Origin of the sequence: Rathayibacter sp. AY1D5, from assembly GCF_002932515.1 — a bacterium.
Lineage (GTDB): Bacteria > Actinomycetota > Actinomycetes > Actinomycetales > Microbacteriaceae > Rathayibacter.
Genome location: NZ_PSVU01000002.1, coordinates 12254 through 68463 on the forward strand (window position 1 = coordinate 12254; position 56210 = coordinate 68463).

The window sequence follows — 56210 nt, forward strand, 5'->3', positions numbered from 1 at the left end:
TGCGGGGCCGCTCCCTGCGCGGCCCCTCGCGGTCGGCTTCGCGAGGTGGTTGCGATGGCTGGAGCGGGGCGCGTTCGCCGCGGGTGAATCGCTTGGCACGCGATTCCCGCGACGGCGGTGTTCGTTGCGGGGCCGCTCCCTGCGCGGCCCCTCGCGGTCGGCTTCGCGAGGTGGTTGCGATGGCTGGAGCGGGGCGCGTTCGCCGCGGGTGAATCGCTTGGCACGCGGCGGTGCTTGTTGCGGGGCCGCTCCTTGCGCGGCCCCTCGCGGTCGGCTTCGCGAGGTCGTTGCGCGGGTGGAGCGGTTCGCGTTCGCCGCGGGTGAATCGGCTCGGCACGCGATTCCCGCCGTCGGCTCGCGGGTGGTCCCGAGCCTGCACCGATCCTGCGGTGGAGGGGTTCGAGGAGGTCGGTGGCTGCGCGGTGCGCGCGGCGGCGAACAGCGACCGGGGGCGCGGTCAGATCTTGCGGAGGAGGACCGAGGAGACCGTGTGGTCGGCCTGCTTGCGGAGGACCAGGCTCGCGCGGGAGCGGGTGGGGCGCACGTTCTGCAGCAGGTTCGGCTCGTTGATCGCGGCCCAGATGCTCCGCGCGCGCTCACGGGCCTCGTCCGGACTGAGCGCCGCGTAGCGGTGGAAGTAGGAGTTCGGATTCGCGAACGCGCCCTGCTGCAGGGTGAGGAAGCGCTCCTCGTACCAGCGCGCGATGTCGCTGGTCCGGGCGTCGACGTAGACGGTGAAGTCGAACAGGTCGCTCACCGCCAGGCCGTGACCGGGCACCGGCGGCTGCAGCACGTTCAGGCCCTCGACGATCAGCACGTCCGGCCGCCGCACGACGATCTCGGCGTCGGGGACGATGTCGTAGGACAGGTGCGAGTAGAACGGCGCGCGCACCTCCGCGGCCCCGCCCTTCACCTCCGAGACGAAGCGCAGCAGCGCCCGCCGGTCGTACGACTCGGGGAAGCCTTTGCGGCTCATCAGACCGCGGCGCTCCAGCTCGCGGTTGGGCAGCAGGAAGCCGTCGGTGGTCACCAGCTCGACGCGGGGCGTGTCCTCCCAGCGGGCGAGCAGCTCCCGCAGCAGGCGCGCGATCGTCGACTTGCCCACCGCGACCGACCCCGCGACGCCGATCACGAACGGAGTCGGCTGCGCGCGCTCCCCGAGGAACGTGCTCGTCGCGCGGTGCAGGTGCCGCGCGCCACCGGCGTACAGGCTCAGCAGGCGCGAGAGCGGCAGGTAGACCTCCGCGACCTCGGTGAGGCTCAGCCGGTCGCCCAGCCCCCGCAGCTGCACGACCTCGGTCTCCGACAGCGGCAGCTCCGTGGTGCGGGCGAGCTCGGCCCAGTCGGAGCGGACGATCTCGACGAAGGGGGAGGGGTGCGCGTCGCGCGCGGGATCGCGAGGAGACGACGGCATGGGGACCGATCCTAGCGTCCGCCCCGCCGGGTGCCCGACGCCGCGGGAGGCGCCTCCGCGCCGCTTAGAATCGAGCGCATGTGTGGAATCGTTGGATACGTCGGTGAGCGCGACAGCCTGGCCGTGCTGCTCGGGGGCCTGAAGCGTCTGGAGTACCGCGGCTACGACTCGGCCGGCGTGGCCGTGATCGACGCCGACGGGCAGCTCGACAGCCGCAAGCGCTCGGGCAAGCTCAGCGTCCTGGTCGACGACCTCGAGGCGCACCCGCTGGCCGAGGGCACCACGGGCATCGGCCACACCCGCTGGGCGACGCACGGCGGCCCGACCGACCGCAACGCCCACCCCCACCTCGCGGACGAGGGCAGGCTCGCCGTCATCCACAACGGCATCATCGAGAACTTCCAGCCGCTCAAGGAGCAGCTGCTCGCCGAGGGCGCCGTCTTCGAGAGCGAGACCGACACCGAGGTCGCCGCGCACCTGATCGCCCGCGAGTACCGCCGCACCGGCGACCTCGTGCTCGCCTTCCAGGCCGTCGTCGCGCACCTCGAGGGCGCGTTCACCCTGCTCGCCCTGCACCAGGACCAGCCCGGCGTGGTCGTCGGCGCGCGCCGCAACTCGCCGCTCGTGATCGGCCTGGGCGACGGGGAGAACTTCCTCGGCTCCGACGTCGCGGCGTTCGTCGAGTTCACCCGCCGCGCGGTCGCCATCGGCCAGGACCAGATCGTCACGATCACCCCGGAGCTCGTCACGGTGACCGACTTCTTCGGCAACCCCGTCGAGACCGAGCCGTTCGAGATCGCCTGGGACGCGTCGGCGTCCGAGAAGGGCGGCTGGTCGAGCTTCATGGCCAAGGAGATCACCGAGGGCCCCGAGGCCGTCGCCAACACGCTCCGCGGCCGCATCCACGAGGGCGCGATCACGCTGCCCGAGCTCGACGCGCTCGGTCCGGTGCTGACGGAGATCGACCGCATCACGATCATCGCCTGCGGCACGGCCGCCTACTCGGGCATGGTCGCCAAGTACGCGATCGAGAAATGGGCGCGCGTCCCCGTCGAGGTCGAGCTCAGCCACGAGTTCCGCTACCGCGACCCGGTGCTCACCCCGCGCACCCTCGTCGTCTCGATCAGCCAGTCCGGCGAGACGATGGACACGCTGATGGCGGTCAAGTACGCCCGCGAGCACGGCGCCAAGACGCTCTCGGTCTGCAACACCCAGGGCGCGACGATCCCGCGCGAGTCGGACGCCGTGCTCTACACGCACGCGGGACCGGAGGTGGCGGTCGCCTCGACCAAGGCCTTCGTCGCCCAGATCGCGGCGCTCTACCTCTTCGGGCTGCACCTGGCCGCGGTGCGCGGAGCCGCCTCCACCGAGCTCGTCGCCTCGCAGGCGGCCCAGCTCGCCGCGATCCCGGAGAAGCTCTCCCGCGTGCTCGACGCCTCCGACGACATCGCCCAGCTGGCCGGTTGGATGGCCGACACCCGCGCGGTGCTGTTCCTCGGCCGCCACGTCGGCTACCCGGTGGCGCTCGAGGGCGCGCTGAAGCTCAAGGAGCTCGCCTACATCCACGCCGAGGGCTTCGCGGCGGGCGAGCTCAAGCACGGCCCGATCGCGCTGATCGAGCCGGGCCAGGTCGTGTTCGTGATCGTGCCGAGCCCGAGCGAGTCGTACGAGCTGCAGCGCAAGGTGATCTCGAACATCCAGGAGATCAAGGCCCGCGGCGCCCGCGTCATCGCGATCGCGGAGCAGGGCGACACGGCCGCGATCCAGATCGCCGACGAGGTCGTTCCGATCCCGCTCGCCGACCCGCTGTTCGAGCCGCTGCTCGCCGTCACCCCGCTGCAGATGTTCGCGATGGAGCTCGCCGCCGCCAAGGGCCTCGACGTCGACCAGCCGCGCAACCTCGCCAAGTCGGTCACGGTCGAGTGATCGAGCCGTGATCGTGGGGATCGGGGTGGACGTCGTGGACCTCGCGCGCTTCGAGCGCTCGCTGACGCGCACGCCCCGGCTCCGCGACCGGCTGTTCGCCGAGAGCGAACGCTCGCTCCCCGTCGCCTCACTGGCGGGCCGCTTCGCCGCCAAGGAGGCGCTGATCAAGGCGCTCGGCGACTCCGTGGGCGCCGGGTGGCACGACATGGTCGTCGAGCGGGACGAGTACGGGAATCCGTCCTTCGCGCTGCACGGCCCGGCCCGGGCGGCCGCGGAGGCGCGGGGGATCACGCGCGTGCACCTCTCGATGACGCATGACGCGGGCGTGGCCTGCGCGTTCGTGGTGGCCGAGTCGTGAGCGTCCCTGCGTCGTACCGCGAGGCGGTGATCGACGTCGACGCGATGGCGGCGAACGCCGCGCGTCTACGCGAGCTCACCGGTGCCCGACGGCTGATGGCCGTCGTCAAGGCCAACGGGTACGGGCACGGCGCCCTGGCTGCGGCGCAGGCGGCGCTCGACGGCGGCGCGGACGCCCTCGGCACCGCGGAGCTGCGGGAGGCCGTGGCCCTGCGCGAGGCAGGCGTCGTCGCTCCGATCCTCTGCTGGCTGCACGACCCCGGCGAGGACTTCGACGCGGCGCTCGAGCACTCGATCGACGTCGCCGTCTCCTCCGTCGACCAGATCGACACGCTCGCGCAGTCGGCGGAGGACCGCGGTGTGCGCGCCGCCGTGCAGCTCAAGGTCGACACGGGCCTCAGCCGCAACGGCGCCGCGGAGGAGGAGTGGCCGCACCTGGCGGAGTCGCTCGCCCGTCACAGCGCTCGCGGCACCGTCCACCTCACCGGGCTCTTCTCGCACCTGTCCAACACCTCGCGCGAGGACGACCTCGCCCAACTCGCGCTCCTCCGCCGCGCCGAGGCCGTGCTGGCCGCGCACGGGGTGCAGGTGCCGGTCCTGCACCTCGCGGCGACGGCGGCGGCGCTGCGACTCCCGGAGACACGCCTCGACATGGTGCGCAGCGGCATCGCCCTCTACGGACTCTCGCCGTTCGAGGACGAGACCTCGCTCCAGCTCGGGCTCGTCCCGGCGATGACGCTCCAGGGCCGCGTCGCCGGCGTCCGCCGGGTGCCCCACGGGACCGGCGTGAGCTACGACTACACCTGGCGGGCCGAGGGCGGGACGACCCTCGCGCTCGTGCCGTTCGGCTACGCGGACGGCATCCCGCGGAGCGCCTCCGGCGTCGCGGAGGTCTCGATCGGCGGCCGCCGCCACCGGATCGCCGGGCGGGTCGCGATGGACCAGTTCGTCGTCGACGTGGGGGATGCGAGCGTCGCGACGGGCGACCCGGTGACGCTCTGGGGCGACCCGACGACCGGCGTCCCCTCGGTAGACGAGTGGGCGCGGTGGTGCGGCACCATCAACTACGAGCTGGTCACCCGGCTCGGGCCGCGGGTCCAGCGGCGGCTGCTGAGCGCGGCGGACGGCCGTGCCTGAGCGCTCCTGGTTCGCGGACCGCGTCGTCGAGGTCGCCGATCCGGAGGCCATGGCGGAGCTCGGCCGCGAGCTCGGCCGAGTGCTGCGCGCCGGCGACCTGCTGGTGCTGACCGGGCCGCTCGGCGCGGGCAAGACGACCTTCACGCGCGGGCTCGGCGAGGGCCTCGACGTGCGGGGTCCCGTGACGAGCCCCACCTTCGTGATCGCGCGGACGCACCCGCCGCTGCACGACGGGCCGCCGCTCGTGCACGTCGACGCCTATCGCGTGGGCTCGCCGGTCGAGCTCGACGACCTCGACCTCGATTCGGCGCGCTCGGTGGTCGTCGTGGAGTGGGGGGCCGGGATGCTGGACGGCGTCGCGGAGTCCTGGCTCGACGTGGTCATCGAGCGGCCGACCGCCGGCTCCGACGCCGAGGAGGGCGAGGAGCCGATCGAGCCGCGGACCGTCCGCTTCCGCGGCACCGGCTGGAGCTGAGCCCGCGGGTACCCTGGACGCGTGCTCCTCGCGATCGACACCTCCTCCGGAACCTCCGTCGCCGTCGTCGACTCCGCGGGCGCCGTGCGCTCGGAGCGCACCGAGACCGACACCATGCGCCACGCGGAGGTGGTCGGCCGGCTGATCCAGGAGGCGCTCGAGGCGGCCGACGTGGCTCCCGGGGGCATCGAGGCGGTCGCCGTGGGCATGGGCCCCGGCCCCTTCACCGGCCTCCGGGTCGGGATCGCCGCCGCCCGGGCCTTCGCGCTCGGCCGCGGCGTCCCCACCCTCCCCGTGGTCTCGCACGACGCGATCGCGCTCGCCGCGCTGAGGCACGGGCGCGCCGCGGGCTTCCTCGTCGTCACCGACGCCCGCCGCCGAGAGCTGTACTGGAGCGCCTACGACGGGCTCGACGATCAGGGGCTCCCCGTCCGCCTCGCCGGCCCGGGCCTGGACAAGCCGCCGGCCCTCCCGCATCCGGAGCTCCCGCGCCTGGAGGCCGAGTCTGTCTCCGCCGGCGAGCTCGGAGTCGTGGCCGCCCGCCTGCGCGCGGCCGGTCGGCCCGGTGCCGCGGACGAGCCCCTCTACCTCCGCTCGCCCGACGTCACGCTGTCCGCCGGCCCCAAGCGGGTGACCGCATGAGCGAGGCCGTGCTCCGCGACGCGCAGGCGGACGACCTCGACGCTGTCATGGCGATCGAGGAGTCCGAGTTCGCCGGCGACGCCTGGTCGCGCGGGATGATGGCGGAGGAGATCCGGAGCCGTCACACCCGGTACCTGGTCGCCGAGCAGGACGGCGAGGTGGTCGGCTACGCCGGGCTCCTCTGCCCCGTCGGCGCCCACGAGGGCGACGTGCAGACGATCGCGGTCGTCGCCCGGGTCCGCCGCACCGGCCTCGGCCGCCGCCTGCTGCGCACGCTCCTCGAGGCGGCCGGCGAACGCGGCGCCCGCGAGGTCTTCCTCGAGGTCCGCGCCGACAACCCCGCCGCGCAGACCCTCTACCGCTCGGAGGGCTTCGAGGAGATCGGCGTCCGCCCCGCCTACTACCAGCCCGACGGAGTGGACGCGATCGTGATGCGCCGGCCGCCGACCCCGACCCAGGAGACCCCGTGAGCACCGGACCCCTCGTCCTCGGCATCGAGACCAGCTGCGACGAGACGGGGATCGGCATCGTCCGCGGCACGACGCTGCTCTCGAACACCATCGCCTCCTCGATGGAGGAGCACGCCCGCTACGGCGGCGTCGTGCCCGAGGTGGCCGCCCGGGCGCACCTGGAGGCGCTCGAGCCCGCCCTGCACGCGGCGCTCTCCGAGGCCGGTGTCGCGCTCGGCGACCTGGACGCGATCGCGGTCACCAGCGGACCGGGGCTCTCGGGCGCCCTCATGGTCGGCGTCGGAGCGGCGAAGGCGCTCGCCGTCTCGCTCGGCCTGCCGCTCTACGCCGTGAACCACCTCGTCGGACACGTGGGAGCCGACGTCCTCCGGGCCGACGGCAGCGAGGGCAGCCCCGTCGAGGTGCCGACGATCGCGCTGCTGGTCTCGGGCGGGCACACCTCGCTCCTGCACGTGCGCGATCTGGTGTCGGACGTCGAGCTGCTCGGCGAGACCATCGACGATGCCGCCGGCGAGGCCTTCGACAAGGTGGCGCGAGTCCTGGGCCTGCCCTATCCGGGCGGACCGCAGATCGACCGGGTGGCGGCGGACGGGGACCCGAAGGCGATCCGCTTCCCCCGCGGGCTCAGCCTGCCGAAGGACCTCGAGCGCCACCGCTACGACTTCTCGTTCTCAGGGCTGAAGACCGCGGTCGCCCGCTGGGTCGAGAAGCGCCAGGACGCGGGGGAGGAGGTGCCCGTGGCCGACGTCGCGGCGAGCTTCCGCGAGGCGGTCGCCGACGTCCTGCTCACGAAGGCGCTCGCCGCCTGCCGCGACCGGGGCGTGCCGCGCCTCCTGCTCGGCGGCGGCGTGGTCGCCAACGCCCGGGTGCGCGCGCTGGCGGAGGAGCGGTGCGCGGCCGCGGGAGTGACCCTCCGGATCCCGGCGCTCTCGCTCTGCACCGACAACGGCGCGATGATCGCCGCACTGGCGGCGCAGCTGATCGAGGCGGGGCATCCGCCGTCGGGGCTCGGCTTCGGGGCCGACTCGACCCTCCCGGTCACCGAGATCCAGGTCCGCTGAGGCCTCTACCGGGCGGCGGCCGGGCCGCGCAAGCGCCGTCCAGCTTTTTGACAGGCGGATCGTGCCACTGCCACTCTTGGCCGCATCCGCTCGTTCCTGACCCTGGGGGATTCCATGACCACTCCGTACACGCCCGCGTCCGACCGCTACAACATCCTGGCGATCATCGGCTTCATCGCCTCGTTCTTCGTCTCCATCGTGGGCATCGTGCTGGGCTTCATCGCCCTGTCGCAGATCAAGCGCACGGGGGAGAAGGGCCGCGGCCTCGCCCTCGCCGCCGTCATCATCGGCTTCGTCGCGATCATCATCACCATCATCTCGTTCGTCGCGCTCTTCTCGATCGCGGCGACCATGCCCTCGACCGGGTACTGATCGACACGCCTCCGAGGCTCGGGGGCGCCCGCACCACCAGGAGGACACCGTGACCGACGACACCGCGCCCGGACCGCAGACCGGACCGGCGCCCGCGCCGTTCGCCCCTCCGCTCGGCGAGCCGTCGGCGGCCTACCCGCCGCCGACGGCCGCCGCCGATCCCTACCCCGGTCTCCCGCCCCGCCGCCCGCCGATGAATCCGCTCGCGGTCGCGGCTCTGGTGTGCGGACTGCTGGGGCTGGCGCCCGCCGCCATCGTCCTCGGCCACATCGGCTTCGCCCAGGCCCGACGCTCCGGACAGCGCGGCCGCGGTCTCGCGGTCGCCGGCTTCGTGCTGGGCTACCTCGCGATCGTCGTCGCGGTGATCGCCTACCTCGCCTGGACGGCCTTCGTCGGCGACCTGCGCGACGGCGGCTACCTGCCCGCGTGAGCGGACGGAACCCCTCCGCCGCCGCCCGGGTGCTGGCTAGACTCGCGCCATGAGCGACGACAGCACCCGTCCCGGCCCCGGCTCCGACGAGCAGCACGGCTCCGTCCCGGTCCCGCCGGCCCCGCCCGTCCCCCCGGCCCCGCCCGCTCCGCCCTCGGCCGCTTCGCAGCCGTCGGTGCCGCTCACCGACTCCGCACCGCCGGCCTACGGGTCGCCGCCGCCGCCGCCCGCGTACCCCTCGGCGCCCGCCTACTCCTCCGCGCCCGGCCACCCCGCCGCCTACGCGGCCGCTCCGGCGCCCGTCGTCCCCCGCACGCTGAGCCTCGTCGGGATGATCCTCGGCATCGTCGGCCTGGTCATCACGCTCTTCGCCGCCGGTTTCGGCTTCCTGCTGTCGGCTCCGGCCGTCGTGCTCGGCTTCCTCGGACGCCGGCGCGAGCCGGCCGCACGCGGATTCGCGCTGACCGCGATCATCACCGGGTTCGCCGGCATCGCCGTCTCGCTGATCTACCTGGCGGTCTTCCTCGTCTTCGTCGTGGTGGCCCTCGCCGCCGGCACCTCCGGCTACTGAGCCGGCGCGGGCCGCTCGACGCGCTCCGCGAGCAGCGCGCGGTGGCGCCCGGCGATCCGCGTCAGGATCAGCACCGCGCTGCCGGTGCCGGAGAGGCCCAGCCGCTTGCGGAAGCGGGCGGGGTCGACGTCCACCCCGCGCTTCTTGATCTCGAGCACGCCGATGCCGCGGGTGCGCAGCTCCTTCGCCAGCGTGCGCTCGTCCAGCGGCAGCTCGGCGAGGACCCGGAAGCTGCGGAGGAAGGGCGAGGCGGCCGCATCGTCGCCCGTCAGATAGGCGATGCCGGGCGAGAGCATCCGCGAGCCGCTGGAGCGCGCGAGCTCGCCCAGGAGGCGCGCGCGGATCGCGGAGCCGTCCGGCTCGTGCACGAACGCGCCGAGGGGGCCGACCTCCTCGTCCTCGCTGTCGCCCGCCGCGGTGAGCTCGGAGGAGCCGGTCGCGCCGAGCAGCAGAGCGGAGCGGCGCACGCCCGCGCGCGCCAGAGAACCGAACCAGAGCCCGGTCTCGACCAGCTCCCCGTCGACCGAGACCCACTGCGCCTCGGCGTCCCGCGGCAGGCGCTCGCGGTCGAAGCCGGGACCCACCTTCACGCCCACGGGACGATGCTCGGCCAGGCCGAACGCGAAGTCGAGCGAGGGGGAGTAGTCGTCCGGATCGTCGAGCCGGCGGGTCTCGCGGTGGCCCGCCGTGCGGCGTGCCGGGTCCAGGTAGACGGCGTCGAAGCCGTCGAGGTCGAAGGCCTCGGCCGTCGAGTGCACGGCGCTCGCCGCGGGGAACGGGGCGAGGTTGAAGCTGGCCAGGGTCGCGGTGACCTCGTCGGCCTCGACGGCGGTGACCGCCAGGTCGATCGCGGCCATCGCGAGGGCGTCGCCGCCGATCCCGCTGCCGAGGTCGGCGACGCGCGCCGCTCCCGCCGCGGCGAACCGGCCGGCGTGCAGGGCGGCGACGCGCAGCCGCGTCGCCTGCTCGAGTCCCGCGTCCGTGAAGAGCATCGAGCGGGCGAACTCGCCGAACTTCGCCTCCGCCTTCTGCCGGAGCCTCGCCTGGGTGAGCACCGCGGCGACGAGGACGGGGGAGTGGCCGGCGGCCCGGAGGCGTGCCACGGCCCGCACCAGGTCGTCGGACCGGTAGCCGTCGAGGGAGTCGAGGAGCCGGAGGCCCTCGGGGGAGAGGAGCTCGACCAGCTCGTCGCGTCGCATCCGGCCATGGTAGGCCACGGCCTCCCGGCGGGTCCGCCGCCCCGCTTGGCACTCTGATTGCACGAGTGCCAGCGGAGCCCCTACGATGGATCTAGCACTCTCGGAGCGTGTGTGCCAGAACCGCGTTCCGCCCACATCGTCGTCAAGAAAGAGGTCAACCGTGTCGGTGTCCATCAAGCCGCTCGAAGATCGCATCGTCATCAAGCAGGTCGAGGCGGAGCAGGTGACCGCTTCCGGTCTCGTCATCCCCGATACCGCCAAGGAGAAGCCGCAGGAGGGCGAGGTCGTCGCCGTCGGACCCGGTCGCATCGACGACAACGGCAACCGCGTGCCGCTCGACGTCGCCGTCGGCGACAAGGTGATCTACTCCAAGTACGGCGGAACCGAGGTCAAGTTCGGTGGCGAGGACCTGCTGGTCCTCTCCGCTCGCGACGTCCTCGCGGTCGTCGTCCGCTAGGCAGCATCCCTCGGAAGGGCCCGTCGACCTCGGTCGGCGGGCCCTTCCGTCGTTCCCGGTCCTCCTCGCGACCAGTGGCCTGATCCGCCCGCTGCGGGGCCGTCCTCCCACCCCGCGCCTGCGTAGCATCGGGGGAGTGACCAGCTCCCGCACCCCTGCCGAGGCCGTCTCGCCGTCCCCTTCGGACGTGCCCGTCGGCGAAGGAGTGGAGGCGCTCGGAGCGGCGGGACGCCCGGGCGGGATGTCCGGCACGGGGCTGCTGTTCGCGTTCTCGGCCTACCTGCTCTGGGGTGCGATGCCCCTCTACTTCATCGCGATGGCGCCGGCCTCGCCGTTCGAGATCGTCGCGTTCCGGGTGCTCTTCTCGCTCGTCTTCTGCGTGATCCTGCTCACGGTCCTCCGCGGCTGGCGCTCCTTCGGCGCGCTGCTGCGCCGCCCCCGCCTGCTCGGCGTGATGGCGATCGCGGGCGTGCTCATCTACGTCAACTGGCAGGTCTACGTGATCGCCACGACCACGGGCCACGTCATCGAGGCGGCCCTGGGCTACTTCATGAACCCGCTGGTCACGGTGCTGCTGGGCGTCCTGGTGCTGCGCGAGCGCCTCCGGCCCCTGCAGTGGGCCGCGATGGGCGTCAGCGCCGTCGCGGTTCTGGTCATCGCGGTGGGCTACGGATCCTTCCCGTGGATCTCGCTCGCCCTCGCCTTCTCGTTCGGCCTCTACGGCCTGGTGAAGAGCCGCGTCGGCGGCACGGTGGACGCGGTCGGCGGGCTGACGCTCGAGACGCTCTGGCTGACGCCGCTCGCCGTGGTGCAGCTGGCGGTCGTCGGCTCCACGGTGGGGCTGACCCTGACGACGGAGGGGACGGGGCACGCCCTCATCCTCGCCTCGGCCGGGATCGTCACGGCCGTCCCGCTGCTCCTGTTCGCGGGCGCCGCCCGGCGCCTCCCGCTGTCGATCGTCGGCTTCGTGCAGTACCTGACGCCGTTCCTGCAGTTCCTCGTCGGGGCCTTCGTCCTGCACGAGGAGATGCCGCTCGAGCGCTGGATCGGCTTCGCGCTGGTGTGGGCCGCCCTGGCGATCTTCTCAGGCGACCTCGTCGCCGCGGAGCGCAGACGGCGCCGATCCTCCGTCTGATCTGCGGAACGCGTCGTCCTGGCGCGGCGCGACAGCGGAATGGTAACGATCCGGTCGCGAAACGTATTGGTAACACCCCTGTATTGTTCACGGCTGCTTCGAAGGTTAGGTTGGCCGAGCGGTTGCCACCGGCGCCGCTCCCACTGACACACACCTCTCAAGGAGCAACATGGGCGTTTACGCGAAGGCCGGCTCGGCCCGCGCGCGGTCCCTCCGGGCAACCCTCGGCGGCGTCGCCATTCTGGGCGCCAGCGCTCTCGTCCTCGCCGGCTGCGCCGGCGGCGGCGACAGCGGATCGAGCGGCGACAGCGGCTCGGGCGACCTGTCCCTCAAGATCGGCACGATCCTCCCGCAGACCGGCACCCTCGCCGTCCTCGGCCCGCCCGAGATCGCGGGCGTCGACCAGGCGGTCGTCGACATCAACGACGCCAAGGCCGGCATCACGATCGACGTGGAGCAGAAGGACTCGGGCGACACCACGACCGACATCGCGACGCAGTCGGCCACGTCCCTCATCGCCGACAACGTCTCCGCCATCATCGGCGCGGCGTCCTCGGGCGTCTCGAAGACCTTCATCGACCAGGTGACCCAGGCGGGCGTCGTCCAGATCTCGCCGGCCAACACCTCGCCGGACTTCACGACCTACGACGACGACGGCTACTACTGGCGCACCGCTCCCTCGGACGTGCTCCAGGGCCGAATCCTCGGCAACAAGATCCTCGGCGACGGCAAGACCAACGTCTCGATCCTGTACATGAACGACGCGTACGGCACCGGCCTCGAGAAGAACATCAAGGAGACCCTCGAGGCGGGCGGAGCATCCGTCGCGGCCGAGGAGATCTTCGAGCCGGCCTCGACCGATTTCAACTCGGCGCTGACCTCGGTCCTCGCCCCGAACCCCGACGCGCTGGTCGTCATCTCGTTCGACGAGATCAAGACCATCGCGGAGCAGCTCTCGGCCAAGGGCTTCGACTTCTCGAAGCTCTACGGCACGGACGGCAACTACGGCGTCATCGGCGAGTCCGACACCAACGTCGACATCGCCGGCGCCCAGTTCACCAACCCGGGCGTCCAGGCGTCCGAGGACTTCCAGGGCAAGCTGCAGTCGCTCGTCGAGTCGCAGGGCAACGACGCGCTGACCGTGTTCAGCTACGCGCCGGAGTCGTACGACGCCACGGTCCTGACCGCTCTCGCCGCGCTCCAGGGCAAGGCGACGGACGGTGCGACCATCCGCGACAACCTCATGTCGGTCTCGGAGGGCGGCACCAAGTGCACGACCTTCGCCGACTGCGCGAAGCTCATCGCCGACGGCGAGGACGTCGACTACGACGGCCTCTCCGGCCCGATCTCGTTCGACGAGAACGGCGACACCAGCGAGGCCTCGGTCTCGATCTACAAGTACGGCACGGGCAACACCACCTCCTTCGAGGAGACCGTCGAGGGTTCGCTGAACTGACGACGCGGTGACGCGGCTCCTGCCGCATCCCTGAGGGGCTCGGTCTTCGGACCGGGCCCCTCCGCCGTTCCCGGAGCGGAGAGCAGGAGACGCGCCGGTCGTGCGGACGCAGCGAGGCGCGGCGGTCGTCCGGGAGGGTGGCCGCTGTCGGGTGCGGGCGGACGGCTCCGCGGCGTCCAGGGCCCGGCGTGGCGTCGAGGAGCCACCCGGGAGGAGGAGCGGCTCTGACTGCCTGTACGCGCCTCCGAGCGCCTCTCCCGGCCTCGAGGGGGCGCCCTGCCGAACCGCGGGCGGGAGCGACGACGTCGAGCGGGAACGCAGAAGCGCGCGCCCTCCAGTGGGAGGACGCGCGCTCGTGGAGTGCGGAGGGCCTAGGAGGCGCGGAGCAGCTCCGCCTCCTGCGCCAGGCGGTACGTGACGAAGGAACGGCTGTAGTTGCGGCGCTTGCCGCCGGTGGTCTCGGCGATGACGACCTGGGCGTAGACGCCGACGACGCGCCAGCGCTCGTAGTCGCCGATCGCACCGGTGCCGAAGCCGGCTCCGAGTTCCACAGGGGCGGGGGTGTATCTCTTCATGGTCGGCTCCTTCGAGGCGGACGACGCGGCGCTCGAGGCGCTGCGGGGAGGGGAGGAGATCGGCGGCCGATCGCGGTCCCTACCGGGGGAGAGGGGAGCGGGACGTCCCCCTGCAGGGCTGTCCCGTGTCCCCAAAACTACGGCAGGCAGGGCGATATCCTGTCCCCCTCGTGGGTGTCGCTGGTGCGGAGAGACTCTCGCTGTCCTGCCCTCGTCCCGCGGACAGGAGACCGAGGGTCCGGCCCGCCGTTCCGCCGACTTTCCGGGGGTTCGGCGGGCATCGCGGAGAGACCGGTGAAGGCCTGTCCGCGCCGGGAGAGCGGCCCCCCGCCTCCCTTCTGCGGCACCCCTTGCCGGCGCGTCTCCGGGCACCGAGCCGCCTGCCTTCCCGCCCTGCTCGGAGTGGTCTCCGAGCCGCCCGGCGCCCTGCGCGAGCGGCCCCGCCTCCGCCCCGGAGCCGCACCGGCCCCTCGGCCCGCTCGCGCCCGCTCCGCGCCCCGGCAACGACGAAGGGCCCGCCGTCCGGAGACGACGGGCCCTTCGCAGCGGGGGTCAGCCGCCGACGGTCGGGGTGCTCGTGGTGACCTCGTTGGTCGTCGCGAGCGTGCCCAGGTAGAGCTCGATGACCTTCGGATCGTTCATCAGCTCCCGGCCCGCGCCCTCGTAGGCGTCGCGGCCCTGGTCGAGGACGTAGCCGCGGTCGCAGATCTGCAGCGCCCGCCGCGCGTTCTGCTCGACGATCATGATCGAGACGCCCGCGCGGTTGATCCGCTGCACGTTGACGAAGGTCTCGTCCTGCCGCATCGGGGACAGGCCGGCGCTGGGCTCGTCGAGCAGCAGCATCGACGGGTCCATCATCAGAGCCCGCGACATCGCCACCATCTGGCGCTCACCGCCCGAGAGCGACCCCGAGCGCTGCTTGAGCCGCTTGCTGAGCTCCGGGAAGAGCTCGGTGACGAACTCGAGCCGCTCCTTGTACAGCTTCGGCTTCTGGTACATGCCCATCTCGAGGTTCTCCTCGATGGTGAGCGACGGGAAGACGTTGTTGTTCTGCGGCACGAAGCCCACGCCCTTGGACACCAGCTTGTCGGCCTTGAGGCCGGTGATGTCCTCGCCGTTCAGCAGGACGGTGCCCTGGCGGATGTTGACCAGGCCGAACATCGCCTTCAGCAGCGTCGACTTGCCTGCACCGTTCGGGCCGATGATCCCGACGAGCTCGCCGCGCTTCACGTAGACGTTCGAGCCGTTGAGGATGTTGACCCCCGGCACGTAGCCCGCGTGCAGATCGTGCGTCTCGAGGGTGTTCGGAGTCGTCGTGTCGGCGGTCATCTCTCGTCCTTCTCGAATTCGACGGCCGGGGCGTCGGTCGTCGGGGCGACGCTCGTCGGCGCGGAGGCCGACGGGGACGCCGTTCCGGCGGCCGGAGCGTCGTGGCCGGGCGTCGGGACGCCGGCCTGCTCCGCCTGCCGCTCCACGTCCTCGCGGACGAGGTCGGAGTCCATCTCCTCGGCGATCTCGAGCTGGCCCTCGATCGTGCCCAGGTCGGTGTCGTGGTGCGCGCCGAGGTACGCGTCGATGACGGCCGGGTCGTTCATCACGGTCGAGGGCGGGCCCTCGGCGACGACCTTGCCCTCGGCCATCACGATCACCCAGTCGGCGATCGTGTTGACCATGTGCATGTCGTGCTCGACGAAGAGCACGGTCATGCCCTCGTCCTTCAGGTTCACGATGTGACCCAGGAGCGACTGCGTCAGCGCCGGGTTCACGCCGGCCATCGGCTCGTCGAGCATGACGAGCTCGGGCTCCGACATCAGCGCCCGCGCCATCTCGAGCAGCTTCTTCTGGCCGCCCGACAGGCTCGACGCGTAGTCGTCCCGCTTGGTGTCCAGCTTGAACTTCTCGAGCAGGCGGATCGCGCGCTGCTCGATCGAGTCCTCCTCCTTCGACCACAGCGGGCGGATGAGCGAGGTGAAGATGTTCTCGCCCTTCTGCCCCTTCGCGCCGAGCAGCATGTTCTCGAGCACCGTCATGCCGCCGAGCGCCTTGGTGAGCTGGAACGTGCGCACCATGCCCATCCGCGACACCCGGTAGGCCGGGACGTTGGCGAGGTTCTTGCCCTTGAAGTTCCACTTGCCGGTGTTGGGCTTGTCGAAGCCCGTCAGCAGGTTGAAGAACGTGGTCTTGCCGGCCCCGTTCGGGCCGATCAGGGCGGTGATGGATCCGCGGGGGATCTCGAGGTGCTCGACGTCGACCGCGGTCAGGCCGCCGAAGCGGCGGCTGACGTTGTCGGCGACGACGATGGGGTCCTTCTTCCTGACCCCGGGGACGATTGCTTCCTCGGTGATGTCCGAGACCGGCGTCTTAGGCAAAGTGCAGATCCTTCTTCTTGCCGAAGATCCCCTGGGGTCTGAAGATCACCAGGAGCATGAGGGCTACCCCCACCACGATGAACCGGATGGGTCCGGTCTGCACGGTGGTGAGGCGGATGAGGTCGTTGTTGAGGACCCCGGTGTCGATCCCGAGCGTGAGCAGTCCGTCGGTCAGACCGAGGACGACCCAGAAGATGATCGAGCCGACGACGGGTCCGAAGACCGTCGCGGCGCCGCCCAGCAGCATGATCGTGTAGAGGAAGAACGTGAGCTGGGTGCCGTAGTTGTCGGGCTGGAGCGAGCGGGGGAGGATGAACAGCGCTCCTGCGAGGCCTCCGAGCACGCCGCCCAGGATGAGCGCCTGGATCTTGTACGAGAAGACGTTCTTGCCGAGCGAGCGCACGGCGTCCTCGTCCTCGCGGATGCCCTTGATGACGCGACCCCAGGGGCTGCGCATCAGGAGGAACACCAGGAGGCAGGCCAGGAGCACGAGGCCCCAGCCGACGATCCGCACCCACCACTGGTCCTGGCTGTAGGTGAGCACGCCGATGCCCCAGCGGCCCTCGGGCAGCGGGTTGAGGTCGTTGAACGCCTTCGCCGCGCCGTTGATGCCCTCCGAGCCGCCGGTGATCGCCGAGAACTCGGGGGTCTTGACCGAGAGCCGGATGATCTCCGCCGCCGCGATCGTGACGATCGAGAGGTAGTCGGCCCGCAGCCGCAGCGTCGGGATGCCCAGGATGAGCGCGAAGACGGTCGCCGCGACGATCGTCGCGAGGAAGGAGCCCCAGACGGGCCATTCGAACTTGACCGAGGTGATGGCGAAGGCGTAGCCGCCCACTGCCATGAAGCCGGCCTGTCCGAAGTTGAGCAGCCCCGTGAATCCGAAGTGGATGACCAGGCCGATGGTCGCCAGCGCGTACGCGGCGACAGTGGGATCGACGATCTGCCCGATCGCCAGCCAGATGAAGTTGAGGTTCATGGTGTCCTAGCCGATCCGTTCCTTGCGGCCCAGGATTCCCTGCGGCCTGACCAGGAGGATGATGATCATGAGAACGAGCGGAGCCACGTACTTGAGGTTCTCCGGGATCCAGATCGTCGAGATGTTCATCATCAGTCCGATGATGAGCGAGCCGACCAGCGCGCCGTAGGCGGAGCCGAGTCCGCCGAGCGTGATCGCCGCGAAGATCAGCAGCAGGATCGACGCTCCCGTGTCCCAGCGCAGCGACTGGTAGTAGCCGATGTAGACGCCCGCCAGCGCGGCGAGAGCGCCCGACATCACCCAGACGACGCGGATGACGCGCTCGACGTTGATGCCCGAGGCGGAGGCGAGGGCCCGGTTGTCCGAGACCGCCCGCATCGCCTTGCCGATCTTCGTCTTCGTGAGGACGTAGGCCACGGCGACGATGCAGACGACGCCGACGACGGCGCCGACGATGTCGGTGAACTTCAGGCTGATCCCGAGCTCCGGCACCGTGAAGAACGGAGCGGTGCTGTTGGGGAGCGAGAGCCGGTCGGCTCCGAAGAAGAAGACGAACACGTAGCGCAGGGCCAGCGAGAGGCCGATCGTCACGATCATCAGCGGGATGAGCTGGATGCCCTTCTTCCGCAGCGGCTTCCAGAGCAGTCCGTCCTGGACGAAGCCGAAGGCCCCGCCGAGGATCACCGCGATCGGGATGGCCAGCAGCGCCGGGAGTCCGAAGACCCCGGAGAAGAGGTACGCCATCAGCGCGCCGAAGGTGACCAGCTCGCCGTGGGCGAAGTTGTTCAGGCCGGTCACGCCGTAGATCAGCGAGGCGCCGATCGCCGCGAGGGCGATCAGGAGCCCGAAGATCAGGCCGGTGACGACCTTCGGCCAGAAGATGATCCAGAACGTGTCGGCCGACACCGGCTGGTTCACCGCATTGGACGTGCCGTCGGGGTTCGTCGCGTCGTTGCCGGTCGTGCCCTCGGTCGCGGGGCTCGTCGGAGCCGCGGAGTCCGTCGGGACCGGGACGGTCGCTCCGGAGCCCTTCGGGTTGGCCGTCGAGACGATGAAGTTCACGATCTGGTTCTGCGAGGCGACGATCTTCACCTGCTTCGGGTTCTGACCCGCGGCGGGGTAGCCCTTGTCGGCGGGCAGGGACTCCTCGTCGACGGTCACCGTGTAGGTGCCCGCGGCGTCGAGGGGGAACGTGGCCCGGCCGTCCTCGCCGGTGGTCACGGTCGCGGAGGCGTCGCCGCCGATCTCGACGGTCACCCCCGTCAGGTTCTCGTTCGTCCCCTGCACGCGGACCCAGGCGATGATCGACTGGTCGGCGGTGGTGGCGGCGAGTGCGGCAGGGGCCGCCGCGGCGATCCCGGTGAGGGTCGCGGCGAGCAGACCCAGGGCCAGGAGCCGGTCTCGGAGCCTCGGGCGTCTCCTATCCACGGGGCGCCTCCCGGTCCGTCGGATGCAGGGTCGTCGAGCGCTGGCGGCGCATCGAACGGCTGGCTGTGAGCAAGACGTCTACCTCTCGTCAGGGTGCACAGACGGATGGGGTCTCCGGGCACGCCCGAATCGCCGTCGTCAAACAACGTTGGTTGACCATACGTTCCGCATGTGTCGGCGGTGTTTCACCGTCCGCACTTACGCGTGACGACATTATGAGGGAGAGGAGAGCGCTCCAGCGCCCATCCGCGGCCCGGCGGCCGCGCCGTCGAGGAATACCGCGGGCCCTGCGGCGCTTAAGATCGAACAACCGTGGCGCTCGTGAGCGGACTCCTCCCGTCCTCTCCGGGCTCCCGCACTCGACCTGCTAAGGGGCATTGATGGACCAGCCGGATCCCTTCGGATTCCTCGGACTCACCTACGACGACGTCATGCTCCTTCCGGGGCACACCGACGTCATCCCGAGCGAGGCCGACACGGCCTCCCGTCTCACCAAGCGCATCAGCGTGGCGACCCCGCTGCTCTCCGCGGCGATGGACACCGTCACCGAGGCGCGCATGGCGATCGCGATGGCCCGCCAGGGCGGCTTCGGCGTCCTGCACCGCAACCTCTCCATCGCCGACCAGGCCGACCAGGTCGACCGGGTGAAGCGGAGCGAGTCGGGCATGGTCTCGAACCCCGTCACCACCACCCCGGACGCCACCGTCGCCCAGGTGGACGACCTCTGCGGCCAGTACCGGATCAGCGGCCTCCCCGTCGTCGACTCCACCGGCGTGCTCGTGGGCATCATCACCAACCGCGACATGCGCTTCGTCTCGCCGTTCGAGAAGGCGACCACGCTCGTCCGCGACGTGATGACCAGCACCGGCCTGATCACGGGCCGCGTCGGCATCCCCGACAGCGAGGTCATCGCCCTCTTCGCGCAGCACAAGATCGAGAAGCTGCCGCTCGTCGACGCGCAGGGCAAGCTCGCCGGCCTCATCACGGTCAAGGACTTCGACAAGTCGGAGCAGTACCCCAACGCCACGAAGGACGACGAGGGCCGCCTCCGGGTCGGCGCCGCGATCGGCTTCTTCGGCGACGCCTGGCAGCGCGCCACCGCCCTGCTCGACGCGGGAGTCGACGTGATCGTCGTCGACACCGCCAACGGCGACTCCGCCGGCGTGCTCGACATCATCCGCCGCCTGAAGTCCGACTCCGCGTTCGCCGGCGTCGACGTCATCGGCGGCAACGTCGCGACCCGCTCCGGGGCGCAGGCCCTCGTCGACGCGGGCGCCGACGCCATCAAGGTCGGCGTCGGCCCCGGCTCGATCTGCACCACCCGCGTCGTCGCCGGCGTCGGAGTCCCGCAGGTCACCGCGGTCTACGAGGCGTCCCTCGCCGCGCGCGAGTCCGGCGTGCCGGTGATCGCCGACGGCGGCCTCCAGTACTCCGGCGACATCGCCAAGGCGCTCGTCGCCGGCGCCGACACCGTGATGCTCGGCTCGCTCCTCGCGGGCTGCGAGGAGAGCCCCGGCGACCTCGTGTTCCAGAACGGCAAGCAGTTCAAGACCTACCGCGGCATGGGCTCCCTCGGCGCCCTGCAGACCCGCGGCGAGCGGACCTCCTACTCGAAGGACCGCTACTTCCAGTCGGACGTGCCCACCGACGACAAGCTGATCGCCGAGGGCATCGAGGGCCAGGTGCCCTACCGCGGCCCGCTCGCGAACGTGGCGTACCAGCTCGCCGGCGGGCTCCGCCAGTCGATGTTCTACGTCGGAGCGCGCACCATCCCCGAGCTGAAGGAGCGCGGGAAGTTCGTGCGCATCACGGCGGCCGGGCTGAAGGAGTCGCACCCGCACGATGTGCAGATGGTGGTGGAGGCGCCGAACTACCGGCGCTGAGGGGTCTGGTGGGGGCCGGCGGCGGATCGGGATCGCGGCCCCTCTGCCCGATGGGCCTGCGGCCCATACGCCCACCACGCCGGAGGGGCCGGGATCCCGATCCGCCGCCTCCCTCCGGGAGACGAGCACCGATTCTCGGCTGAGGGGCGGGGGACGCAGCGCGAGCGGCGCGGGGCGCCGCCGCGACTGCGGGGGGAGGGCCTCCGCCTTTCCGCATGCGGGGGAGTGGTCGTGCCTCACCGCGTGAGCGCGACGGAGTGGGGACTGGCGTCCCGTGTCCCAGCAAGTCGTCGTCGCGGCCGCGCAGGCTTCACCTGCTGGTGGTGTGCGCCCGCTCGCGTCGATCGCGGCCTGGTGTGGAGCCCGGTGGGAGCGGAAGCAAGCGATCCGCTTTCCAGCGGATCGGCGTAGCGCGGACGCGTGACGCTCTGCGGAACGCGACCGCCCGCTCGGGCCGACCGCGGGCGAGCGGCGAGCGGAGCGAGGAGCGAGCCACGGCTGATACCGCTCAGCGGTGACCGGCGATCCGCGTGCGAGCGGATCGTCGTAGCGCGGACGCGGGACGCTCTTGGGAACGCGACCGCCCGCTCGGGCCGACCGCGGGCGAGCGACGAGCGGAGCGAGGAGCGAGCCACAGTAAACTCTGCGTCATGGAGATCGAGATCGGGCGCGCCAAGCGCGCCCGCCGCGCGTACGCCTTCGACGACATCGCCGTCGTCCCGAGCCGCCGGACGCGCGACCCCGAGGTCGTGTCGGTGAAGTGGTCGATCGACGCGTACCAGTTCGCGACGCCGATCCTCGCCGCGCCGATGGACTCGGTGGTGTCGCCGGCGACGGCGATCCGGCTCGGGCATCTGGGGGCGCTGGGCGTCCTCGACCTCGAGGGTCTGTGGACGCGGTACGAGGACCCGGAGCCGCTGCTCGAGGAGATCCGTCGGCTTCCGGCCGAGACCGCGACGCAGCGGATGCAGGAGATCTACTCCGCTCCGATCCGCCCCGAGCTGGTGACCGCGCGCCTGGCCGAGATCCGCGCCGCGGGCGTGACCGTCGCCGGGGCCCTGTCGCCCCAGCGGACCGCGGAGCTGTACCAGACCGTCGTCGACGCCGGGGTCGACGTGTTCGTCATCCGCGGCACGACCGTCTCGGCCGAGCACGTCTCGCGCGACACCGAGCCGCTGAACCTCAAGAAGTTCATCTACGAGCTCGACGTGCCCGTCATCGTCGGCGGCGCCTCCACCTACACCGCGGCCCTGCACCTCATGCGCACGGGCGCCGCGGGCGTCCTCGTCGGGTTCGGCGGCGGTGCCGCCTCCACCACCCGCACGACGCTCGGCATCCAGGCTCCGATGGCGACCGCGGTCGCCGATGTCGCCGGCGCTCGCCGCGACTACCTCGACGAGTCGGGCGGACGCTACGTGCACGTCATCGCGGACGGCGGCCTCGGCACCTCCGGCGACATCGTGAAGGCCGTCGCGGTGGGCGCGGACGCCGTGATGCTCGGCTCGGCGCTGGCCCGCGCGACCGACGCTCCCGGCGGGGGCTGGCACTGGGGCGCGGAGGCGCACCACCCGCAGCTGCCGCGCGGCCGCCGCGTCGAGGTCGGCACCGTCGGCACCCTCGAGCAGGTCCTCTACGGCCCGGCAACCGGCGCCGACGGCACGGCGAATCTCATCGGCGCCCTGCGCCGCTCGATGGCGACGACCGGCTACTCCGACCTCAAGGAGTTCCAGCGGGTCGAGGTCGTCGTCGCGCCGTACCAGCCCAGCTGACGCTCACCGACCGAGGCGATCCTGACCGTCGAGGCCGCCGCGAACAGCGGGCTCCCTCGACGGCCCGGGGGTCCCTGGACGCGGCGGACGCCGGCGCGGGTCGGCCGGACGGGCTGGCGTCGTAGGCCTCGCGCCAGCCCGGCGGACGACGCTGCGGACCCGCGCGCGCGGATCCGGTCTTCCCGGCGCTTCTCGGCGAGAAGCACGAGCTCGGGCGAGCGGCCCCCGAGGAACGCCGGGTCGGTTCGGATCGACGGTGGTCTGCGCGAGATCCGAGACGGCGAGTCCGTCGATCAGTGCGGGTGAGGGCGGACGCGCGCTCCGCGACGCCGTTCCACGTCCGGCTGCCCGGGTCCGTCGCCCCTCGACATGCACGGTCTCCGCAAGAGGCTCGACCAAGGGGCGTCCCGGACCGCCGCCGCCGCCGCCGACTCGCGGAGGACGAAGGGCGCGCTCCAGGTCGCGGCCACGGCGTCGATCCGCGCCCGCTGCCGCTCGTCCGCGGAGGCCCCCGCCCACTCGCCGGTCCGCGCGTACCGCGGCGCAGCCGCACGGACTCGTCCGACCGGCCTCACGCCCCGCCTCGATAGATCCCCACTGCACGCTTCCGCCCCCCTTTCCCTCCCTCCGCTCCTCCTGTGGAGACTCCCCCCACCCCCTGTGGACAGCGAGGGACGCAGGACCGCCGAGGCCGCCGGGAAACTGCGGGATCCCTCGACGGGTCGGGGTTCCCTCGGCAGGAGGGCTCCGCACGCGCCTAAGCTGGAAGTCCCGAGTGGGAGCGCCGCACGGCGCGGAGGGAGCACGCATGGTCGAGGTCCGCAGGGTCAAACTGCCCGGTGTCGGCGTTCTGCACACGTTCCTGACGGCCGACGGCGGCAAGGTCGGGGTCATCGCCCACCGCTCCGGCCACAGCGACCTGATCACGTTCGCCGAGGGCGACCAGGACGGCGCCAAGGTGTCGCTCCGCCTGAGCGACGACGAGGCGCACACCCTCGCCGAGCTGCTCGGCGGCACGCAGATCACGGAGTCGCTGACCGCGCTCGACCAGATCCCGGGCCTCTCGATCGACTGGTTCACCGTGGACTACGACGACCACATCGCCGGACAGCAGCTCGGCAAGCCCGCCGACCGCGGGATCGTCGGGCTGACCGTCGTCGCCGTGGTCCGGGGCGACGCCGCCAATCCGGCGCCGGCCCCCGACTTCCGCGTCTTCCCCGGCGACACCCTCGTGGTCGCCGGCAGCCCCGAGAAGGTCGCCAAGGCGTTCGCGTTCTTCCGCACCGGCAGCTTCGCCAAGACGGTCGACGCCCCGCCCGGAGCCTGAGGATGCACCACGGCGAAGACCTCATCGTCCTCGGCGTCCTGTTCGTCGTCGCCTACGTCCTCGGCCGGCTGGGGAGGACGATCGGGCTCCCGGCCATCCCGATCTACATGGTCGTCGGGCTCCTCGCGAGCCCGAACTTCCACCTCTTCCCGCTCGACTTCGAGTCGAGCTACATCGAGCTGACCGCGGTCTTCGGGCTGATACTCCTGCTGTTCAACCTCGGCCTGGAGTTCGACCAGGACGAGTTCTTCGGGAACGCCGGCCGCCTGATCCTCTCCGGCGGCTCCTACATCGCGGTCAACATGGCCGTCGGCCTCGGCTTCGGCTTCGCGCTGGGCTGGGGGAGCCGCGAGGCGCTGATCATCGCCGGCATCACGGCGACGAGCTCGAGCGCGATCGTCACCAAGCTGCTGATCGAGCTCAAGCGCCTGGCGAACCCCGAGACGCCGATGATCCTGGGCGTCACGGTCGTCGAGGACATCTTCATCGCGGTCTACCTGGCGATCGTGTCCGTCGTGCTCTCGGGCGAGACGGAGCCGTGGCCGGTGGTGCTCAAGCTCGTCATCGCGTTCGCGTTCCTCGTGGTGATGTTCGCGATCGCCCGCTGGGGCGGGAAGGTCGTCTCCCGCTTCTTCCGCACTCGCGACGACGAGCTGTTCACGATCCTGTTCTTCGGTCTCGCCATCCTGTTCGGCGGCATCGGCGAGGTCCTCGGAGTGACGGACGCCATCGGCGCGTTCCTGATCGGACTGGTCATCGGAGCGACGCGGTTCCGGTCGAGGGTCGAGCACATCGCGATCCCGCTGCGCGACGTGTTCGGCGCGTTCTTCTTCGTCAACTTCGGTCTCGGGCTGGATCCCGGCGCGTTCCCGAGCGTCGTGGTCCCGGTGCTGATCGCCGCGGTGATGACCATCGTCCTCAACCTCGGCGCGGGGCAGTTCGTCGCGTGGCTCAACAAGCTCGGACCGCGCGCGGGCCTGAACGCGGCGTTCATCCTGCACAACCGCGGCGAGTTCGCGCTCATCCTGGCGACGCTCTCGCTCTCGGCGGGGCTCGACGAGCGGATCCAGCCCTTCGCCGGCCTCTACGTGCTGATCATGGCGATCGTCGGGCCGATCCTCGCCTCGCGCTCCGAGAGCATCGGCGCGTTCCTCTCGCGGCGGCGGCACCGCCCGGCACCCGCAGCGGCCACGGCCATGGACGAGGAGGACTTCGCGCTCGTGGAGGCGGCGATGGCCGCGCCCGCCGTCTCCGCGGAGGAGGCCCCCGCTCCTCCGAGGCGCCCCGCGGAGCCGGACGAGCTCGACGACGAGTTCCCCGATCCGATGCGCCAGGCGCTCATCGACCAGGCGATGCAGCAGTCCGACGGCGCCGACGACGCCCGGCCCCGCCGCCCGAGGGAGCCCGACTACTGATCCCACGGAGCTCCCACACTCACGGGTTAGGCTCGATCCGGCCCGCGGGACACCGCACGGATCGAGGGCGGACGAGGGACGAATGACGCAGAGCACGGTCGGGCAGGTGGCCCGGCGCCCGCGCTGGATCGCCGCGCTGGCGCTCGCACTCCTGATCGCCGGGCTCTTCGCCGCGCTCGGGCAGTGGCAGGTCGGACGCGCGGTCGAAGCCGCCGCGCCCGACTCCGGAGTGTCGGAGACGACGCTCCCGCTCGCCGAGGTCGCGGCCCCCTCCCGCTCGATCACGGCGACCGCCGACGGACAGCGCGTGGAGGGCTCGTCCGTCTTCGTGCCGGGCGGTGCCGAGATCCTCGGCGGCCGCCTGAACGGCGAGCAGCCGGGCTGGTGGGTCATCGCCCGTACCCGCACCGCCGACGCCGACCTGGTGCTCGCCTACGGCTGGACGCAGGACGAAACGCAGGCGCAGTCCGTCGCGGACGGGCTCAACAGCGGGAGCGAGCAGGCGCCCTCCTCCTTCACCGGCCGCCTCGTGGCCAACGAGGCCGCGGAGGCGCCGGCGGAGGGCCTGGACCCCGCCACCCTCACCGCGCTCTCCGTCCCCGCGCTGATCAACCGCTGGCCGGACCCGCCGCAGGACGTCTACCAGGGCTACGTCGTCGTCGACGAGCCGGTCGCCGGACTCGGGGCCATCGACTCCCCGGCGCGCGTGAGCGACGTCTCGCTGAACTGGCTCAACGTCTTCTACGCGATCGAGTGGGTCGTCTTCGCCGGCTTCGCCCTCTACCTCTGGTTCCGCCTCGTCAAGGACGCGTGGGAGCGCGAGGCCGAGGAGGCGCTCGACGCCGAGGAGCGCGCCCGCGCCGACCTGGGCGACCGGGCCGAGGCCCCCGCCCCCGCACCGTAAACTGGTCGTCATGCCCCTCGAGCCCAAGCCCGCGCAGTTCCCTGCGATCCGGAGCGCGCTGCGCTTCTACCGGGTGACCTCGATCATCACCGGCGTGATGCTGCTCCTGCTCTGCGCGGAGATGCTGCTCAAGTACGTCTTCCACCTCGAGCTGTTCGCCTTCGGCCAGCAGGGCGTCCTGCACTTCGCCCCGATGTACGAGGTGCCCGGAGGCGAGTTCAGGTCGAGCGGCACCGGCGCGAACCTGTCCACCGGCATCCTGATCGCGCACGGCTGGTTCTACGTCGTCTACCTCTTCGCCGACTTCCGCCTGTGGAGCCTCATGCGCTGGCCGTTCACGCGCTTCGTGCTCATCGCGCTCGGCGGCGTGGTGCCCACCCTCTCCTTCTTCGTCGAGACCCGCATCGCCCGCGAGGTCGAGCAGTACCTCGAGCGCCGGACCGCCGGCACCGACCCGAAGACCCCGACCGACTCCGTGGAGGCCCCCCATTAGCGAGCAGCCCACCGCTCCCCAGCCGCACCTGGCCGCGCAGCCCGTCCTCGTCGTCGACTTCGGCGCGCAGTACGCGCAGCTGATCGCCCGCCGAGTCCGCGAGGCGAACGTCTACTCCGAGATCGTGCCCTCCAACGCCACGGCCGCCGAGATCGCCGCGAAGTCGCCCGTCGGCATCATCCTCTCGGGCGGCCCGTCCAGCGTGTACGAGGAGGGCGCCCCGCAGCTCGACCCCGCGATCTTCGACCTCGGGGTCCCGGTCCTGGGCATCTGCTACGGCTTCCAGGTGATGGCGAAGACGCTCGGCGGCGAGGTCGCCAACACCGGGCTGCGCGAGTACGGAGCGACGGACGCCGCCCTCTCGACCGACGGTGGCGTGCTCCTCGGCGAGCAGCCCGCCGACCAGACGGTGTGGATGAGCCACGGCGACTCGGTCGCACAGGCGCCCGAGGGCTTCGAGGTCCTCGCCTCCACGAGCTCCACCCCGGTCGCCGCCTTCGGCAACGACGAGCGCCGCCTCTACGGCGTGCAGTGGCACCCGGAGGTCAAGCACTCCGCCTACGGCCAGGCCGTCATCGAGAACTTCCTCCACCGCGCCGCGGGCATCCCGGCCGACTGGAACTCCTCCAACGTGATCGACGACCAGGTCGCCGTGATCCGCGAGCAGGTCGGCACCGGACGCGTCATCTGCGGCCTGTCCGGCGGAGTCGACTCCGCCGTCGCCGCTGCGATCGTGCACCGTGCCATCGGCGACCAGCTCACCTGCGTCTTCGTCGACCACGGACTCCTCCGCAAGGACGAGCGCCGCCAGGTCGAGGAGGACTACGTCGCCGCGACCGGCGTCCGCCTGGTCACCGTCGACGCGCGCGAGCAGTTCCTCGACGCGCTCGCCGGCGTCAGCGACCCGGAGCAGAAGCGCAAGATCATCGGCCGCGAGTTCATCCGCACCTTCGAGGCCGCCGCCGAAGCGCTCGTGCTCGAAGCGCAGGGCGAGGGCGAGACGATCGACTTCCTCGTCCAGGGCACGCTCTACCCCGACGTCGTCGAATCCGGCGGCGGGACCGGCACCGCCAACATCAAGTCCCACCACAACGTCGGCGGACTCCCCGAGGACCTGCAGTTCGCCCTCGTCGAGCCGCTCCGCACCCTCTTCAAGGACGAGGTCCGCGCGATCGGCCGCGAGCTCGGCCTCCCCGAGGTCATCGTCGGCCGCCAGCCCTTCCCCGGACCCGGCCTCGGCATCCGCATCGTCGGCGAGGTCACCCAGGAGCGGCTCGACCTCCTCCAGGACGCCGACGCCATCGTCCGCGCCGAGCTCACCGCCGCCGGCCTCGACACCGAGATCTGGCAGTGCCCCGTCGTCCTCCTCGCCGACGTCCGCTCCGTCGGAGTCCAGGGCGACGGCCGCACCTACGGCCACCCCATCGTCCTGCGCCCCGTCTCCTCGGAAGACGCGATGACCGCCGACTGGACCCGCCTGCCCTACGACCTCCTCGCCAGAATCTCCAACCGCATCACCAACGAGGTGAGCGGCGTGAACCGGGTGGTGCTGGATGTGACGTCCAAGCCCCCCGGCACCATCGAGTGGGAGTGATTCCGCGGGTCTCCGCACGGTCATCTGCGGCGTTGTCGGCGGTTGCGATACCTCCGGTATCGCGCCCTTCTCCGCCTTGCAGCTGACCGCGCGGAGACCCGCGGAACGTCAGGAACGGCTCCCTTCGAAGGGGGCCGTTTCTTGTTGAGGGGAGCGGGTGGGGGAACGAGCCCCTGCGGGGCCGTTCCAGGGTGCAGGTAGAGGGGAACGAGCCCCTGCGGGGCCGTTCCCGGGATGCAGGTCGGGGAACGAGCTCAGGTGGCTGTTCAGGGAACGGGTGGCCGCGGTTCGGCCGGGGGATCGGTCGGGGTTGACCGGTGCCTGGCGAGGCGTTCCGAGTGGCGGTCAGCGGAACGTGGCCCTGCAGGGACGTTCCTGGGGTGCCGGCGGAGAAGCGAGCTCCTGCCGAGCGGTCGGGGAACGCGGGTCGGCGCTGGTCCGGGGGCCGAGGTGCAGGCGGCAGGCGCGCGAGCGCGGGTCAGGCGGGGGTGTCGAGCACGCCGATGAAGCGGGTGCCGATGCCGTCGTACTCGTCGCGGCGGTGGCCCTCGGGGTGGTGCGGCCAGGAGGCGGGGGAGTGGTCCTCGCAGACGAGGAACGTGAACTCGGGCCACCACTTCTTCGGGCGGGCGGCCTCGGAGCGGCCGCAGACGGCGCAGTCGAGGGTTACCCACACGGGACGCCTGCCGGTGCGGTTCGCGCGCGACTGGACGAGCCAGGCGGGCGGATCCTGCTCGAGGGCGGCGAGCTCCTCCTCCGACAGACGGGTGGGGATGCCGTGCCGCGTCGCCATCTCGAGGGGGATGTCGAGGCGCTGAGCGGCCTCGCGACGCGTGATCATCCGGCCACCCTAACCCAGCGCCGGACGCGGACCCCGAGGCCGCAGCGACGCGCGCGCGAGCAGCCACTCCAGCGGGCCCTGCCCCACGAGCCGCCTCCAGAGGAGAGCGGCGACGATCGAGCCGACCACGAAGACGCCGAGCAGCGCCCAGCTGCGCCACGCCTCGAATTCGAACGGCTCGTACGGGACCAGGTACACCGCCAGCGCCACGAGCTGCAGCGAGTAGATCGTCAGCGGCATCGCACCGACGGCCGCGATCGGAGTCGCCGCCCGTGCCAGGAGCGGCAGCCGCTGCAGCAGAGCCGTCAGCGCGCCGAGGACCACGCAGGCGACCCCGCCCGCCCCGAGGAGCTCGGCGGTGGTGCTGGCGTGCGCCTCCACCGCCTCCGGACCCCCGAGCAGCAGCCCGCCGCCGTAGCCGAGCACGGCCGAGACGGCGCCGCCGACGACGACCCAGCGCTGGGTGGTCGCGGACCGGATGTCGCAGCGCGCGATCAGGAGGCCGAGTACCACGTACGCCAGCCACGACGGCACCGGGTAGTACTGGGTGAGCCAGATGAGGGGCTGCGCGGCCAGGAGCGCCTCGTCGGGCGACAGGGTCGAGAGCCAGGAGCCGCCGGCGCTCGTCAGCGCGTCGACCGCGAGGGGCCCGGCGATCGCCGCGACCGCGACCAGCAGGGCGAGGACCGCCCGCGGCAGGAAGAGCAGCAGCGCCGCGACGAGGAACATCACCCCGTAGTGCGGCAGGATCACCGCGATCGGCGTCCCGAGCAGGGTGAGGGCGACGCCGATGACGAGCAGGTACAGCCCGCGGAGCAGGATCGATCCCGTGTCGTGCCAGGGCCGCGAGGAGCGCTGCGCGCCGCCCGTCATCAGCCCGATCGACACTCCCGCCAGCACGGCGAAGAGGACGGAGCTGCGGCCGTTCCAGAGCATCTCGCTCTCGACGGGGGCGAGGTGGGCGGCGAACATGCCGAGGACGGCCAGGCCGCGTGCGACGTCGAGGCCGACTATCCGGGAGTCTGCGGCGCTCATCCCTCCATCGTGCCAGGCGCTCCCGGCAGTGCACCGGGAACGGCGGTGGGGCCGGGAACGACGACGGGCGCCCGACCCGGAGGTCGAGCGCCCGTCGGACGTGGTGCGCCGTGCTACTCGCGGAAGATCGCGACGAGGCGCAGGATCTCCAGGTACATCCAGACGACGGTGACCAGGATGCCGTAGGCGCCGGTCCAGCCGTAGATGCGGGGGAGGCGGTTGCGCACGCCCTGCTGGATGAACTCGAAGTCCATCACGAGCGAGTACGTGGCGAGCGCGACGGCGATGAGGCCGATCACGATGCCGATGAAGCCGGTGCGGAGACCGAAGCCGCCGCCGACGCCGAAGAGGCCGAGGCCCAGGTTCACCAGCGAGAACACCGCGTAGCTGATCATGCCGATGAAGAAGATCTTGTTGAGCTTCGGCGAGGTGCGGATCTTGCCGTTCATGAACAGCGCCAGGGTGACGCCGATCACGATGACGGTCGCCATGAGGGCCTGGACGACCGCTCCGGCGTACGCGCTCTCGAAGAACTTCGAGATCGCGCCGACCGCGATGCCCTGGGTCGCGGCGTAGCCGAGGATCAGGGCGGGCGACGGCTGCTTCTTGAACGCGTTGACGATGCCCAGCACCAGCGCGACGAGCACGGCGGGGAGCATCAGGCCCGGGACGAACCAGCCGACGGCCGCACCCGCGAGGAGCACGACGAAGGCGAGGGCGGTCTTGGCGAGGGTGTCCTCGACGGTCATCCGGTCGGTCTCGACGGAGCCGGCGGCCGGACGGGAGTACATCTGGTCGAGCGTGCCGGGGGAGACGTCCGGGAGGTCCTGCACGCGGCCGGCGTAGCCGCGGTTGCTGAACTCCGGGCGTCCGAAGGCCGGATTGTTGCTTGCCATGGTTCCTCTTCTCTCAGGTGCGCTGGTCTCCGAGGGAACTCGCGGATCTGAGTCGCTGTGGGTGCGGGGTGCGCCGCGGATCCGAGAGGACTGCGACGATGGACACCACCATATCTGAGAGCACCTCTCAGAGTCTGGCTGTTCTCTTCGAGCGGACCTCGACTCCGCTGCGAGCCGCGCAGTGCCGCCCGTAGGATCGCGGCATGCCCGCGCGTCAGTCACCGCTCGTCATCGGCCACCGCGGAGCGAGCGGCTACCGACCGGAGCACACCCGCTCCGCCTACGAGCTGGCGATCGCGCTGGGCGCCGATGCGCTCGAGCCCGATCTGGTGGCGACCCGCGACGGCGTGCTCGTCCTCCGCCACGAGAACGAGATCTCCGGCACGACGGACGTCGAGAAGCGCCCGGAGTTCGCTGCGCGCCGCACCACCAAGCGGATCGACGGCCGCGAGATCACCGGCTGGTTCACCGAGGACTTCACCTGGGACGAGCTGTCGGAGCTGCGGGCCCGCGAGCGGCTGCCGGCGGTGCGCGGCTCCAGCGCCACGTTCGACGGGCAGTTCCCGCTGCTGCGCTTCAGGGAGCTGCTGGCGCTGCTGGACCGGGCGGCGGAGGACGATCCGCTCGCTCCGCCGGGGCTCGTCGCCGAGATCAAGCACGCGACGTACTTCGCCGGGATCGGGCTGCCGCTGGACGTGCTGCTGCGCGAGGAGCTCGCCGCCGCGGGCTGGGGTCCGCGCGACCCGCGGCTCACGATCGAGAGCTTCGAGAAGACCGTGCTGGAGCGGCTCGCGGTGAGCGGAGTCGGCACCCGCCGGATCTACCTGCTCGAGTCGCGCGGCGCCCCGCCCGACCTTGTGGCCGCCCACGGCGCCGACGCGGCCCCCTACTCCGCCTTCACCACGCCGGCGGGACTGCGGAACCTCGCCGGAGCCGTCGACGGGATCAGCGTCGACAAGAGCATGCTCTTCTCGCGGGACGCGGCCGGCCGGGCGACGGGGACCGGTCCGCTCGTCGAGGACGCGCACGCGGCCGGGCTCGAGGTCTACTGCTGGACGCTGCGCGCCGAGAACCGGTTCCTCGAGAAGGTGCACCGCCGCGGGAAGGACCCGGCGGAGTACGGCGGCTGGCAGGAGGAGTTCGCGATGATCCTCCGCTCGGGAGTGGACGGCGTCTTCGCCGACCAGCCCGATCTGGCGATCGAGGCGCGGGCGGCCGAGCAGGAGCGCCTGCTCCGCGGCTGACCGGTCCGCCGATCGGGTTCTCGTCCGGCGCGTGCCGAGCGGACGCGGAGGCTGCGCTGGCATCATCGGCTCACCACCGCCCGCCCGACCCTCGAGAGGAGGCCCCGTGTCCACCCGAGAGCGCATCACCCGCCGCTGGATCACCACCGCCGTCCTCGCCGTGATCGGCGTCGCCTTCGTCTACTGGCTCGCCGTGCTCACCCCTCAGGGCCAGGGCGTCGAGAACTCGGGGCTCCGGGGCGCCGACCTCGTCTTCGGCCGGGCCACCGGCGCCGCCGCGGGGGCGCTCGCGGACGTCACCCCGCTCTCCATGGTCGTCGGCGCCCTGCTCGTCGCGGCGATCGCGCTGATCCGGAGGCGCCCGGCGCTGGCCGTCGCCTCCGTCGGCTCGATCGTCGTCACGGCCGGGCTCACCCAGCTGCTCAAGAACGTGGTCCTCGAGCGGCCCGAGCTGGTCGACACCGACTCCTGGTACACAGGCGGCAGCTTCCCGAGTGGGCACACCGCGGCGGCCGTCTCGGTGGTCTTCGCCCTGGCGATGGTCGTCCCCGGGCGCGCGCGGACCGTCGTGCTCGCGCTGGGCGGCGCGGTCGTGGTGCTGGTCGGCAACCTGACGATGGCCGCCTCCTGGCACCGGGCGAGCGACGTCCTCGGGGCCGACCTCGTCGCGCTCGCCTCCGCCTCCGCCGCCTGCGCGTGGCTGACCACCAGGGCCCAGGTGGGCCGAGCGCCGAAGAGGCCCGCGCGGCGCGGGGTGAACCGGTTGCTCCTGGTGTGCTCGGTGATCGTGGTGGTGCTGCTCGCGGCTCTCGCCGTCCAGGGCATCCAGTACTACCCCGACGACACGAAGGACCTCACCGCCTTCGCGCTCCTGCAGCTCCTGGCGGTGTCGACGTCGGCGCTCGCCGTGCTCGGCTTCTCCCTCGCGTGGCGCGGACTGGACGTCGGTGGGGCGCTCACCTCGCCCGCGCCGCGTCAGCGGACCGCCTGACCGCTCCCGGTGTCGGAGGGGCGATCTACACTCGGAGGGACATGAGCTTCCTCTTCGATCCGAGCGACTCCCGCGCCACCCCGGTCATCGTCGGTCCCCCCGGCGGCCCCGGGGATGCGCCCCGCACCGACCCGGCGCACGAGCAGCTCGTCGCGGGGCTGAACCCCCAGCAGCGCGAGGCGGTCGAGTACCGCGGAGACGCGCTGCTCATCGTCGCGGGTGCGGGCTCGGGCAAGACCAGCGTCCTCACCCGGCGCATCGCGAGCCTCCTGGGCAACGGCGAGGCCTGGCCGAGCCAGATCCTCGCGATCACGTTCACCAACAAGGCCGCGGCCGAGATGCGCGAGCGCGTCGAGAAGCTGGTGGGGCAGAGCGCCGAGGGGATGTGGATCTCGACGTTCCACTCCGCTTGCGTGCGGATCCTGCGCCGCGAGGCCGAGAACTTCGGCATGACCAAGTCGTTCACGATCTACGACTCGGGCGATCAGCGCGCCCTGCTCAAGCGCATCGTGAAGGACCTCGAGGCCGACTCGCTCGGGATCACCGTCGCGAGCGCCTCCGCGAAGATCTCCAAGCTCAAGAACGAGCTCGCCGACGTCGACTCCTACGCCCGCACCGCGAACCTCAGCGACCCGAACGAGGAGATGTTCCTCCAGGTCTTCCGGGCCTACTCGCGGGCGCTCGAGGGGGCGAACGCGTTCGACTTCGACGACCTGATCGCGCAGACCGTCTACCTCTTCCGCGCTTTCCCGCACGTCGCCGCGAAGTACCAGCGGCGCTTCCGCCACGTGCTGGTCGACGAGTACCAGGACACGAACCACGCCCAGTACTCGCTGATCCACGAGCTGACCCGGCCCGTGCCGCCGGTGACGATGGCGGCGGCGCAGTTCGACCGCCCCTACCGCGGACCGGTCACGGCCGACGGCTCCATCCCGGGGGCCTCGCTCACCGTCGTCGGCGATTCGGACCAGTCCATCTACGCGTTCCGCGGCGCCGACATCCGCAACATCGTCGAGTTCGAGCGCGACTTCCCGGGCTGCCGCGTGATCCTGCTCGAGCAGAACTACCGCTCGACGCAGAACATCCTCTCGGCGGCCAACGCCGTCATCTCGAACAACTTCGACCGTCGCGCGAAGAACCTCTGGTCCTCCAGCGGCGACGGGGAGAAGATCGTCGGCTACACCGGGTACTCGGGTCACGACGAGGCGCAGTTCGTGGTCGACGAGATCGCCCGCCTGCACGCGGCGGGCACGGGCTACGACGAGATCGCGGTCTTCTACCGCACCAACGCGCAGACCCGCGCGCTGGAGGAGATCTTCATCCGCTCCGCGCTGCCCTACCGGATCCTGGGCGGCACGAAGTTCTACGAGCGCGCCGAGATCAAGGACGCCCTGGCGTACCTGATCACGGTGGCGAATCCGGCCGACGTGCTGGCGCTGCGGCGCATCATGAACACTCCGAAGCGGGGCATCGGCCCCGCGACGGAGGCGCAGCTGCAGTCGTTCGCCGACACCAACGCGGTGACCCTGCGGGAGGCGATGCGCAACGCCGGCTCGCTCGGGATGGGCCCGAAGGTGACGAAGGCGATCGTCGACCTCGCGACCCTCCTCGACGAGTGCGCGCTGATGCTCGCCCCCGCACGGGAGGGCGGCGAGGCGAAGGTGCACGAGGTGCTGACGGCGCTCCTCACCCGCAGCGGCTACCTCGACATGCTCCGCGCCAGCCGCGACCCGCAGGACGAGGCCCGCGCCGAGAACGTCGACGAGCTCATCGCCGTCACCAAGGAGTTCGCGCGCAACAACCCGGACGGCGGGCTCGTCGACTTCCTCACCGAGGTCTCGCTGGTCGCCGCGGCCGACGACCTCGACGACGACTCCGGCACCGTCTCGCTGATGACGCTGCACACGGCGAAGGGCCTCGAGTACGACGCCGTGTTCCTCACCGGCATCGAGGAGGACCTGCTCCCGCACCGCATCTCGGCGAACGAGCCCGGCGGCCCGGCCGAGGAGCGGCGGCTGTTCTACGTGGGGATCACCCGGGCCCGCAAGCGCCTCTACCTCTCGCTCGCGATGACCCGCGCGCAGTACGGCGAGACGTCGGTCGCGATGCCGAGCCGGTTCCTGCAGGAGATCCCGGGAGAGCTGATCCAGTGGCGCCAGTCGCCCGGCGCGGCGACCTCGCGCGGCGGCACGCAGCCCCGGGCACTGAACGCTCAGCGGCCCGGCTTCGGCAAGTCGCGATCGAACACCGAGTTCCGGGAGGCGCTCGCCGCGGCGCCGAAGGCCAAGGGCGAGTTCCCGAACCGGATCACCGGCATGGTGCGCGACAACGGCGACCTCGAGCTGATCGCGGGCGACCGCATCCGGCACACCGACTTCGGTGAGGGGCGCGTGAACGCGGTGACGGGCGAGGGCTCGAAGCGCGTCGCACACGTGCTCTTCGACCAGGTGGGCGCCAAGAAGCTGCTGATCAAGGTCGCGCCGATCGAGAAGATCTAGTCCGGTGGCGGCCGGATCGGCGGCCGCGCGGCTCGCGACGGAGGCGTTCTCCCCGGCGGTCCTCGCGGTGCTCGTGCCGGTCGTGGTCGGCGCGCGCGTCGCGGATCCGCCCCTGCTCGGTGTCGCCTGGGGAGCGCTCGCAGCTCTCTTCGTCGGGGTGGTGCCCTACCTCGTCATCCGCCTGCTGATGCGCACCGGCCGGATCCACGGCGACCATCACGTGCCCGACCGGCGCGAGCGGGCGCTGCCGATCGCGCTGGCGCTGGTGTCGATCGCGGCCGGACTGGTGCTGCTCGCCGCGCTCGGCGCTCCTGCCGCGGTGACCACGTTCGGCGTGGTGACGGTGGCCGTGGTGCTCGCCGTCGGCGTGGTCAACCTGGTCTGGAAGCTGTCCGGGCACGCGGCGGTGGTCGCCACTTGCGCCGTCGTCGTGCTGATCGCCTACGGACCGCTCTCCCTGCTGATCAGCGTGCCCATCGTCCTCTGGGTGCTCTGGTCGAGGGTGCGCCTCGGTGCGCACACCCCCGCCCAGGTCCTCGCGGGCGCCGCAGTCGGCACCGTCCTCGCCGGGACCGTCTGGTCACTGCTCGGCTGACGTCCGTCCCTTCCCGTGTGCCCTCTGGTCGCCGTCCGCGAGATGCCGCTCCGGTGCGCGGCACGCCGTGGCGGGCTCACCCGAGTGGCATCTCGCGGAAGTGGTCAGCCTGCGTAGCGCGCGACGAGCTCCCGCTTGAGGATCTTGCCGCTGGGCCCGAGCGGGAGGGCGTCGACGAACTCGACGCGGCGGGGGAACTTGAAGGCGGCGAGGTGCTCGTTCGCGTAGGCGATCAGCTCCTCCGCGGTGGCGGTCGCCGACGGGGCGAGGATCACCGCGGCCATCACCTCCTGGCCGTGGCGCTCGTCCGGGATCCCGAAGACCGCTGCGTTCTGCACGGCCGGGTGCCCGATCAGCACCTCCTCGACCTCGCGCGGGTACACGTTGTAGCCGTTGCGGATGATCATGTCCTTCGTGCGGTCGAGGATGCGGACGTAGTCCTCCTCGTCCTTCGTGCCCAGGTCGCCGGTGCGGAACCAGCCGTCGATCACCGCCTCCGCGGTCGCCGCCGGATTGCCGAGGTACCCCTTCATCAGGTTGTGCCCGCGCACCACGATCTCGCCGAGCTCGCCCCGGGGGAGCAGCTCGACGCGGTCGGTCACGTCGGGGCGGGCGACCTCGACCTCGACGCCCCAGATCGGCGTGCCGACCGTGCCCGGCCGCGGCGGGACTCCGACGTGGTTGAAGGTGGCGACCGGGGAGGTCTCGGTGAGCCCGTAGCCCTCGTAGATCTCGACGCCGAACACCTCGCGGAAGCGCTCGATCACGGCGACGGGCAGCGCGGCGCCTCCCGAGACCGCGTAGCGCAGCGGCGGCCGGTCCTCGCGCCGGGTCGCGGCGTCGAGCAGGGCGACAAACATCGTGGGCACGCCCTCGAAGACCGTGCAGCCGTGGGCGATCATCGCCTCGAGCGCGGCGTCGCCGTCGAACTTCGGCACCAGGACGACCGTCGCGGCGGTGCGGAAGGCCGTGTTCATCGCGCAGACCTGCCCGAAGGTGTGGAAGAGCGGCAGCGCCCCGAGCACCACGTCGCCGCGGTGCAGGTCGAACGTGTTCATCAGCAGCACGTCCGACTGCGAGACGATCGCGAAGTGCGTCCCCTCCGCCCCCTTCGGGCGGCCGGTGGTGCCGCTGGTGTAGAGGATCGTCGCCGTGTCGGAGGGGGAGCGGGGCACGTAGCCGTCGATCGGGGTCGCCTCCGCGGCGAGGTCCTCCAGGCGCGGGAGGGGCGAGGCGGTGCCGTCGGGCACCATCACGCTCAGCACGGGAACGTCGGCGAGGTCCGCTCCGGCGGCCCCCTCGGCGAGCAGCGGAGCGGCGCACACGAGCGCGACGGCTCCGGAGTCGCGCAGGACGTAGGCGATCTCGTCGTGCTTGAGCAGGGCGTGCACGGGGACCACCACGGCGCCGAGCGCGAGGACGGCGAAGTAGCCGCGGGGGAAGTCGGGGACGTTCGGGACGAGCAGGGCCACGCGGTCGCCCGGTCCGATCCCCTGGGCGCGCAGGGCTCCGGCGTAGGCACGGGTCTGCCGCCAGAGGGTCGCGTAGTCGACGGCCTGCTCGCCGACGCGGATTGCGATCGTGTCAGGGGTGCGCCGCGCCGCCTCCGCCAGGATGGCCGCGACGGAGAGGGTGCCGAAGCCGGCGGCGGGCGGGGGAGCGGCGGGGGCCTCGGCCGTGCGGGGTTCGGTGATGCTCATCAAGGCTCCAGTCGTCGTTGACCGCCGCGGCGGATGCCGGGTGCTTCACCGTAGATCCGCCGGGCGGCCGCGTCGAGCGATCCGCACCGGATGTTCAGCACGGACGGGCGGGGAGTGCGCATCCCGGCGCCGAGCGGAAGGGGGTGCGGGAGGCGCGGGCGGCTGCCTACAGTCGGACTGCTGCGGCCCGGTTCGCGGGTCGGACGACGGGAGGCGCGATGCGCGGCGAGGCGACGCTCTACACGGACGCGGTGGTGACGGCTCCGTTCGCCCTCGCGGTGATCGCGGAGGCGACCGGCTCGCGAGTGGTCGGCGCGCGGACCGCGGACGCGCACGTTCCGCTCTACAGCGGTCCGACGAGCGCGCGGGTCGAGATCGCGGGGTTCGGCGACAGCGTGCCGGTCACCGTCGACGTGCGCGACGAGCGCGGGATCGACGAGGCGCGTGCGGCCGCGCAGGCGCTCGGGCTGGAGCTCGCCGCCTACGCGGGCTGGGAGGTCGTGGCCGGCTTCTGAGCGTCGCGTCGGACCCGGGCGAGGTAGTAGCGGCTGGGCGCCGTCCTCACGATCGCGGGAAGCAGGCGGTAGACGGCGAAGGTGCGCGAGAGCGCCCGCTCGAACCGCGCCTCCTGCCGTGCGGTCCAGTGGAAGCCGAAGGGCTCGCGGAGCGCCGCCGGGAGCAGACCGGCGGTGATCAGGCGGAGGTAGGGGCCGAGCGGGCGCAGGTACCAGGCGGCGATGCTCGGGCCCAGCAGGTCGTGGGCGACCTGGCGGGCCGCGGGCGTGACCTCGAGGCGCTCCAGCTCCCGCTCCCAATAGGCGTCGAACGCGGTGCGGGAGTCGGGCCAGAGGTCCGCGGGCATCTGCAGGGCCGCGCCGACGACGACGGAGCGGCGCACGATGTCGTCCGCCTCCTCCTCGCTCAGCGCACCGAAGGTGCCCTCGTAGAGCTGCAGCATCGACTGGGTGAGCGTCGCCGCGACCCAGCGCTGCAGCTCCGGGTCGAAGGCCGTGTAGCCGGGGCCGCGCACGGGCACGTGCGCCCTGTTCACGCGGCGGCGGACGGCGCGCACGTCCTCGGGAGTGCCGTAGTGCAGGACGTAGAGGTAGGAGAGCGTCCCGTGCAGGCGGTTCACGGCCCGGTGCACGAAGTCGGAGTGGTCGGCGACGCCCTGCCCGACCGCCGGGTGCGCGATCTGGAGGAGGATCGCGCGCGCGCCCGCCAGCAGGAACACGCCCTCGCGGAAGACGTCCAGGGTGCGGGAGGCCGACGACATGGCTCCACGCTACGCGGGAGCGGCCGGCGGAGGAGGAGCCGGTGCCCCCGGCGGGCGTCCGGCGGGCGCGGAGCGACCGCACGGGAAGCCCCCGGCGGGTGCGGAGTAGACTCGGCGCGGCCCAGGGACAGTGCCGAGACTCCGGCGTCGTCCGGGCCACCTCGAACTCGAAACGCAAGCGCGCTCGGCGCGGAATGGGAATGCAGCGTGGATCTCTTCGAATACCAGGCCCGTGATCTGTTCGAGAAGTACGGCGTCCCCGTGCTCCCGGGCATCGTCGCCGACACGCCGGAGGAGGTGCGCGCCGCGGCGGAGAAGCTGGGCGGCGTCACCGTCGTCAAGGCGCAGGTCAAGATCGGCGGCCGCGGCAAGGCGGGCGGCGTGAAGGTCGCGAAGACCCCCGAGGACGCGTTCGCCGCGGCGCAGTCGATCCTCGGCCTCGACATCAAGGGCCACGTCGTCAAGCGCGTCATGGTCGCCGGCGGTGCGCGCATCGACCGCGAGTTCTACTTCTCGGTGCTGCTGGACCGGGCCAACCGCTCCTACCTCTCGCTCACCTCCTACGAGGGCGGCATGGAGATCGAGCAGCTCGCCGTCGAGCGCCCCGACGCCCTCGCGCGCGTCGAGGTCGTCCCCGGCCAGGGCATCGACCAGGCCAAGGCCGAGGAGATCGCCCGCGCGGCGAAGTTCCCGGAGGAGCTGATCGCCAAGGTCGCGCCCGTCCTGGTGAAGCTCTACGACGTCTACACCGGCGAGGACGCCACGCTCGTCGAGGTGAACCCGCTCGTGCTCACCGAGGAGGGCGACATCGTCGCGCTCGACGGCAAGGTCTCGCTCGACGAGAACGCCGGCTTCCGCCACGCGGACCACGCCGCGCTCGAGGACAAGGACGCTGCCGACCCGCTCGAGGCGAAGGCCAAGGAGAACGACCTCAACTACGTGAAGCTCGACGGCGAGGTCGGCATCATCGGCAACGGCGCGGGCCTGGTCATGTCGACCCTCGACGTCGTCGCCTACGCCGGAGAGAGGCACAACGGCGTGAAGCCGGCCAACTTCCTCGACATCGGCGGCGGAGCCTCCGCCCAGGTGATGGCGAACGGCCTCGACGTGATCCTCGGCGACGAGCAGGTCAAGAGCGTCTTCGTCAACGTCTTCGGCGGCATCACCGCGTGCGACGCGGTCGCCAACGGCATCCTCCAGGCGCTCGAGATCCTCGGCGACTCGGCCACGAAGCCGCTCGTCGTCCGCCTCGACGGCAACAAGGTCGAGGAGGGCCGCGCGATCCTCCAGGCCGCCGCCAACCCGCTCATCACGCTCGCCGCGACCATGGACGAGGGCGCCGACAAGGCCGCCGAACTCGCCGCCGCGTAACGGACCCGACGACTCAAGGAATCAGAGAACAAGCATGTCGATCTTCCTCACCAAGGACTCCAAGGTCATCGTCCAGGGCATCACCGGCGGCGAGGGCACCAAGCACACCGCGCTGATGCTCAAGGCCGGCACGAACGTGGTCGGCGGCGTCAACGCCCGCAAGGCCGGCACGACCGTCACCCACGGCGACGTCGAGCTCCCCGTCTTCGGCACCGTGAAGGAGGCGATGGAGGCCACCGGCGCCGACGTCTCCATCGCGTTCGTGCCGCCCGCCTTCTCGAAGGACGCCGTCATCGAGGCGATCGACGCCGAGATCGGCCTCCTCGTCGTCATCACCGAGGGCATCCCGGTGCAGGATTCCGCGGAGTTCTGGGCGTACGCGCAGGAGAAGGGGAACAAGACGCGGATCATCGGCCCCAACTGCCCCGGCATCATCACGCCGGGCGAGTCGCTCGTGGGCATCACCCCCGCGACGATCACCGGCAAGGGCCCGATCGGCCTCGTCTCGAAGTCGGGCACCCTGACCTACCAGATGATGTACGAGCTGCGCGACCTGGGCTTCTCGACCGCGATCGGCATCGGCGGCGACCCGATCATCGGCACGACGCACATCGATGCGCTCGCCGCGTTCGAGGCCGACCCCGAGACGAAGGCGATCGTGATGATCGGCGAGATCGGCGGCGACGCCGAGGAGCGCGCCGCGGACTTCATCAAGGCGAACGTCACGAAGCCCGTCGTCGGCTACGTCGCGGGCTTCACCGCCCCCGAGGGCAAGACGATGGGCCACGCCGGCGCCATCGTCTCCGGCTCGGCCGGCACCGCGCAGGCCAAGAAGGAGGCCCTCGAGGCCGCGGGCGTGAAGGTCGGCAAGACGCCCTCCGAGACGGCCGACCTGCTCCGCGAGGTCTACGCGGCGCTCTAGCGCCCGTCCTCCCCGCACCACCGTCGGAACGGACGGTGCCCCTGCTCCGGCGGGCGGCGCCGTCCGTTCCGTCGTCGGGGCGGGTCCGGCCGGAGTAGCGTCGCAGCGTGACCCGCCGCCTCGGACTCGACCTGCTGACCTTCGTGCCGTACCCGGAGGGCCCCGAGCAGCCCGGCGACGCCGCGCGGAGCCTCGAGGACGGGCTGGCCCTGCTCGAGCTCGCCGAGGAGCTCGGCTACGGCACCGGCTGGGTCCGCGTGCGGCACTTCGAGCGCTACCTCGCGTCTCCGATGACCTTCTTCGCGGCCGCCTCCCAGCGGACCCGCCGCCTCCGCCTCGGGACCGCGGTCATCGGCGCCCGCTACGAGTCGCCCGTGCGCCTCGCCGAGGACGCCGCGACCGTGGACCTGCTCTCGGGCGGACGCCTCGACCTCGGCGTCAGCAGCGGCTTCGCGCATCTCTCCTCCGTCTTCGACGGGGTGTTCGGGCAGGCCGAGCGCGACTTCCGCGAGGAGGCGCAGGAGCGCATCGCGCGACTCCGCGAGGCGCTCTCGGGCGCCGTGCTCGGCGTCGCGGAGTCGGCCCTGATGTCGGTCCCGGTCGGCGCTCCGCTGGTTCAGCAGCCGCACGCGCCCGGCCTCGCCGACCGGCTCTGGTACGGGGCGGGAACGGTGGCCTCCGCGGTCCGGGCGGGCGAGCAGGGCATGCACCTGCAGGTGTCCACGCTCAACACGGAGGAGACGGGCCTGCCGTTCGCCGAGCAGCAGGCGGTGCAGATCCGCGCCTACCGCGAGGCCTTCTCCGCCGCGCACCCGGGGCGCACATCGAGGGTGACGGCGGGCCGGATCGTGCTGCCGCTGCTCGACGCCGCCGACGAGGAGGCGCACCGCCCCTTCATCGAGGGCTACCTCGCGCGGATGGACGACGAGGGCCGCCCCCGCACGGCCGACCGGTCGATCATCGCCGCCCCGATGCGCTTCAGCCCCCTCCATGTCGGGAGCCCGGAGCGGATCGTCGCATCGCTCGCCGCGGATCCGGCGCTCGCGGAGGCGGACGCGCTCACGGTGACGCTCCCGGCGGTCGGCGGGGTGGAGTCGCACCGGCGCATCCTGCGCGCCGTCGCCGAGCGCATCGCCCCGCAGCTGGGCTGGACGCCCGGCGCCTGAGGATCAGCGCCGCGCGAGCAGTGCCCGGACGGGCCGCTGCAGCAGGAGCAGGAGCAGCCACCAGAGCCCGACCGACGGGACCAGCAGCGCCAGCGCCAGTGCGACGAGGAGCAGCGCGAAGGGCAGCAGGGCGGGCGCGAGCGGCAGGGGCCCTGCGCCGGGCCGCCTGAGCTCCGGGTGCCGGGAGAGGCGCAGCTCGATCAGGACCAGCGCCCCGCTCATCGCGGCCATCGTGCCGATGTAGAGCCCGATCGTCGCCCGGGAGTCCGGGAACAGCGCCAGCGCGCTCGTCGAGAACGGGAAGAACGCCAGCGCGGCCAGCCAGAGCAGGTCCAGCCACACCAGGGCGCCGTCGTAGTCCCCGGCGATCTCGAAGACGCGGTGGTGGGGGATCCAGAAGACGGCGATGACCGCGAAGGAGAGCGCGAAGGCGAGGACCGAGTCCAGGTGCTCCGCGAGCAGCGCCGGGACTCCGCCGCCCTCCCGGGCGACCTCGGGAGCCAGCTGCACCAGCGGCAGGACGAGGACGGTGATGGCGATGGCGGCGGTCGCGTCCGAGAAGTTGACGAGCCGGTCGAGCCCGCGCTCCGTCCGGCGGTGGGCCGCGCGTCCCCCGGGGCGCCCGCGGTGCACCAGGCGCTCGATCGGACCCGAGAGCAGGAGCAGCAGGAGCGCGAACATGTTGACGGCCGGCACCGCGACGGCGAGCACGAGGGCCGCGAGGAGGACGCTGATCACGATCAGCGACCTCGAGAGGGAGCGCCGCGGCTCCGCCCCCGGGGCCAGGAGATCCGGATCGCGGCGCACGATGAGCTGCATCGCGAGGGTCGCCGCGCTCGCCGCGATCATCGTGCCGATGTAGAGCGCGATGACGCTGCCGTCGGTGTCGAGCACGTTCGAGATCAGGTTCGCCGCGAAGGGGAGCAGGACGACCGCGGCCAGCCAGACGAAGTTCGCGACGACGAGCGCGGGCGAGTACCGGGCCACGCCCTCGAAGACGGAGTGGTGGACCGCCCAGAGCCGCCCGATCACGGCGAACGTGATGAAGAAGGCGGAGAGGGTGCCGTAGTGCCCGGTGAGGAGGGACCCCAGATCGGCCGCGCGGCCCTCCTCGACCACGTCGACCAGGGGGAGGACGAGGAACGTGATGGCGATGGCGACGACGGCGTCGGAGAAGTTCACGAGGCGGTCCAGGCCGCGCTCCGTCCGTGCGTCCGAGGTCCCCGTCATGGCTCCGACACTAGAGGGCCGGGCGGCGCGCCCCTGACCCGCCTCCGAGCGCGCCGCCGCTAGGCTCGTCAGGCCCATGAACCGGATCACCGTCGCCCTCCTCGCCGCCTTCGACGCCGCGCTGTCGGCGCTGATCGGGATCGCGATCCCGCTCGTCCCGCTGACCGTCCTCTGGGCCGTGCAGTACGACACGACGGTCGACTTCGGCGTGTTCTGGCGGGTCGCCGCCGACGCCTGGCTGCTCGGCCACGGGGCCGACCTGCAGGCGGCGCTGGCCCCCGACTCCGCCCTCGCCGTCGCGCTGCCCGGAGGCGCGGACGCCTTCCCGGTGACGATCGCTCCGCTGGCCTTCGCGCTCCTCACCGTGCTGCTCGGCGCGCGCACCGGCCGCCGCGCCCAGGAGTCGCCGTTCCGGGCCATCGGCGTCCTCGTCGCGATCGCGACCTACCTGGCGATCGCGCTCCTGGTCTCGCTCGGATCCGCGGACCCGGCCGCCACCGTCGATCCCCTGCAGGGGACGCTGCTGCCGCCGCTCGTCTTCGCGCTGGGGGTGCTCGTCGGAGCAGCGCTCCACTCCGCCCGCAGCGACGAGGCCGACCCCCTCGGCGAGCTGGCCGCCTCCGCGCTCGACCGCGTCCCCGCGCCGGGGCCCGGGCTCGTCCTCGCGTCGCTGCGCGGGGGAGTGCTCGCCGCGGCCGGCGTGGTCGGAGTCGCGGCGGTGCTCGTCGCCGTGCTGCTGGTCGTGCACTACACCTCGGTCGTCGCGCTCTACGAGAGCCTCGACGCCGAGGCGCTCGGCGGCCTGGCCCTCACTCTCGGGCAGCTCGCGTTCCTCCCGAACCTGGTGATCTGGGCGGCGAGCTGGCTGATCGGCCCGGGCTTCGCCCTCGGCACCGGCTCCTCCGTGAGCGCGGCCGGAACGCTGCTCGGACCGATCCCGTCGATCCCGGTCCTCGCCGCACTGCCCGCAGGGGACTCGGCCTTCGGCTTCCTCGGGCTGCTCGTGCCGCTGCTCGCCGGGTTCGCCGCGGGATGGCGGCTGCGGCGCGGCGTGATCGAGGCGCTCGACGGACGCTCGCTTCTGCGCTGGGGCGCGGCCGCGGCCGGCGGGATCGGCGTGGTCGGCGGCCTGCTGCTCGGGCTCCTCGCCTGGTTCTCGGCGGGCGCCGCCGGGCCCGGGCGGCTCGCCCAGGTGGGCCCGGACCCGCTCGTCGTCGGGGCGGTCGCCGCCCTCGAGCTCGCGCTGGCCGCGGGCCTGGGCCTCGCCGCGGGCCGCAGCCGACGCGGCTGACGCCGGCGGAGGCGTCCCCCTAGACTTGCGCAGTGCTGAAGTTGGTCGTGCTCCTCTCCGGCGGCGGATCGAACCTCCGCGCCCTGCTGGACGCCACCGGCGACGAGGGCTTCCCCGCCCGCATCGTCGCGGTCGGCAGCGACACCGACGCCGAGGGCTTCCGCCACGCCGAGGAGCGCGGAGTCCCCGCCTTCACGGTCGCGCCGCGCGACTTCTCCTCCCGCGACGAGTGGGGCGCCGCCCTGCTCGGGCGCATCCGGGAGTGGGAGCCCGACCTCGTCGTCTGCGCGGGCTTCATGCGCATCCTGCCGCCCGTGGTGGTGGACGCGCTCAGCCCGCGGATGATCAACACCCATCCCGCCCTGCTGCCCCTCTTCCCCGGCGCCCACGCCGTCCGCGACGCCCTCGCCGCCGGCGCGACCGAGACCGGCGTCACCGTGCACGTGATCGACACCGGCGTCGACACGGGCCCCGTCATCGCCCAGGAGAGCCTCGCCGTGCTCCTCGGCGAGAGCGAGGACGCGCTGCACGAGCGCATCAAGACCATCGAGCGTCGCCTGCTGGTGCAGACGGTGCTCGACATCGCCCACGGAACCGTCGACCTCGAGGAGCTCGCCCGCGCATGAGCATCACCGCCCACGACCCCAGCAGCTACGACGACCGCGACCGGGTCCCCGTCCGCCGGGCGCTGATCTCGGTCAGCGACAAGACCGGCCTGCTCGAGCTCGGAGCGGCGCTCGCCGCGGCCGGCGTCGAGCTCGTCTCCACCGGCTCGACCGCAGCGACCCTCCGCGGCGCCGGCCACGAGGTCACCGACGTCTCGGCCGTCACCGGGTTCCCGGAGTCGCTCGACGGCCGCGTGAAGACGCTGCACCCGGCCGTGCACGCGGGCATCCTCGCCGACCTGAGGCTCGCCTCGCACCGCGAGCAGCTGGAGCAGCTCGACATCGCCGCGTTCGAGCTGGTCGTGGTGAACCTGTACCCGTTCCGCGAGACCGTCGCCGGCGGCGCCGACCCGGCGACCGTGGTCGAGAACATCGACATCGGGGGCCCGGCCCTCGTCCGCGCCTCCGCGAAGAACCACGCGAACGTCGCGATCGTCGTCGACCCGGCCGACTACTCCGGGATCGCGACCGCCCTCGCCGACGGCGGCACGACGCTCGCCGCGCGCCGCACCCTGGCGGCCCGCGCCTTCGCGCACACCGCCTCCTACGACTCCGCCGTCGCCGCCTGGTTCGCCGGGCAGGAGGCGGCCGAGGGCGTCGAGGGCTCGGTCGAGATCCGCGGGACCCTGCAGCAGGTCCTCCGCTACGGCGAGAACTCGCACCAGAAGGCGGCCCTCTACGTCTCGCCCGACGGCACCGGCATCGCGCAGGCGACGCAGCTGCACGGCAAGGAGATGTCCTACAACAACTACGTCGACGCCGACGCGGCCGTCCGCGCGGCGTACGACTTCGTACTGCCCGCCGTCGCGATCATCAAGCACGCGAACCCGTGCGGCATCGCGATCGCGAGCTCGAAGGCGATCGACCCCATCGCCTCCGCCCACCGCCGCGCCCACGAGTGCGACCCGGTGTCGGCCTTCGGCGGCGTCATCGCCGCGAACCGGCCCGTCACCCTCGCCATGGCCGAGACGGTGAAGGAGATCTTCACCGAGGTGCTCGTCGCCCCCGGCTTCGAGCCCGAGGCGCTCGAGGTGCTGAAGACCAAGAAGAACCTGCGCCTGCTGCAGCTCCCCGACTTCTACGCCCCCGTCGAGCGCGAGTTCAAGCAGATCTCCGGCGGCCTGCTGCTGCAGGAGCCGGACCGCTTCATCGGCGGCCCCGGCGAGGTCAGCTCCGGCTGGCAGCTCGTCGCCGGCGAGCCCGCCGACGCAGACACGATGCTCGACCTCGAGTTCGCGTGGAAGGCCTGCCGCGCCGTCAAGTCGAACGCGATCCTCCTCGCCAAGGGCGGCGCCTCCGTCGGGGTCGGCATGGGCCAGGTCAACCGCGTCGACTCCTGCCATCTCGCCGTCACCCGCGCCGGCGACCGCGCCCCCGGCTCCGTCGCCGCCTCCGACGCGTTCTTCCCCTTCGCCGACGGCCTCGAGGTGCTCCTCGCCGCCGGCGTGAAGGCCGTCGTCCAGCCCGGCGGCTCCGTCCGCGACGCCGAGGTCATCGACGCGGCCGCTAGCGCCGGCGTCACGATGTACACGACGGGGGAGCGGCACTTCTTCCACTGAGTGACGGGCGCTCCGCGCCCGTCACTCGGTGGAAGAAGTGGTGTTCGATCTCCCCGCCGCTCCCTGCGCGGCGGGGCGCGGTCGGCTTCGCGACGGGGTGCGTTCCGTAGAGCGGGGTGCGTCGCCGGTCGCGGGAATCGCTTGGCACGCGATTCCCGCTGAACCGGCTCTGCCTTGCGGTGCTCGTCTTCCCCGCCGCTCCCTGCGCGGCGGGGCGCGGTCGGCTTGGCGATGTGGTGCGCCCCGTAGAGCGGGGTGCGTCGCCGGTCGCGGGAATCGCTTGGCACGCGATTCCCGCTGAACCGGCTCTGCCTTGGCGTGTTCGTCTTCCCCGCCGCTCCCCGCGCGGCGGGGCGCGGTCGGCTCGGCGATGTGGTGCGCCCCGTAGAGCGGGGTGCGTCGCCGGTCGCGGAAATCGCTTGGCACGCGATTCCCGCTGAACCGGCTCTGCCTTGCGGTGGGCTTCTTCCTGGCCGCTCCCTGCGCGGCGGGGCGCGGTCGGCTCGGCGATGGGGTGCGTTCCGTGGAGCGGGGTGCGTCGCCGGTCACGGGAATCGCTGGGCACGGGACGCCGCTGAAACCGCTCTGCCGTGCGGTGGGCGGCTCTTAGGGGGCTGCTAGGGGATCGACAGGCGGGGCGCGGGCGGGGGCGCGTAGGGTCACCGGGTGCCTTCCGACTCGACGCCCGCGTCCACTCCCGACACCCCGACCGCCGCGACCACGATCGCCCCGAACCGGGACCGCGCGCCCGGGACGGGCCGCCGGATCCTCGTCGCGCTGCTCGCCGCCGCGGCGACCGCGCTCGTGGCGCACCTCGCCAACCTGCTGGCCTTCTTCATCGGCAACCAGCTGCAGCCCGGCTCCATCCCGCAGGTCAACGCCTATTTCCTGCTCTCGAGCGTGCTCGGCTTCGTGGTCGTCCTCGTCCTCGCCGTCGCGGGGATGCTCGGACGCACCTGGAGCGCCGCCCTCGCGGGACTCGTCGCGGGTGTGGTCGGAGCCGTGTTCGGCACGCTCGTCCAGGCCAGCGCCACCGGCGAGGCCGTCACGGGCGCCGTCTGGGCCTCCATCTTCCAGACCTTCGCCGGACTCAACCTCGTCTTCCTGCTCGCGTTCACCGTCTCGGCGGCGAGCGTCGGCCGCGCGCTCTGGAACCGCCTCCGCACCACGGGCGCGCCGGCCGCCGTCGTCACCGACCGCCGCATCGCGATCGTCCGGGCCCCGGCCGCCGACCTCTCGGCGGGCGAGCTCACCCACCTCGAGCGCGTCCCCGTCGACCAGCAGCGCGCCCAGCAGCAGTGGGAGGCGTACGTCGACCTGCTCGAGCGGGCCGGCTGGGAGACGGTCGAGGCCGCACCGGCGCCCGGACTCGCCGACTCCGTCTTCCTCGAGGACGCGGTCGTCGTCTTCGGCGACCACGCTGTGATCGCCCGGTCCGGAGCGGAGTCCCGCCGTGGAGAGACGGCGGGCGCCGAGGAGGCCGTCCGCGCCCTCGGCCTGACGGTCGACCGCATCGAGGAGCCGGGCACGCTCGACGGCGGCGACGTCCTCAAGGTGGGATCGACGGTCTACGTCGGCCGCGGAGGCCGGACCGACGCGGCGGGGGTCGCCCAGCTGCGCGCGATCCTCCGCCCCCGCGGGTACGACGTCGTCGCGGTCCCGCTGACGAAGGTGCTGCACCTCAAGAGCGCCGTGACCGCGCTGCCCGACGGCACGGTCATCGGCTGGGAGCCGGTCGTCGACGAGCCGCGCCTGTTCCCCTCCTTCCTGCCGATGCCCGAGGAGCCGGGCGCCCACGTGGTCGTCCTCGACGACGACACACTCCTGATGGCCGCCTCCGCTCCCCGGAGCGCCGAGCTGCTGCGGAGCCTGGGCTACCGCGTCCTCACCGTGGACGTCTCGGAGTTCGAGAAGCTCGAGGGCTGCGTCACCTGCCTCTCGGTCCGCGTCCGCTGACGGCGGAGGCGGGGGGAACCGCCGGATCGCGGCGGCCGCTGGACGGGGCGTATAGCCGGGGTATAGCCTTCAAGGCTGCCCGGAGCTCTCCGGCCCGGTGGCACCTCCCGCCTCCCCGCCCACCCGGCAGGGGAGGCCCCGCCCTCGTCGCGAAAGCCCTCCGCCGTGTCCGCTCCCGCCCTCCCGTCTCCCGGCGCCCCCGCGCAGAAGCGCCCGAGCACGCTGCAGACCCTGCTGCGCCTCGTCCCCTTCGTCGGCGACTCCCTGCCCCGGCTGGTAGGCGGCATCGCGGTCGCGCTCGTGGCGAGCCTGGTGTCGCTGGTCATCCCGATCGTCCTGCAGCAGCTCGTCGACGGGCCGCTGGGGGACGGAGCGGCCTCCGCCGGCTCCGGCGACCTCGGGACGCTGATCGGCCCGGTCGCCGTCATCCTCGTGCTCGGCGTCGTCGAGGCCGGTGCCATCGCGCTGCGCCGCCGGATGGTCCTCACCCCCAGCACGCGGATCGAGGCGCGCATGCGCTCGGCGCTCTACAGCCGCCTGCAGGACCTCCCCGTCTCGTTCCACGACCGCTGGCAGAGCGGGCAGCTCCTGTCGCGGGCGATGAGCGACCTCAGCCTCATCCGCCGCTGGATCGCCTTCGGCTTCGTCCTGCTCGTGGTCAACGCGCTGACGATCGTCGTCGGCTTCGGCGTCCTCGTCTACTGGAACCCGATCCTCGGCGTGCTCTTCGTCGTGTGCTCGATCCCGGTCTGGATCTACGGGTTCGCGTTCGAGAAGCGCTACTCGAGCATCGCGCGCCGCAGCCAGGACCAGGCGGGCGACCTCGCCACGACCGTCGAGCAGTCGGTGCACGGCATCCGCGTCCTCAAGGCCTTCGGCCGCCACCAGCACGCGCTGGAGAACTTCGCCGGCCAGGCCGAGAAGCTCCGCGGCACCGAGATCGACAAGGCCCGCGCCATCGCCGGGATCTGGTTCGTCCTGCTGCTGGTGCCGGACATCGCGTTCGCGCTCTGCCTGCTCGGCGGGGTCTGGCTCGCCGCGGCCGGCCAGCTGAGCGTCGGCGAGCTGTTCGCCTTCTTCGCCACCGCGACCGTGCTGCGCTGGCCGGTGGAGTCGATCGGCTTCCTCCTCTCGATGACCTTCGACACCCGCACGGCGGTCGACCGCTACTTCGAGGTGATGGACAGCCGGAACACCATCACCGACCCGGAGGACCCCGAGACGATCCTCGAGCCGCGCGGTCGGGTGCGCTTCCGCGACGTCCACTTCCGCTACCAGGACGCCCCCGAGCGCTACCGCGACCTCCTCGACGGCGTCGACCTCGAGGTCGAGCCGGGCGAGACGATGGCACTGGTCGGCATCACCGGCTCCGGGAAGACGACGCTCACCGCGCTGCTCCCGCGCCTCTACGACGTGACCGGCGGAGCCATCGAGCTCGACGGCGTCGACATCCGCCGGCTCCGCCGCGACGAGCTGCGCACGCACATCGGCATGGCGTTCGAGGACGCGACGCTCTTCTCCACCAGCGTGCGCGAGAACGTCCTCCTCGGCCGACCCGACGCGACCGAGGAGGAGCTGCTCGAGGCCCTCGAGATCGCGCAGGCCGACTTCGTCCACCGCCTTCCCGAGGGCCTGGACACGAAGGTGGGCGAGGAGGGGATGAGCCTCTCCGGCGGCCAGCGCCAGCGCCTGGCCCTCGCCCGCGCGGTGGCCGCGCGTCCGGCGGTGCTCGTCCTCGACGACCCGCTCTCGGCGCTCGACGTCGACACGGAGGCGCGCGTCGAGGCGGGGCTGCGCCGCGTGCTCGGCGACACCACGGCGATCATCGTCGCCCACCGCCCCTCGACGGTGGCGCTCGCCGATCGCGTGGCACTGATGGAGGAGGGCCGCATCACCGCGGTCGGCACCCACAGCGAGCTGCTCGCGAGCAGCCCGCACTACCGCTTCGTCATCTCGAGCCTCGAGGAGGACGAGCTGACCCGGCCCGCCGGGACCGAGCGCATCGGCTCCCGCCCCACGACGACCCACCAGGAGACGCGATCATGAGCACGCTCGGTTCCTCCGAGGAGCGCGACGACCTCAGCAGAGCGGAGTCGGCGGCTCTGCGCCGGCGCTCGCTGCGGCTGCTCGGCTCCCTGCTGCGGCCGCTCCGGCTGCGGCTGGTGCTCACCGCGGTCGTGGTCGTCGTCGCGACCGCTGCCCAGGTCGCGGGACCGGCGCTGATCGCGGCGGGCATCGACAACGGCCTGCCCGCGGTCCTCGCGGGGAACGCGGTCCCGCTGGCGGTCACGGTCGGCGCCTACATCCTCACCGGACTCGTCGGCGCGCTCCTGGTCGCCTGGTACACCGTGCTCTCCGCGCGGGTGAGCCAGGCGATCCTGATCGACCTGCGCAAGCGGGTCTTCCTGCACACCCAGAAGCTGAGCCTGGAGTTCCACGAGAACTACACCTCCGGCCGGATCATCTCGCGCCAGACCAGCGACCTCGACTCCATCCGCGAGCTGCTCGACTCCGGCATCAACCAGCTGGTGCAGGGTGCGCTCTACATGGGCTTCGTCGCGATCGCCCTCGTCTCCCTGGACGGCGTGAGCGGCATCGTGCTCGCCTGCGCCCTGGTGCCGCTCGCGCTGCTCACCCGCTGGTTCCAGAAGCGGTCGCAGGCGCTGTTCCGCGGCACCCGCGTCGCCTCGTCGCGGCTCATCGTGCAGTTCGTGGAGTCGATGACCGGCATCCGCGCCGTGCAGACCTTCCGCACGCAGAAGCGCAACGAGTCGGTGTTCGGCGGGGTCGTCGAGCAGTACCGGCTCGCCTACAAGCGCGTCTTCGGGGTGTTCGGCACCTTCGACCCCGGGCTCGTGCTGATCGGCAACGTCACCGTCGCCGTGGTGCTGTTCATCGGCGGCGTCCGCGTGCTCGACGGCGGGCTCGAGATCGGCGCGCTGCTGGCGGTCCTGCTCTACACCCGGCGCTTCTTCGACCCGGTGCAGGAGATGGCGATGTTCTACAACTCCTACCAGTCGGCGGCCGCCGCGCTCGAGAAGATCTCGGGCGTGCTGGCCGAGGAGCCGAGCGTCCCGGATCCGGCCCGCCCGGTCGACCTGCGCCAGGCGCGGGGCCGCCTCGGCTTCGAGGGCGTCCGCTTCGCCTACACCGCCGACCGCGAGGTGCTGCCGCGCTTCGACCTCGACATCCCCGCAGGGCAGACCATCGCCCTCGTCGGGTCCACGGGCGCCGGCAAGACGACGCTCGCCAAGCTGATCTCGCGCTTCTACGACCCGAGCGACGGCGTGGTGACCCTCGACGGCGTGGACCTGCGGCAGCTGCACCCGAGGGACCTGCGGCGCGCGATCGTGATGGTCACCCAGGAGGCGTACCTCTTCTCCGGATCCGTCGCCGACAACATCGCGATCGGGCGGCCGACCGCGTCCTACGACGAGATCGTCCGGGCCGCGCAGGCGGTCGGCGCGCACGAGTTCATCCAGGCGCTGCCGGACGGCTACGACACCGACGTGAACAAGCGCGGCGGCCGCGTCTCGGCCGGTCAGCGCCAGCTGATCTCGTTCGCCCGCGCGTTCCTGGCCGACCCGGCGGTGCTGATCCTGGACGAGGCGACCTCCTCCCTCGACATCCCGAGCGAGCGCCTGGTGCAGCAGGGCCTGCAGACGCTCCTGGCGGACCGCACGGCGGTCATCATCGCGCACCGCCTCTCGACGGTCGCGATCGCCGACCGGGTGCTGGTGATGGAGCACGGCCGCATCGTCGAGGACGGCACCCCGGAGGCGCTCATCGCCGGCGAGGGCCGCTTCGCCACCCTGCACGCGGCCTGGCGGGACTCGCTCGTCTGAGCGGCTGCCGCTCGCGACTAACGCACTTGAGCCGATCCCGGCTCAGGGGCGCCAGCGTGCGCTGCGCACGTCGACGCGCCAGCCGCCCGGCGTGACGACGAGGGGCGTGCCCTCGCGCTCGTACTCCCGGCGGGCGCGCTCCTCGTGGCCGACCGGGGGCGCTCCTCCCGCGCGGACGACGCGCCACCAGGCGGTGTCGGAGCCGTAGCGGGCCATCACCGTGCCGACCGCGCGTGCCGCACGCGTGCCGAGGACCGCGGCGATCTCGCCGTAGGCCATCACGCGTCCGGGCGGGATCGAGGCGACCACCTCGAGGACGGCGGAGACGAAGTCGGCCGGCTCCGCTGCCTCCGGCGCCGCGCTCAGAGCGTCAGCGCCCCGATGTTCTCGCCGTACTGCGTCTCGCCGACGACCTCGAAGCCGATCCAGCGGAAGAACTGCTCCGGGCCGTCCTCGCCGGACTCCCAGATCACCGTGAGGGTGTCGAAGCCGCGGGCGCGGGCCTCGTCGGCGGTGGCGCGGACGGCGAAGGTGCCCACGCCGCGGCCCTGCTTCGCCGCGTCGATGTTGATGCGCCAGATGCAGCTGCGGAACTCCTCCGCCGCCTCCGGGTCGAAGTGCGCGTGGATGAAGCCGACCAGCTCGTCGCCGTCCATCACGGCCCGCTGCCAGGAGGCGCCCGGGTCGATCACCGCGGCGGCGGCGGAGTAGGAGACCGGCGCGATGAACTGCTCCTGGCCGGGTTTGAGGCTCAGACCGTTCACGGCGGAGATGTTCGAGGCGGACAGCTCTTCCAGGCGGAGGTCACTCATGCCGTCACTGTACCGGCGGCGCAGGACGGCGGGCATCCTCCTGTCGGGCGACGTGCACCGGCCCCGGCGCGGACGATCGAGAACTGTCTCGACATCGAGACAGTTCGGGCCTCGGGTAGGCTGGCGGAGGCCATCCGGAGCGGTGCAGAGCCGCCCGTCCCGCACAGGTGCGGGGTCATCGACACCATGGGAGAGCAATGTCCAAGATCAAGGTTGAGGGAACGGTCGTCGAGCTCGACGGCGACGAGATGACGCGCATCATCTGGCAGAAGATCAAGGACACCCTCATCCACCCGTACCTCGACGTGAACCTCGAGTACTACGACCTCGGCATCGAGTACCGCGACGAGACGGACGACCAGGTCACGATCGACGCGGCGCACGCCATCCAGAAGCACGGCGTCGGCGTGAAGTGCGCGACCATCACCCCCGACGAGGCCCGCGTCGAGGAGTTCGGCCTCAAGAAGATGTGGAAGTCGCCCAACGGCACGATCCGCAACATCCTCGGCGGAGTGATCTTCCGCGAGCCCATCATCATCTCGAACATCCCGCGCCTGGTCCCCGGCTGGAACAAGCCGATCATCATCGGCCGCCACGCGTTCGGCGACCAGTACCGCGCCACCGACTTCGTCTTCAAGGGCAAGGGCACGCTGACCGTCGAGTTCACGCCCGAGGACGGCTCCGAGCCGATGAGGTTCGAGGTCTACAAGGCCCCCGACGACGGCATCGCGCAGGTCCAGTACAACCAGGACGCGTCGATCCGCGACTTCGCCCGCTCGTCGCTGAACTACGGCCTCTCGCGCAACTACCCGGTCTACCTCTCCACCAAGAACACGATCCTCAAGGCCTACGACGGCCGCTTCAAGGACATCTTCGAGGAGATCTTCGAGACCGAGTTCAAGGAGCGCTTCGACGCCGCGGGCCTCACCTACGAGCACCGCCTCATCGACGACATGGTCGCCTCGGCCATGAAGTGGGAGGGCGGCTACGTCTGGGCCTGCAAGAACTACGACGGCGACGTCCAGTCCGACACCGTCGCGCAGGGCTTCGGCTCGCTGGGCCTGATGACCTCCGTGCTCTCCACGCCCGACGGCAGCGTCGTCGAGGCGGAGGCGGCGCACGGCACCGTCACGCGCCACTACCGCCAGCACCAGGCCGGCAAGCCCACCTCGACGAACCCGATCGCCTCGATCTACGCCTGGACGCGCGGCCTCGCGCACCGCGGCAAGCTCGACGGCAACCAGGAGCTCATCGACTTCTCGCTCACGCTGGAGGACGTGGTCATCAAGACGGTCGAGTCCGGGAAGATGACGAAGGACCTCGCCCTGCTCGTCGGCCCCGAGCAGGGCTGGCAGACGACCGAGGAGTTCCTCGCGACCCTCGACGAGAACCTGAAGGCCCGCATGTCGGCCTGATCTCCGGCTTCAGCAGACGCGTCCGGCCCGCACGATCCTCGGATCCTGCGGGCCGGACGCGTCTGAGGGCTCGGTGGGACGCGCCCGGGCCGAGCGCCTCAGAGCGCCCGGGCGAGGTCCTCCATCGCGTGGAGCGGATCGGGCCCCGACGGCATCAGCACGACGCTCGACGCACCGGCCTCGTGCAGCAGGCCGATGCGGCGACGAGCGTCCTCGGGAGTGCCCACGACGGCCAGCTGGTCGACCCAGACGTCGGGCAGGTCGCGGACGAAGGCGGCGCGGTCGGCGCTCTCGGCCCGCAGGCGGGCGAAGTCCTCGGCGAAGGGGAGCGGCTCGATGTGCGGCGCCCAGTCCGGCTCGCCGATCCACTCGAGTCCCGGCCGGACCGCGTCGCGCGCGGCGGCCGCGTCGTCGTCCACGGCGGCCACGTTGTAGGCGACGATCCGCCCGGTGCCGCCGAGGTGGCCGCGGGCCGCCGCGAGGTACTCCGGAGTGACGGGCTCGGCCAGGACGACCCCGTCGGCGATCCGGCCCGCGAGCGCCAGCGACCTCGGTCCGCGGACGCCGGCCAGCAGCGGCGGCACGACGGAGGGCGGCGACTCCAGGACGAGGCCGTCCACGTGCACGTAGCGGCCGGAGCGGTGGGTGCGCTCGCCGGAGAGCAGCGAGCGGATCGCGTCGAACTGCTCCTCGAGCAGGGTGAGCGGGCTGCGCGGCCAGACGCCGAGGCCGCGCATCCAGTGCGGCATCCCGTGCCCGATGCCGGCGTGGACGCGGCCGGGGAACAGTTCGGCGAGAGTGCCGAGCTCCATCGCGGTGAAGGCCGCCGTGCGGACGGCGGCGGGCAGGATGCCGATGCCGACGACGATCCGCTCGGTGGCGGCGAGCACCGCGCCGGCCTGGGCGATGCCGCCGCGGAAGCCGAGGTCCTCGACCACCCAGAGCTCGTCGAAGCCGAGCTCCTCGGCGCGGCGGGCGTAGCCGAGCACCTCGGAGGCGGGGAGATCGCGGGGGAGCAGGACGCCGACAGCGGTGTCGGAGGAGGAGGCGCGCATCCGGCCAGC

General features: G+C 72.1%; 51 protein-coding genes. 35 read left to right on the plus strand and 16 right to left on the minus strand.

Translation table 11 applies throughout. The features are described 5' to 3' along the window. Positions 1 to 457: 457 nt before the first annotated feature. Entirely contained in the window at positions 458 to 1414 is a 957-nt protein-coding gene (coaA, locus tag C5C82_RS00990) for a type I pantothenate kinase (RefSeq protein WP_104234153.1), read from the minus strand. Between the two features lie 78 nt (positions 1415 to 1492). Here coaA and glmS point away from each other — a divergent pair, with 78 nt between their 5' ends. The 10 genes from glmS (at position 1493) to C5C82_RS01040 (ending at position 8855) form a co-directional block, all read left to right on the plus strand. After that, positions 1493 to 3340, plus strand: a complete 1848-nt coding sequence (gene glmS / locus C5C82_RS00995; RefSeq protein ID WP_104227413.1) for a glutamine--fructose-6-phosphate transaminase (isomerizing) — start codon at positions 1493 to 1495, stop codon at positions 3338 to 3340. Positions 3341 to 3347: 7 nt separating this feature from the next. Further along, complete coding sequence (locus C5C82_RS01000; protein ID WP_104292482.1) at positions 3348 to 3698, plus strand: holo-ACP synthase; 351 nt, start codon at positions 3348 to 3350, stop codon at positions 3696 to 3698. Next, positions 3695 to 4834, plus strand: a complete 1140-nt coding sequence (alr, locus tag C5C82_RS01005) for an alanine racemase (protein WP_181072902.1) — start codon at positions 3695 to 3697, stop codon at positions 4832 to 4834. The genes C5C82_RS01000 and alr overlap by 4 nt, the downstream gene beginning before the upstream one ends. Before the next feature lie 49 nt (positions 4835 to 4883). Further along, on the plus strand, positions 4884 to 5309 hold the full coding sequence (tsaE, locus tag C5C82_RS01010) for a tRNA (adenosine(37)-N6)-threonylcarbamoyltransferase complex ATPase subunit type 1 TsaE (RefSeq protein WP_104354504.1): 426 nt from the start codon (positions 4884 to 4886) through the stop codon (positions 5307 to 5309). Between the two features lie 21 nt (positions 5310 to 5330). Then, positions 5331 to 5951 (plus strand): tRNA (adenosine(37)-N6)-threonylcarbamoyltransferase complex dimerization subunit type 1 TsaB, encoded by a 621-nt coding sequence (gene tsaB, locus C5C82_RS01015; RefSeq protein ID WP_104225011.1) that lies wholly within the window; start codon positions 5331 to 5333, stop codon positions 5949 to 5951. Continuing rightward, complete coding sequence (gene rimI / locus C5C82_RS01020; protein ID WP_104349641.1) at positions 5948 to 6421, plus strand: ribosomal protein S18-alanine N-acetyltransferase; 474 nt, start codon at positions 5948 to 5950, stop codon at positions 6419 to 6421. Before tsaB ends, rimI begins: the two co-directional genes overlap by 4 nt. After that, positions 6418 to 7482, plus strand: a complete 1065-nt coding sequence (tsaD, locus tag C5C82_RS01025) for a tRNA (adenosine(37)-N6)-threonylcarbamoyltransferase complex transferase subunit TsaD (RefSeq protein ID WP_104225013.1) — start codon at positions 6418 to 6420, stop codon at positions 7480 to 7482. The genes rimI and tsaD overlap by 4 nt, the downstream gene beginning before the upstream one ends. Before the next feature lie 114 nt (positions 7483 to 7596). Then, complete coding sequence (locus C5C82_RS01030; protein ID WP_104225014.1) at positions 7597 to 7854, plus strand: DUF4190 domain-containing protein; 258 nt, start codon at positions 7597 to 7599, stop codon at positions 7852 to 7854. A gap of 49 nt (positions 7855 to 7903) precedes the next feature. Further along, positions 7904 to 8284, plus strand: a complete 381-nt coding sequence (locus C5C82_RS01035; protein ID WP_104338064.1) for a DUF4190 domain-containing protein — start codon at positions 7904 to 7906, stop codon at positions 8282 to 8284. Between the two features lie 49 nt (positions 8285 to 8333). After that, positions 8334 to 8855 (plus strand): DUF4190 domain-containing protein, encoded by a 522-nt coding sequence (locus C5C82_RS01040; protein WP_146085938.1) that lies wholly within the window; start codon positions 8334 to 8336, stop codon positions 8853 to 8855. Here the strand turns inward: C5C82_RS01040 and C5C82_RS01045 are convergent. After that, positions 8849 to 10054, minus strand: coding sequence for an SAM-dependent methyltransferase (locus tag C5C82_RS01045; protein WP_104337892.1), 1206 nt, complete (start codon positions 10052 to 10054; stop codon positions 8849 to 8851). The genes C5C82_RS01040 and C5C82_RS01045 overlap by 7 nt on opposite strands. 160 nt (positions 10055 to 10214) lie before the next feature. Here C5C82_RS01045 and groES point away from each other — a divergent pair, with 160 nt between their 5' ends. From groES to C5C82_RS01060, 3 genes are all read left to right on the plus strand, one after another. Then, positions 10215 to 10511 carry a co-chaperone GroES gene (gene groES / locus C5C82_RS01050; RefSeq protein WP_097167691.1) on the plus strand — a complete coding sequence of 99 codons (297 nt, stop codon included), beginning with the start codon at positions 10215 to 10217 and terminating at the stop codon, positions 10509 to 10511. Between the two features lie 241 nt (positions 10512 to 10752). Then, a complete protein-coding gene (gene rarD, locus C5C82_RS01055; RefSeq protein ID WP_104224726.1) occupies positions 10753 to 11646 on the plus strand; it encodes an EamA family transporter RarD in 894 nt (297 codons plus the stop codon). Between the two features lie 169 nt (positions 11647 to 11815). Next, a complete protein-coding gene (locus tag C5C82_RS01060) occupies positions 11816 to 13102 on the plus strand; it encodes an ABC transporter substrate-binding protein (protein WP_104234163.1) in 1287 nt (428 codons plus the stop codon). Positions 13103 to 13473: 371 nt separating this feature from the next. On the opposite strand, the gene C5C82_RS01065 is transcribed toward C5C82_RS01060, so the two are convergent. From C5C82_RS01065 to C5C82_RS01085, 5 genes are all read right to left on the minus strand, one after another. Continuing rightward, a complete protein-coding gene (locus tag C5C82_RS01065) occupies positions 13474 to 13677 on the minus strand; it encodes a hypothetical protein (RefSeq protein ID WP_146076626.1) in 204 nt (67 codons plus the stop codon). 552 nt (positions 13678 to 14229) lie between these two features. Next, positions 14230 to 15006 (minus strand): ABC transporter ATP-binding protein, encoded by a 777-nt coding sequence (locus C5C82_RS01070; protein ID WP_104224729.1) that lies wholly within the window; start codon positions 15004 to 15006, stop codon positions 14230 to 14232. Continuing rightward, positions 15003 to 16046 carry an ABC transporter ATP-binding protein gene (locus C5C82_RS01075; RefSeq protein WP_104224730.1) on the minus strand — a complete coding sequence of 348 codons (1044 nt, stop codon included), beginning with the start codon at positions 16044 to 16046 and terminating at the stop codon, positions 15003 to 15005. The genes C5C82_RS01070 and C5C82_RS01075 overlap by 4 nt, the downstream gene beginning before the upstream one ends. Continuing rightward, positions 16039 to 17025: a branched-chain amino acid ABC transporter permease gene (locus tag C5C82_RS01080; protein WP_104224731.1), complete on the minus strand. Its 987-nt coding sequence runs from the start codon at positions 17023 to 17025 to the stop codon at positions 16039 to 16041. The genes C5C82_RS01075 and C5C82_RS01080 overlap by 8 nt, the downstream gene beginning before the upstream one ends. Positions 17026 to 17031: 6 nt before the next feature. Continuing rightward, positions 17032 to 18453, minus strand: coding sequence for a branched-chain amino acid ABC transporter permease (locus C5C82_RS01085; RefSeq protein ID WP_104224732.1), 1422 nt, complete (start codon positions 18451 to 18453; stop codon positions 17032 to 17034). A gap of 380 nt (positions 18454 to 18833) precedes the next feature. On the opposite strand from C5C82_RS01085, the gene guaB reads away from it, so the two are divergent. From guaB to guaA, 7 genes are all read left to right on the plus strand, one after another. Then, positions 18834 to 20336: an IMP dehydrogenase gene (guaB, locus tag C5C82_RS01090; protein ID WP_104256107.1), complete on the plus strand. Its 1503-nt coding sequence runs from the start codon at positions 18834 to 18836 to the stop codon at positions 20334 to 20336. A gap of 650 nt (positions 20337 to 20986) precedes the next feature. Then, positions 20987 to 22105 carry a GuaB3 family IMP dehydrogenase-related protein gene (locus tag C5C82_RS01095; protein ID WP_104224734.1) on the plus strand — a complete coding sequence of 373 codons (1119 nt, stop codon included), beginning with the start codon at positions 20987 to 20989 and terminating at the stop codon, positions 22103 to 22105. An 808-nt stretch (positions 22106 to 22913) separates the two neighbouring features. Further along, positions 22914 to 23432 carry a cation:proton antiporter regulatory subunit gene (locus C5C82_RS01100; protein ID WP_068256939.1) on the plus strand — a complete coding sequence of 173 codons (519 nt, stop codon included), beginning with the start codon at positions 22914 to 22916 and terminating at the stop codon, positions 23430 to 23432. A 2-nt stretch (positions 23433 to 23434) separates the two neighbouring features. Beyond that, positions 23435 to 24847, plus strand: coding sequence for a cation:proton antiporter (locus C5C82_RS01105; protein ID WP_104234167.1), 1413 nt, complete (start codon positions 23435 to 23437; stop codon positions 24845 to 24847). Between the two features lie 82 nt (positions 24848 to 24929). Next, positions 24930 to 25751 carry an SURF1 family cytochrome oxidase biogenesis protein gene (locus tag C5C82_RS01110; protein ID WP_104354482.1) on the plus strand — a complete coding sequence of 274 codons (822 nt, stop codon included), beginning with the start codon at positions 24930 to 24932 and terminating at the stop codon, positions 25749 to 25751. A gap of 10 nt (positions 25752 to 25761) precedes the next feature. Then, positions 25762 to 26244 (plus strand): DUF3817 domain-containing protein, encoded by a 483-nt coding sequence (locus C5C82_RS01115; protein ID WP_104256110.1) that lies wholly within the window; start codon positions 25762 to 25764, stop codon positions 26242 to 26244. Positions 26245 to 26272: 28 nt separating this feature from the next. Next, positions 26273 to 27838 carry a glutamine-hydrolyzing GMP synthase gene (gene guaA / locus C5C82_RS01120; protein ID WP_104227304.1) on the plus strand — a complete coding sequence of 522 codons (1566 nt, stop codon included), beginning with the start codon at positions 26273 to 26275 and terminating at the stop codon, positions 27836 to 27838. Between the two features lie 478 nt (positions 27839 to 28316). Here guaA and C5C82_RS01125 read toward each other — a convergent pair whose 3' ends face one another. The 3 genes from C5C82_RS01125 to C5C82_RS01135 form a co-directional block, all read right to left on the minus strand. Continuing rightward, positions 28317 to 28679, minus strand: a complete 363-nt coding sequence (locus C5C82_RS01125) for a DUF5997 family protein (RefSeq protein WP_104224739.1) — start codon at positions 28677 to 28679, stop codon at positions 28317 to 28319. A 9-nt stretch (positions 28680 to 28688) separates the two neighbouring features. Next, positions 28689 to 29714, minus strand: a complete 1026-nt coding sequence (locus tag C5C82_RS01130) for a DUF418 domain-containing protein (protein WP_104354483.1) — start codon at positions 29712 to 29714, stop codon at positions 28689 to 28691. A 113-nt stretch (positions 29715 to 29827) separates the two neighbouring features. Then, on the minus strand, positions 29828 to 30610 hold the full coding sequence (locus tag C5C82_RS01135; protein WP_104224741.1) for a Bax inhibitor-1/YccA family protein: 783 nt from the start codon (positions 30608 to 30610) through the stop codon (positions 29828 to 29830). Positions 30611 to 30813: 203 nt separating this feature from the next. Here C5C82_RS01135 and C5C82_RS01140 point away from each other — a divergent pair, with 203 nt between their 5' ends. The 4 genes from C5C82_RS01140 (at position 30814) to C5C82_RS01155 (ending at position 35938) form a co-directional block, all read left to right on the plus strand. Next, positions 30814 to 31854 (plus strand): glycerophosphodiester phosphodiesterase family protein, encoded by a 1041-nt coding sequence (locus C5C82_RS01140; protein ID WP_104349518.1) that lies wholly within the window; start codon positions 30814 to 30816, stop codon positions 31852 to 31854. A 106-nt stretch (positions 31855 to 31960) separates the two neighbouring features. Beyond that, the gene (locus C5C82_RS01145; RefSeq protein WP_104354484.1) at positions 31961 to 32845 is read left to right on the plus strand and encodes a phosphatase PAP2 family protein; all 885 of its coding nucleotides are present in this window, start codon (positions 31961 to 31963) and stop codon (positions 32843 to 32845) included. 41 nt (positions 32846 to 32886) lie between these two features. After that, a complete protein-coding gene (locus C5C82_RS01150; RefSeq protein WP_104354485.1) occupies positions 32887 to 35343 on the plus strand; it encodes an ATP-dependent helicase in 2457 nt (818 codons plus the stop codon). A 4-nt stretch (positions 35344 to 35347) separates the two neighbouring features. Continuing rightward, positions 35348 to 35938, plus strand: coding sequence for a phosphatase PAP2 family protein (locus C5C82_RS01155; protein WP_104263482.1), 591 nt, complete (start codon positions 35348 to 35350; stop codon positions 35936 to 35938). Between the two features lie 104 nt (positions 35939 to 36042). On the opposite strand, the gene C5C82_RS01160 is transcribed toward C5C82_RS01155, so the two are convergent. Then, positions 36043 to 37638, minus strand: a complete 1596-nt coding sequence (locus tag C5C82_RS01160; protein ID WP_104354486.1) for a long-chain fatty acid--CoA ligase — start codon at positions 37636 to 37638, stop codon at positions 36043 to 36045. 218 nt (positions 37639 to 37856) lie between these two features. On the opposite strand from C5C82_RS01160, the gene C5C82_RS01165 reads away from it, so the two are divergent. Beyond that, positions 37857 to 38153: a hypothetical protein gene (locus C5C82_RS01165; RefSeq protein WP_104224926.1), complete on the plus strand. Its 297-nt coding sequence runs from the start codon at positions 37857 to 37859 to the stop codon at positions 38151 to 38153. On the opposite strand, the gene C5C82_RS01170 is transcribed toward C5C82_RS01165, so the two are convergent. Continuing rightward, complete coding sequence (locus C5C82_RS01170; protein WP_104354487.1) at positions 38120 to 38914, minus strand: oxygenase MpaB family protein; 795 nt, start codon at positions 38912 to 38914, stop codon at positions 38120 to 38122. The two genes, C5C82_RS01165 and C5C82_RS01170, sit on opposite strands and share 34 nt — an antisense overlap. A 207-nt stretch (positions 38915 to 39121) precedes the next feature. On the opposite strand from C5C82_RS01170, the gene sucC reads away from it, so the two are divergent. The 3 genes from sucC (at position 39122) to C5C82_RS01185 (ending at position 42373) form a co-directional block, all read left to right on the plus strand. Next, positions 39122 to 40285, plus strand: a complete 1164-nt coding sequence (gene sucC, locus C5C82_RS01175) for an ADP-forming succinate--CoA ligase subunit beta (RefSeq protein WP_104224928.1) — start codon at positions 39122 to 39124, stop codon at positions 40283 to 40285. A 34-nt stretch (positions 40286 to 40319) separates the two neighbouring features. Then, positions 40320 to 41207: a succinate--CoA ligase subunit alpha gene (gene sucD / locus C5C82_RS01180; protein WP_104354488.1), complete on the plus strand. Its 888-nt coding sequence runs from the start codon at positions 40320 to 40322 to the stop codon at positions 41205 to 41207. Between the two features lie 107 nt (positions 41208 to 41314). Further along, on the plus strand, positions 41315 to 42373 hold the full coding sequence (locus C5C82_RS01185; protein WP_104354489.1) for an LLM class flavin-dependent oxidoreductase: 1059 nt from the start codon (positions 41315 to 41317) through the stop codon (positions 42371 to 42373). Positions 42374 to 42376: 3 nt separating this feature from the next. Here C5C82_RS01185 and C5C82_RS01190 read toward each other — a convergent pair whose 3' ends face one another. After that, positions 42377 to 43603, minus strand: a complete 1227-nt coding sequence (locus C5C82_RS01190; RefSeq protein WP_181067853.1) for a TMEM175 family protein — start codon at positions 43601 to 43603, stop codon at positions 42377 to 42379. 76 nt (positions 43604 to 43679) lie between these two features. Between C5C82_RS01190 and C5C82_RS01195 the strand changes: the two genes are divergently transcribed. The 6 genes from C5C82_RS01195 to C5C82_RS01220 all read left to right on the plus strand — a co-directional run bounded on the left by C5C82_RS01195 (position 43680) and on the right by C5C82_RS01220 (position 52919). Continuing rightward, positions 43680 to 44894: a DUF6350 family protein gene (locus tag C5C82_RS01195; RefSeq protein WP_104354490.1), complete on the plus strand. Its 1215-nt coding sequence runs from the start codon at positions 43680 to 43682 to the stop codon at positions 44892 to 44894. Between the two features lie 32 nt (positions 44895 to 44926). Continuing rightward, complete coding sequence (gene purN, locus C5C82_RS01200) at positions 44927 to 45520, plus strand: phosphoribosylglycinamide formyltransferase (protein WP_104234179.1); 594 nt, start codon at positions 44927 to 44929, stop codon at positions 45518 to 45520. Beyond that, complete coding sequence (gene purH, locus C5C82_RS01205; protein WP_104354491.1) at positions 45517 to 47118, plus strand: bifunctional phosphoribosylaminoimidazolecarboxamide formyltransferase/IMP cyclohydrolase; 1602 nt, start codon at positions 45517 to 45519, stop codon at positions 47116 to 47118. Before purN ends, purH begins: the two co-directional genes overlap by 4 nt. Positions 47119 to 47784: 666 nt before the next feature. Continuing rightward, the gene (gene ddaH / locus C5C82_RS18145) at positions 47785 to 49074 is read left to right on the plus strand and encodes a dimethylargininase (RefSeq protein WP_308471849.1); all 1290 of its coding nucleotides are present in this window, start codon (positions 47785 to 47787) and stop codon (positions 49072 to 49074) included. 165 nt (positions 49075 to 49239) lie between these two features. Continuing rightward, positions 49240 to 51120: an ABC transporter ATP-binding protein gene (locus tag C5C82_RS01215; RefSeq protein ID WP_104354492.1), complete on the plus strand. Its 1881-nt coding sequence runs from the start codon at positions 49240 to 49242 to the stop codon at positions 51118 to 51120. Beyond that, on the plus strand, positions 51117 to 52919 hold the full coding sequence (locus C5C82_RS01220) for an ABC transporter ATP-binding protein (RefSeq protein ID WP_104354493.1): 1803 nt from the start codon (positions 51117 to 51119) through the stop codon (positions 52917 to 52919). The genes C5C82_RS01215 and C5C82_RS01220 overlap by 4 nt, the downstream gene beginning before the upstream one ends. A 42-nt stretch (positions 52920 to 52961) precedes the next feature. On the opposite strand, the gene C5C82_RS01225 is transcribed toward C5C82_RS01220, so the two are convergent. Together C5C82_RS01225 and C5C82_RS01230 are read right to left on the minus strand one after the other, a co-directional pair. Then, complete coding sequence (locus C5C82_RS01225; RefSeq protein ID WP_104238475.1) at positions 52962 to 53285, minus strand: MGMT family protein; 324 nt, start codon at positions 53283 to 53285, stop codon at positions 52962 to 52964. Then, the gene (locus C5C82_RS01230; protein ID WP_104224946.1) at positions 53282 to 53731 is read right to left on the minus strand and encodes a GNAT family N-acetyltransferase; all 450 of its coding nucleotides are present in this window, start codon (positions 53729 to 53731) and stop codon (positions 53282 to 53284) included. Before C5C82_RS01230 ends, C5C82_RS01225 begins: the two co-directional genes overlap by 4 nt. Before the next feature lie 197 nt (positions 53732 to 53928). Here C5C82_RS01230 and C5C82_RS01235 point away from each other — a divergent pair, with 197 nt between their 5' ends. Then, on the plus strand, positions 53929 to 55146 hold the full coding sequence (locus C5C82_RS01235) for an NADP-dependent isocitrate dehydrogenase (protein ID WP_104224939.1): 1218 nt from the start codon (positions 53929 to 53931) through the stop codon (positions 55144 to 55146). Between the two features lie 98 nt (positions 55147 to 55244). Here the strand turns inward: C5C82_RS01235 and C5C82_RS01240 are convergent, their stop codons facing one another. Beyond that, positions 55245 to 56201, minus strand: coding sequence for an LLM class flavin-dependent oxidoreductase (locus C5C82_RS01240; protein ID WP_104354494.1), 957 nt, complete (start codon positions 56199 to 56201; stop codon positions 55245 to 55247). Positions 56202 to 56210 lie beyond the last annotated feature (9 nt).

What these genes read in the sequence shown, in the direction of transcription:
- coaA (WP_104234153.1), bottom strand. Translation starts at nt 1,414, where the DNA reads ATGCCGTCGTCTCCTCGCGATCCCGCGCGCGACGCGCACCCCTCCCCC.
- glmS (WP_104227413.1), top strand. Translation starts at nt 1,493, where the DNA reads ATGTGTGGAATCGTTGGATACGTCGGTGAGCGCGACAGCCTGGCCGTG.
- tsaE (WP_104354504.1), top strand. Translation starts at nt 4,884, where the DNA reads ATGGCGGAGCTCGGCCGCGAGCTCGGCCGAGTGCTGCGCGCCGGCGAC.
- rimI (WP_104349641.1), top strand. Translation starts at nt 5,948, where the DNA reads ATGAGCGAGGCCGTGCTCCGCGACGCGCAGGCGGACGACCTCGACGCT.
- C5C82_RS01030 (WP_104225014.1), top strand. Translation starts at nt 7,597, where the DNA reads ATGACCACTCCGTACACGCCCGCGTCCGACCGCTACAACATCCTGGCG.
- C5C82_RS01040 (WP_146085938.1), top strand. Translation starts at nt 8,334, where the DNA reads ATGAGCGACGACAGCACCCGTCCCGGCCCCGGCTCCGACGAGCAGCAC.
- C5C82_RS01045 (WP_104337892.1), bottom strand. Translation starts at nt 10,054, where the DNA reads ATGCGACGCGACGAGCTGGTCGAGCTCCTCTCCCCCGAGGGCCTCCGG.
- rarD (WP_104224726.1), top strand. Translation starts at nt 10,753, where the DNA reads ATGTCCGGCACGGGGCTGCTGTTCGCGTTCTCGGCCTACCTGCTCTGG.
- C5C82_RS01060 (WP_104234163.1), top strand. Translation starts at nt 11,816, where the DNA reads ATGGGCGTTTACGCGAAGGCCGGCTCGGCCCGCGCGCGGTCCCTCCGG.
- C5C82_RS01065 (WP_146076626.1), bottom strand. Translation starts at nt 13,677, where the DNA reads ATGAAGAGATACACCCCCGCCCCTGTGGAACTCGGAGCCGGCTTCGGC.
- C5C82_RS01070 (WP_104224729.1), bottom strand. Translation starts at nt 15,006, where the DNA reads ATGACCGCCGACACGACGACTCCGAACACCCTCGAGACGCACGATCTG.
- C5C82_RS01080 (WP_104224731.1), bottom strand. Translation starts at nt 17,025, where the DNA reads ATGAACCTCAACTTCATCTGGCTGGCGATCGGGCAGATCGTCGATCCC.
- guaB (WP_104256107.1), top strand. Translation starts at nt 18,834, where the DNA reads ATGGACCAGCCGGATCCCTTCGGATTCCTCGGACTCACCTACGACGAC.
- C5C82_RS01095 (WP_104224734.1), top strand. Translation starts at nt 20,987, where the DNA reads ATGGAGATCGAGATCGGGCGCGCCAAGCGCGCCCGCCGCGCGTACGCC.
- C5C82_RS01100 (WP_068256939.1), top strand. Translation starts at nt 22,914, where the DNA reads ATGGTCGAGGTCCGCAGGGTCAAACTGCCCGGTGTCGGCGTTCTGCAC.
- C5C82_RS01105 (WP_104234167.1), top strand. Translation starts at nt 23,435, where the DNA reads ATGCACCACGGCGAAGACCTCATCGTCCTCGGCGTCCTGTTCGTCGTC.
- C5C82_RS01110 (WP_104354482.1), top strand. Translation starts at nt 24,930, where the DNA reads ATGACGCAGAGCACGGTCGGGCAGGTGGCCCGGCGCCCGCGCTGGATC.
- C5C82_RS01115 (WP_104256110.1), top strand. Translation starts at nt 25,762, where the DNA reads ATGCCCCTCGAGCCCAAGCCCGCGCAGTTCCCTGCGATCCGGAGCGCG.
- C5C82_RS01125 (WP_104224739.1), bottom strand. Translation starts at nt 28,679, where the DNA reads ATGATCACGCGTCGCGAGGCCGCTCAGCGCCTCGACATCCCCCTCGAG.
- C5C82_RS01130 (WP_104354483.1), bottom strand. Translation starts at nt 29,714, where the DNA reads ATGAGCGCCGCAGACTCCCGGATAGTCGGCCTCGACGTCGCACGCGGC.
- C5C82_RS01135 (WP_104224741.1), bottom strand. Translation starts at nt 30,610, where the DNA reads ATGGCAAGCAACAATCCGGCCTTCGGACGCCCGGAGTTCAGCAACCGC.
- C5C82_RS01140 (WP_104349518.1), top strand. Translation starts at nt 30,814, where the DNA reads ATGCCCGCGCGTCAGTCACCGCTCGTCATCGGCCACCGCGGAGCGAGC.
- C5C82_RS01150 (WP_104354485.1), top strand. Translation starts at nt 32,887, where the DNA reads ATGAGCTTCCTCTTCGATCCGAGCGACTCCCGCGCCACCCCGGTCATC.
- C5C82_RS01160 (WP_104354486.1), bottom strand. Translation starts at nt 37,638, where the DNA reads ATGAGCATCACCGAACCCCGCACGGCCGAGGCCCCCGCCGCTCCCCCG.
- C5C82_RS01165 (WP_104224926.1), top strand. Translation starts at nt 37,857, where the DNA reads ATGCGCGGCGAGGCGACGCTCTACACGGACGCGGTGGTGACGGCTCCG.
- C5C82_RS01170 (WP_104354487.1), bottom strand. Translation starts at nt 38,914, where the DNA reads ATGTCGTCGGCCTCCCGCACCCTGGACGTCTTCCGCGAGGGCGTGTTC.
- sucD (WP_104354488.1), top strand. Translation starts at nt 40,320, where the DNA reads ATGTCGATCTTCCTCACCAAGGACTCCAAGGTCATCGTCCAGGGCATC.
- C5C82_RS01190 (WP_181067853.1), bottom strand. Translation starts at nt 43,603, where the DNA reads ATGACGGGGACCTCGGACGCACGGACGGAGCGCGGCCTGGACCGCCTC.
- C5C82_RS01195 (WP_104354490.1), top strand. Translation starts at nt 43,680, where the DNA reads ATGAACCGGATCACCGTCGCCCTCCTCGCCGCCTTCGACGCCGCGCTG.
- purH (WP_104354491.1), top strand. Translation starts at nt 45,517, where the DNA reads ATGAGCATCACCGCCCACGACCCCAGCAGCTACGACGACCGCGACCGG.
- C5C82_RS01220 (WP_104354493.1), top strand. Translation starts at nt 51,117, where the DNA reads ATGAGCACGCTCGGTTCCTCCGAGGAGCGCGACGACCTCAGCAGAGCG.
- C5C82_RS01230 (WP_104224946.1), bottom strand. Translation starts at nt 53,731, where the DNA reads ATGAGTGACCTCCGCCTGGAAGAGCTGTCCGCCTCGAACATCTCCGCC.
- C5C82_RS01235 (WP_104224939.1), top strand. Translation starts at nt 53,929, where the DNA reads ATGTCCAAGATCAAGGTTGAGGGAACGGTCGTCGAGCTCGACGGCGAC.
- C5C82_RS01240 (WP_104354494.1), bottom strand. Translation starts at nt 56,201, where the DNA reads ATGCGCGCCTCCTCCTCCGACACCGCTGTCGGCGTCCTGCTCCCCCGC.